Origin of the sequence: Inquilinus limosus DSM 16000 (assembly GCF_000423185.1) — a bacterium.
GTDB lineage: Bacteria > Pseudomonadota > Alphaproteobacteria > DSM-16000 > Inquilinaceae > Inquilinus > Inquilinus limosus.
On record NZ_AUHM01000040.1, the window covers coordinates 1 to 54,740 of the forward strand.

Consider the following 54,740-nt stretch of genomic DNA (forward strand, 5'->3'; position numbering starts at 1 on the left):
AGCCCTCGCCGCCATCACCGGCACCGCCCCCTATCCCCGAGAGAGCGGCGCTTGGCTCGGCAAACGCCACATCCGCGGCGGCCGCCGCGAACCCCGCAACCTGCTCTACCTCGCCGCTCTCTCCGCCACCCGCTCCTCCTCTGACCTCGCCGCCTGCTACAGCCGTCTCCGGGCCAGAGGCAAAGCCCCCAAGCTCGCTCTCCTGGCCATCGCCAGAAAGCTCCTCACCCGCCTCAACGCCATGCTCAGAGATCACAAGCCCTGGATCGCTCTCCAAAACTGACCCCTCCAAACACGGTTGCTCACCCGGTCTCGCTAACGCGAGCCCGACCTCTCCCGCATCCGGCGGGAGAGGCTATGCGAAGACGCTCGACATTCTGTCAGGCCGTGACGTGACCGGGCCTCAATTCATCCGGCTCCAACCCGTCATGGCGAGCCCCGCCCCTTACGCCTATTGGGGGGCGTGGCATCCCAGCGGCACAGATTCCTGGATGGCCACGGCGCTGCGCGCCTCGCCATGACGGGAAGGGACCGAAGACTCGATCTCAAAAGCCGCCAATATCACTCCCGATCATCGAGAAGCCCGAGACCGGGAGAGCGAATCTCCCTGCGCTCCTCCGCCGGAGTCTCCATCAGGCTGTCGGCCAGGGCGGATTGCAGCAGCGCCTGCAGCGCCCCGGTCCTGGTCCGGACCTCGGCCATGGCCTCCTCCAGCGCGGCGCGGTCGAGCGGATCGGCCCGCATCAGGGCGAACATGCGCTGCCGCGCCTCGAGCAGCCCGGCGACCGCCGCCCGCAGCTCCGCCCGGTCCTGCAGCAGCCGGCGCAGCACGTCCCGGCGCAGCTCCGGCGGATAGGGCCGCATCACCGAGGCGGCGACGGCCTCCACGCGGCGGTCGAGCCAGCGCCCGGCCAGCCAGGCGCCGCCCGCGAACAGGTTCAGGCACAGCGAGGCCGCCAGGGCGATGGCGAGGACCAGCATGGTCCTCCGGCGCGGCGCGGCGGTCACAGCAGGCCTCCGATGTCACCTTGGCCGGCCGCCAGCCCGAGGACCGCGAGCGCCATGTCGAGATCGGCGCGGCCGGGCAGCGTCGCCAGCACCAGCACGGCGCCGGCCGCGAGGGACAGCAGCGAGGCGCCCGCGCTCGCTGCCCAGAAGCGCCAGCCCGGCCGCCAGGCCCCCTCCTCCGCTTCGACGGCGGCCAGGATCCGGCCGATCTCCGCGGCGCCGAAGGGCGGCGGGCGGACCGCGCCGCCGACCGTGTCCTCGAAGGCGGCGAACCGCGCCAGCATCGCCGCCGCCGCCGGATCCTGGGCCAGAAGCCGCCGGGCGGATTCGGCCAGCTTCTGCGGCCAGCGGTCGAGATCGGCCCCGAAGCGGAGCAGCGCGTCGTCCAATTCGGCCCTGGTCATGGCTCCGTCTCCCTTTCCTCGATCATGGCCCGCAGCGTCCGCCGGGCGCGGACCAGAAGCTGCTCCGCCGCGCCTTCGCTGACGCCCAGGATGGCGGCGATCTCGGCATTGCTCCGCCCGCCCTGGACGGCCAGCAGCAGCGCCAGGCGCTGCCGCTCCGGCAGGGTCCGGATCATCCGGGCGACCGCGGCGAGGCGGTCTCGGCCGGCCAGCCCGGCCAGCGCGCTGGGCGCGTCGTCGGCCGGCTCCGGCGCCTCCGCGAAGGGCAGCCAGCGCCGCCGGCGCCGGCGCCGCGCCTGGTCCAGGCAGCGATTGGCGACGACCCGGTACAGCCAGGTCGTGAACGCCGCCTGGCCGGGCGTCCAGGCGTCGGGCCGCCGCCACAGCATCAGGAACACGTCCTGCACGATGTCGTCGGCCTCCGCCGCCCGACCGCCGAAGGCCAGCGCCAGGCCGCGCACCCTGTCGCCATGGCGGCGCATGAGGGCGGCGAAGGCGCGCCGATCCCCCCCGGCGATGCGGACCAGCAGATCCGCATCGGCCAAAGCCTCCTCCCCCTCCGCCATGCCGCCATTCCGCGCTTGATGAGAACTGGCGTCAGAACCGGCGCCAGAACCGGCCGGCCGGGAAGCTTCGGCCAGCGGGTCCGGTGACGGTGCGGTAACCGTAGCTGCGGAACGGGCCCTGAACCACCCCGCCGGAACGGGACCAGGACCGGCCGCCGGGGCCGGTGGCCTGGACCGAACGGCTGCAGGCGTGGTTGCCGCACTGCCCGGTGATCGTCCGGGTTCCCCCGTGCGGACCGGTCCAGCTACGCGACCAGTCGTCGGCGGCAGCCGGGCCGGCGGCCAGAAGGAGTCCGGCCATTGTCACGACGGCCGCCATGGTGAGCCTGATCATGATCCCTCCTCTCCGCCCGTCTCAGCGGGCCTGCGCGATAGCGGCCGCGAACTGCGCCCTGGTGACGCCGCGGCCGGTGGTGTCGAGTCGGTCGAACCAGGACGTCCCGGCCACGAACTCGTCGTGCGAGACCAGCCCGTCGCGGTTCCGGTCCAGCGCGGCCAGGCGTTCGCCCTGCCCTTCGGCGAAGCGCTCGAACCGTCTGGCGCGTGACCGGGCCTGGTTCCGGGCTGCCCCGGCCTCGGCGACCGTCAGCACGCCGTCATGGTCGGCGTCGAGGCGGTCGAACATGCGGCTGCGGACGGCCTGGACCTCGGCCCGGGTCAGGACACCGTCGTGATCGGCGTCGATCCGTTCGAACATCTTGTCCGCGAGCCGGCCCGGCTGCTGCGCCTGGGCGGCGTCGCCGCCCAGGACGGCCGCGGCCAGGGCGATGGCGAGCCCTCTGGCGATATGCATGACTGCTGTCTCCTCCGCTTGGCATCCGGATCATCCGGATCACGGCCGCTTGAACGCCGCCGGGCGGATGTCCCTACGCGGATGTCTTGCCGGCGCCGGAGCAAGAACAGAAATCGAACAAGAGCATTGCCTCGGCCCCCGCTTCGGGGCTACATCCGGACGATGCCGACGCGAACCATCCCGCTCCGCGACCACGCCTTCCGCCCCGACCCGTCGGGGGTGCTGTGGTGGCCGGAGCGGCGCTGGCTGCTGGTCGCCGACCTGCATCTGGAGAAGGCGACGGCGCTGGCGCGGCGCTCGCGCCGCCTGCTGCCGCCCTATGACAGCACCGCGACCCTGGCCCGGCTGGGCGCGGCGATCGACCGGCTGGATCCGGCAACGGTGGTCGCGCTCGGCGACAGCTTCCATGATTCGGAGGGGGCCGACCGCCTCGCCGCCGACGATCTGGCGACGTTGGCCCGGCTGGCGCAAGGGCGCGACTGGATCTGGGTGCTGGGCAACCACGATCCGGATCTGCCCGCCTCCCTTCCCGGCGACCGGACCGAGGAGCTGCGGGTCGACGGCCTGGTCTGCCGCCACGCCGCCCGGCCGGACGCCGCCGGCGAGATTTCCGGCCACTATCACCCCAAGGCGGCGGTCGACAGCCGCGCCGGCCGCGTGACCGGCCGCTGCTTCGTCGCCGATGAGGACCGGCTGGTGCTGCCGGCCTTCGGCGCCTACACCGGCGGCCTCGACGTGCTCGATCCCGCCATCCGCGGGCTGCTGGCCCCGGCCTTCCATGTCTGGCTGATCGGCCGCACCGGTCTGCACCGCTTCCCCGGCGCGCGCCTGTCGCCGATCGCGCTGCGGTTCGTCGACAGCGTCGCCTGACGGCCCTTTCCGCCGCGACACCCCGTCATGGCGAGCCCCCGGGGGGGTGGCCATCCGGAATGCTTAGGCCTGCTCCGGCTGCGCGACTGGATGGCCCACGCTTCGCTCGCCATGACGGTATGGGGGCATGTGCCTGCTCTCGGTCGGCAACCCACTCCATCCAATTTCGTCATGGCGAGCCCGCAGGGGCGTGGCCATCCAGGCGGCACCGGCCCCGGCATAGCGCTGATGATTCGATCGGATGCGGTTTCTCTTGCTTAATTGTTCCTGTTGGTGCGGCCCCAGCTCCCCTCTCCTCGGGGAGAGGGAGGGGCCGGTTCGCGTCAGCGAATGGGAGGGTGATGCGGACCGTGCCGCTGGGCAGCCTCCGCCAGGATCGAGCGCACCAGCGGCAAGGTGATCGAGCGGCCCTGGGCCAGGCTGGCGGCGTCGATCTCGCCCACCAGCCGCCGCGCCTCGGCGAAGCTGCGCTCCATCCGAGCCAGCATCGCCTGCACGATCTCCGGCCCCACCGCCAGCTGGCGGTCGGCGAACAGCTTGGCCAGCACCTGCGCCAGCAGCACGTCGTCCGGCTCGCCGACGCCCACCGCCGGCGCCGCCTTCAGCCGCGAGGCCAGGTCCGGCAGCGCCACCGGCCAGCGCGCCGGCGGCTCGCGCGCCGCCAGCAGCAGGAAGCCGCCGGCCTCCTTCAGCAGGTTGTGCAGGTGGAACAGCGCCCGCTCCGCCGCCGCGTCGCCGGCCACCCGGTCGGCGTCGTCCAGCGCCACCGCCCCGTCGGCCGCGAGTTCGGCGGGATCCGCCGCGGCCAGATCGGCCCCGGTCAGGCGCCGGGCGCCGGCGCGCTGCGCCCAGATGCCGAGCAGATGGCTCTTCCCCGCCCCCGGCGCACCGTGCAGGGCCAGGGCCGGCGCCGGCCAGTCCGGCCAGCGCGCGATCCACTCCGCGGCCTCGCGGTTGCTGTCGGCGACGATGAAATCCTCGGGCCCCAAAGCGGGGGGCAGCGACAGGTCGAAGACGAACTGCGCCACCTCTCCGGAAGTCTTGCTCATGAGACGGTGGGGAGGTCCATGTCCGGCGGATCGGCGGGTGGCCGCCCGTACAGCGCACTCTGGCGGTAGCGCTGCAGGGCGAAGCGCGTCAGCACGCCGATCACGGCCGCCACCGGCACCGCCAGCATCACGCCGGTGAAGCCGAACAGGCTGCCGGCGGCGAGCAGCGCGAAGATCACCCAGACCGGATGCAGGCCGACGGAATCGCCGACCAGCTTCGGGGTGACGAAGTTCCCCTCCAGGAACTGGCCGAGGATGAAGATGCCCAGCACCAGCGCCCACATCGTCCAGTCGTCGTACTGGACGAGCGAGATGCCGACCGAGCTGACGAGGCCGACCAGAGAGCCGACGTAGGGGATGATCGACAGCACCCCGGTCACGAGGCCGACCAGCAGGCCGAAATTCAGCCCGACCATGCTGAGGGCGATGGCGTAGAACAGGCCCAGCAGCAGGCAGACGGTCAGCTGGCCGCGGATGAAGCGCGACAGGGTCTGGTTCACCTCGCGCCCCAGGCCGCGGATGGTCTCGCGATGCGCCACCGGCAGGTTGTGGTCGATCACCCCGACCATGTGGTCCCAGTCGCGCAGCATGTAGAAGGCGACGACCGGGGTGATGAACAGCAGCGACAGCAGGTCGATCAGGGCCATGCCGCCCTGCCACAGGCTGCCGAGCACGGTGCCGACCCAGGACACGGCGGTGCCGACATACTGGCTGACCGCCCGCTGGATCTCGTTGAAGTCGGATTCCGAGACGCGGTGGCGCAGCTCGGCGATCAGCGGCTGCAGCCGTGCCCCGGCGCGCGCCACGTACTCGGGCACGGCCGAGAGCAGGCCGGTCAGTTGGTTCACCAGGATCGGGACCACGATCAGCATGGCCAGGATCGCCAGCAGCACGAACAGCAGCAGCAGCACCGTCGTCGCCAGCCAGCGCACCATCCCCAGGCGCTGCAGCCGGTCGCACACCGGGTCCAGCAGGTAGGCGATGATCATGCCGGTGACGAAGGGCGCCAGCACGCCCCGCAGCAGCCACACCAGGAGGCAGAAGACGACGAAGCCGATCAGCCAGAAGCGGATTTGGGCCGATCCGTTCACGCGTGCGCCCCGGCCGGAGTGAAGAAGCGGCGGACGGTCTCGCGCAGATAGCCGATCGCCGAGAGCGTGGTGGTCGCCGCCACCACCCAGATCAGCACGGCGATCGCGCCGCTGGCGTCGACATGGAGCCCGGGCGCCGCCATCACCAGCACCACCAGCGCGATCTGCATCACGGTGTTGAGCTTGCTGATCATCGACGGAGTCAGCGAACGGGTGCCGCGGCCGGCGAAATGCAGCACCACCACGCCCAGCACCAGGCCGATGTCGCGCGCCACCACCAGCGCCACCAGCCAGACCGGCAGCGCCGCCATCCAGGTCAGGGCGAGATAGGTGCCGACCAGCAGGGACTTGTCGGCGATCGGGTCGAGATAGCTGCCCAGCGCCGTCCGCGCCTGCAGCCAGCGGGCCAGAATGCCGTCGATGGCATCGGTCAGCGCCGCCGCCGCGAACATCCAGAAGGCCGTGACCAGGCGTCCGTCCAGGATCAGCCAGATGGTGACCGGGGCCACGGCGAGCCGGGCCAGACTGAGCAGGTTCGGCAGGTATCGGACCAAGCGGCGCAAAGGGACCGACCTCGATGATGAAGGTGTCGTCACGCCGGGCTACATTCCGCCGGTGCGATGCAGCTCGAGCGACTGGGCGCCCTGCTGGACCGCCAGGCCCTGCTGCGCCAGGATCTGGTTGAGCTGGGTCTGGTCGCCCGGGAAGCGCAGCTCCAGCACCGCCTGCCGCGCCGTCAGGCTGACCAGCGAGGAACTGACCATGCCGCCGAGGCGGGTCAGCCGGCCCTGGACGTCGTACCAGTCCGCCGGCGCCGCGATCGGCACCACGACGGTGACGGATCCCCGCGCCACGAAACCGGGCGCAGCTCCGGGCTGCGGCAGGGTCCCGGGTGCACCGGGCGTGGTCGTGGTGATCTGCGGCGCACCGCTGCCCAGCAGCTGCTGCACCCCGGCGCTGCGAAAGGTGTAGGCCAGGGTGGCGGCGTAGCGCCCGGGCGCGGTCTGCTCGGACTTCACCTGGAAGCTCTGCACCAGCCGCTCGACATCGGCGTCGGACATGCCGGAGACGCGGCCCGGATCGGCGCCGATCTGCTGCAGCAGCTGCTGCAGCGCCTTGCGCGGGCCCTGGGCGAAAGCCTTGGTGCGGGCCTCGGTCGCGTTCGCGGCGGTCGCCTCGACCGCGACGTTGTCGACGGAGTAGCCGGAGGCGCTGCCCGCGATCGGCGCCCCGCCGGGTGTCGGGGTCTGGGCGCGGACCGGCGCCAGCTCGGCACAGAGCACCGCAGCCGCCAGAGCCAGGGTCGATCCGATGCGAAGCATCATTGCAAAGCCTTCCGGTTCCGCTATGGTCCGCGCCCATCCGCACGGATAATCCGTCCTTATATAGCACCCCTCTTTGCGAGGTCATCATGTGCCCGCCGGTCGACCCCAAGGACAGCTCCGACGCCTATGCCCGGGCCGGCGTGAACATCGCCGAGGGCGAGGCCTTCGTCGGCGACATCAAGCCCCTGGCCGAGAGCACCCGCCGCCGCGGCATGATGGAAGGGCTGGGCGGCTTCGGCGCGCTGTTCGACCCCAAGGCCGCCGGCTTCCGCGATCCGATCCTGGTCGCCGCGACCGACGGCGTCGGCACCAAGCTGAAGGTGGCGATCGAGACCGGCCGGCACGACACGGTCGGCATCGACCTCGTCGCCATGTGCGTCAACGACCTGGTGGTGCAGGGCGCCGAGCCGCTGTTCTTCCTCGACTACTTCGCCTCCGGCAAGCTCGACCGCTCTGTCGGCGGCGGCGTGTTGCGCGGCATCGCCGAGGGCTGCCGCCAGGCAGGCTGCGCCCTGATCGGCGGCGAGACGGCGGAGATGCCGGGCATGTACGCCGCCGGCGACTACGACCTGGCCGGCTTCGCCGTCGGCGCGGTCGAGCGCGACCAGGCCCTGACCGGCCGCGACGTGCGCGACGGCGACGTGGTGCTGGGCCTTTCCTCGACCGGCGTGCATTCGAACGGCTATTCGCTGGTCCGCCGCACCGTGGCCGAGGCCGGCCTGTCCTGGGACGCCCCGGCGCCCTTCGCCAACGACACCTCGGTCGGCGAGGCGTTCCTGACCCCGACCCGGATCTATGTGAAGAGCACCCTCGCGGCCATCCGCGCCGGCGGCGTCCACGCCATGGCGCACATCACCGGCGGCGGGTTGACCGAGAACATCCCGCGGGTGCTGCCGGACGGGCTGGGCGCCGCCCTCGACGCCGGCGCCTGGCCCCTGCCCCCGGTGTTCCGCTGGCTGAAGGCGCAAGGCGACCTCAGCGCGGCGGAGATGGCCCGCACCTTCAACTGCGGCATCGGCATGGTGGTGATCGTGGCGCCGGACCGGGCCGAGGCGCTGTCGGCGCTGCTGACGGACCAGGGCGAGACCGTGCACCGGATCGGCCGGGTCGTCGCCGATCCGGCCCATTCGGTGGCGATCGCGGGCGCGGAGGCGGCATGGGCCGTCTGAAGGTCGGAGTTCTCATCTCCGGCCGGGGCAGCAACATGGCGGCCCTGGCCGAGGCCTGCGCCGCGCCGGACTTCCCGGCCGAGATCGCGCTCGTGCTGTCCGACATCCCCGATGCCGGCGGCCTGGCCGTCGCGTCCGAACGCGGCCTCGCCACCGCCGTGGTCGATCGCAAGGCCTACGGCTCGAAGGCCGGGTTCGAGGCGGCGATGGACGCGGCGCTGCGAAATGCCGGGGTCGAGTTGATCTGCCTGGCCGGCTTCATGCGGGTGCTGAGCGCCGATTTCGTCGGGCGCTGGCAGGACCGCATCCTCAACATCCACCCCTCCCTGCTGCCGGCCTTCCCCGGCCTCGACACCCATGCACGGGCGCTGGCCGCCGGGGTCAAGCTGGCCGGCTGCACCGTCCATATCGTCCGTCCGGTGGTCGATGACGGGCCGATTCTGGTCCAGGCGGCGGTCCCGGTGCTCGACGACGACGACGCCGCCAGCCTGGCGGCGCGCATCCTGGCGGAGGAGCACCGCTGCTATCCGCTGGCGCTGCGCTGGATGGCCGAGGGACGGGTCAGGATCGACGGCGGCCGGGTCCGGATCGACGGCGTTCCCGCCGCCGCAGGGGCGCTTCGCAACCCCTTGTGAATCCTTGTCACAAAGGCCAATCGACCCTGCGACAATTAAACCCTATTTCACTGGACAAGGCTTGGGGGCATCCGTAAATGGTGCCTCGATCGCAAACATACGAAAGCGGATGAGGATGGGCGCGATGGCCAGCGAAGGCTCGAATCAGGTTCCGGATGAACTGCTGGCTTCGCGCAAGCAGATGTATGCCAGCTTCGTCCGCTTCAGCACCTGGGGCATCGTTGCCGTGGCCATCCTGCTGATCGGCATGGCGCTGTTCCTGCTCTGAGCTTCGCAGCGCGCAAGAGAAAAGGGCCGGCCCCGCGGGACCGGCCCTTTTTCGTTGCCGAACAGGGCCGCCGCCATCCCCGCTCGGGTGGATGGCGGCGGCGCGCCGGATCAGCCGACGATCTCGGTGCCGGCGAAGAAGAAGGCGATCTCGATCGCCGCGTTCTCCAGCGAATCGGAGCCGTGCACCGAGTTCGCCTCGATCGATTCCGCGAACTCCTTGCGGATCGTGCCCGGGGCGGCGTTGGCCGGGTTGGTGGCGCCCATCACCTCGCGGTTGCGGGCCACGGCGTTGTCGCCCTCCAACACCTGGACCACGACCGGGCCCGAGATCATGAAGCTGCAGAGGTCGTTGAAGAACGGCCGCTCCTTGTGCACGGCGTAGAACGCCTCGGCCTGGGCGCGGGTCAGCTGGATCCGCTTCTGCGCGACGATGCGCAGGCCGGCCTCTTCGAACTTGGCGTTGATCTTGCCGGTCAGGTTGCGGCGGGTGGCGTCCGGCTTGATGATGGACAGGGTGCGCTCGGCCATGGAGTCCTCGGTTTTCAGGCGTTGGCGATCGGAATTGCGCGGCCTTATAGACGGGCGGCCCCGATCCGGCAACCGGAGCGCGCGAAATCCCGATTCCCGTGCTATCACCGCGCCGCCATGCTTCAGATCCAGGACGTCACCATCCGCATCGCCGGCCGCACCCTGCTCGACTCCGCCTCGGTGTCGGTGCCGGCCGGGCACAAGGCCGGGCTGGTCGGCCACAACGGCACCGGCAAGTCGACCCTGCTGCGCGCCATCCGGCAGGAGATCGCGCTGGACGGCGGCCAGATCGGCATCCCGGCGCGCTGGCGCATGGCCAGCGTGGCCCAGGAGGCGCCGTCCGGCCCTGCCAGCCTGCTCGACACCGTGCTGGCCGCGGACACCGAGCGCGCCAGCCTGCTGGCGGAGGCCGAGATCGCCGAGGATCCGCACCGGATCGGCGAGATCCACACCCGCCTCGCCGACATCGACGCGCACACCGCCCCGGCCCGCGCCGCCACCATCCTGGCCGGCCTCGGCTTCGACACCGAGGCCCAGGCGCAGCCGGTCGGCGACCTGTCCGGCGGCATGCGCATGCGCGTGGCGCTGGCCGCGACGCTCTTCCTCCAGCCCGATCTTCTTCTTCTCGACGAACCCACCAACCATCTCGACCTCGAGGCGACGCTGTGGCTGGAGGGCTGGCTGAAGGCCTATCCGCACACCGTGCTGATGGTCAGCCACGACCGCGACCTGCTGAACCGGGTGGTCGACATGACCATCCATCTCGAGGCCGGGAAGCTGACCGCCTACAGCGGCGGCTACGACCAGTTCGAGCGCACCCGGCGGATGCGGCTGGAGCATCTGGCGGCGCTGCAGAAGCGGCAGATCGCCCAGCGCGCCCACATGCAGAGCTTCATCGACCGGTTCAAGGCCAAGGCCACCAAGGCGCGCCAGGCGCAGAGCCGTATGAAGGCGCTGGAGAAGATGGAGCCGATCGTGGCGCTGGTCGAGGACCAGTCGATCAGCTTCGACTTTCCGCAGCCGGAGGAGCTGTCGCCGCCGATCCTGGTGCTGGACAAGGTGGCGGTCGGCTATGACGGCCAGCCGGTGCTGAAGAATGTCGACCTGCGGATCGACATGGACGACCGCATCGCGCTGCTCGGCGCCAACGGCAACGGCAAGTCGACCCTGGCCAAGCTGTTCGCCGGCCGGCTGCAGCCGATGGCTGGGGCCCTGCGCAAATCCAACAAGCTCAAGGTCGGCTACTTCGCCCAGCACCAGGCGGAGGAGCTGGACCTGTCGCTGAACGCCATCGCCCAGGCGCGGCGGGTCATGCCGGACGCGACCGACGAGAAGATCCGCGCCCATCTCGGCCGCTTCGGCTTCGTCCAGCGCCGCGCCGAGACCCGGATCGGCGACATGTCGGGCGGCGAGAAGGCGCGGCTGCTGCTGGCCCTGATGGCGCGCGAGGCGCCGCAGCTGCTGCTGCTCGACGAGCCGACCAACCATCTCGACGTCGACAGCCGCCAGGCGCTGGTGCAGGCGCTGAACGAGTATGACGGCGCGGTGGTGCTGATCACCCACGACCCGCATCTGATCGAGCTGACCGCCGACCGGCTGCTGCTGGTCAAGGACGGCGCGGTGCGGCCCTTCGACGGCGACCTCGACGACTACCGCCGCCTCCTGGCCGAGCAGCGGCGGCAGGAGCGCGCGGGGCGCCAGGCCGAGAAGGCGAGCCAGGCCGACCGCAGGGAGCAGCGCCGCGCCGCCGCCGAGGCCCGCGCCCAGCTGGCCCCGCTGCGCCAGGAGATCCGCGAGATCGAGAGGCGGATTCAGGCGCTGGAGCGGGAGAAGCAGAAGATCGAGGCGAAGCTGGCCGACGGCACGCTCTACAGCAACCCGGCCGCGGCGACGGAGCAGCAGATCGCGCTGCACGACGTGCAGACCAGGCTGGACGCCGCCGAGGAGGCTTGGCTGGAGGCCAACAGCCGGCTGGAGGAGGCGCAGGCGCTGGCAGGCTGAGGGCTCAGCTCGGTCCCGGCCAGCGGATCAGCCCGCGGGTGAAATCGCGCCAGGCGGCCGCCGTGCTCCAGCGGTCGAACATCAGGGCGTGCAGCCCGGCGCTGACCAGCAGGACGACGGCGCCGGCGAAGAGCACGTCACTGAAGAAATGCCCGCCCATGCCGATGCGCAGCAGGCCGAGCGCGCCGCCCAGCGCCATTGAGCCCCAGAAGATCCGGCGTCGCCGCCGCGCCGGCACGACATAGGCCGCGCTGTGGACGACGAAGCCGATGGTGGGATCGCCGGCGACGAAGGAGCAGTTGCGGCGGCATTGGTCGGCCGGGATCAGCGGCGGCGTGAAGGCGGCAGCGCCGCCAAAAGCCTCGACCTGGCGCGGCCGGGCCCGGCCCCAATGGTCCTTCAGCACGGTATTGGCCACGAGCCCCGGCCCGATCGCCAGCGCCAGGAGCAGGAAGGTCCAGCGCCGGGCGTCGAGCCCGAGCAGCCGCCGTTGCCGCAGCCATGTCCAGGCGGCCGCGAGCAGCAGCAGGACGGCGGCGATGCGGACCAGGACCTGCACCGCCTCGTGGATCGCCTCCGCGAGGGACGCGCCGGCCCAGGCGAAGCCGCTGCCAGGGGCGTAGAACCAGCCGGAGACGACGAGGTCGATGCCCGGCGCGAGGACCAGCAGGGCAGCGACCGCGACCGCGAGCCAGAGCGCTGTCCGGGGCGTCACCCGCCCACCCGCTGCTTCTCGCTCCAGGCCCCGGCCTCGTCCTGCTGGTAGTAGACGAGCGTGTGGCCGGCGTCGCGGAAGCGCTTCCAGCGGCCGCGGGCGGCCTGCACCGCCTCCGGGTCGTTGCCGTCGAACAGGTCGCACACCGTCGCGAAGGCACCGCCGCCGTCCGAATCCGCGCCGTCGCCCAGGAACAGCACCTGGGCGCCGTTCGGGTTCTCGACCTGGTCGGTGATCCACACCGGCTGCTCCTCCGCGAAGCCGTCGCGCCGGGTGCCGTGCGGCAGGAAGCCCTCCTTGGAGTAGGTCCAGAGATAGCCGGCCAGGCTCTCCGCCCGCTCCTCGGAGCCGACGCAGACGACGGCGCGCCAGCCGCGCTGCAGCGTCCGCTCGAGCAGCACCGGCAGGGTCTGCTCGAACGTGCGCGCGGTCAGGTGGTAGAACCGGATCTCGGCCATCAGCCTTCGTGGTTATCGGCCACGAACCGGTCCAACAGCCGCACGCCGAAGGCGGTGGCGCCCTTTGGCACGGTCGGCGTGTCCTTGCCCGACCAGGTCGTGCCGGCGATGTCGAGATGGGCCCAAGGCACCTTGTTGACGAAGCGCTGCAGGAACTGCCCGCCGATGATCGAGCCGGCGTCGCGGCTGCCGGTGATGTTCTTCATGTCGGCGATGTCGCTGTCGATCTGCTTGTCGTAGGCGTCGCCCAGCGGCATGCGCCATAGCTTCTCCTCGACCGCCTTGCCGGCGGCGATCAGCTTCTCGGCCAGGGCGTCATCATTCGAGAACAGCCCGGCATGCTCGCTGCCGAGCGCGATGATGATGGCGCCGGTCAGGGTGGCGAGGTTGATCATCGCCTTCGGCTTGAACCGATCCTGCGTGTACCAGAGCGCATCGGCGAGCACGAGCCGGCCCTCGGCGTCGGTGTTCCAGACCTCGATGGTCTGGCCGGACATCGAGGTGACGATGTCGCCCGGCCGCTGCGCGTCGCCCGACGGCATGTTCTCGACGAGGCCGAGCACGCCGACGGCGTTGACCTTGGCCTTGCGCAGCGCCAGCGCCTTGAACAGCCCGGCGACCACGCCGGCGCCGCCCATGTCCCACTTCATGTCCCACATGCCCTGGCCGGGCTTGAGCGAGATGCCGCCGGTGTCGAAGGTCACGCCCTTGCCGACGAAGGCGATCGGTGCCTCGGCCTTGCGCTTGCCGCCGGCGCCCTTCCACTGCAGCACCACCAGCTGGCTCTCATATGCCGAGCCCTGGCCGACGCCGAGCAGCGCACCCATGCCGAGCTTGCGCATCTGCTTCTCGCCCAGCACCTCGACCTCGACGCCCAGGTCCTGCAGCTCCTTCGTCTTGGCGGCGAAGCTCTCCGGATGGAGGACGTTGGCCGGCTCGGACACCAGCTCGCGGGTCAGGAACACGCCCTGAGCCACCGCGTCGGCGCGGGCGAAGGCCTTCTTCGCCGCCGCGGCGTCGCTGGTCTGCACGGTCAGGCTCTTCAGGGTCGGCTTCGCCTCGGGCTTCTCCTTGGTGCGGTAGCGTTCGAAGCGCCAGGCGCGGAGGCGGGCGCCGAAGGCGAATTCGGCGGCCGCGGCCCCTGCCCCCTGGCCGGAGAGGACGATGCCTTCGAGCTGCGCCGTCGCCGCGGCGGCGCCGGTCTTGTTCAGCAGCGCCGCGACCGAGCCGCCCGCCCGCTGCAGCCGCACCGCGTCGACCTCCTCCGGCTTGCCGAGACCGAACAGCACGACCTGATCGACGCCGGCGATGCCGTACAGCGCCAGCGTCTCGTCGCGGCCGCCCTTGAATTTCGGCGCGGCCTTCAGCGCCCGCGACAGGGCGCCTTTCGACCGCCGGTCGATCGCGGCGGCGGCGTTCGACAGCACGTCGTCGGCGAACACGCCGAGGACCAGGACGCCGGCTTCGACGGAAGCAGGCGGAGCGAAGGAGATCTGCATCTTGTCGTCTTCCGGGCGATTTCCGATAACCGCGGCAAGCCGGCGGAACCCGCAACGTAACAGCGGGTTTCACAGCCGTCACCGGTCGAAACGGCCCCGCCGCCCGGCTGCGACCTCCTTAGCGGTCGCGGCGGCGGGCCGTCTGATGTAGAAGATCCGCCCGACCCGCCTTCGGCACAACAGGCCTGTTCGCACCCGATGCTCCGTTCCCCCACCCTCTACGCCTATATCGTGCGGCAGTTCCTGTTCTGGTTCCTGGCCGTGCTGCTGGTGCTGAGCGGCGTGATCGCGGTGTTCGAATTCGTCGAGTTCGTGCGCCAGGTCAGCTCCATCCCCGAGCTGCCGGTGAGCCTGGCCTTCACCCTGGCCGCCTTCAAGCTGCCCAGCGACGTCGAGATCCTGTTCCATTTCGCCGTGCTGATCGCGGCCATGGTCACCTTCTGGCGCATGACCCGCAGCCGCGAGCTGGTGGTCGCCCGCGCCGCCGGCCTGTCGGCCTGGCAGTTCCTGGCGCCGGTGATCGCCGCGGCGATGGTGCTGGGCGTGCTCAAGATCACGCTGGTCAACCCGATCTCGGCGGCGATGTACAGCCGCTTCGAGCGCCTGGACCTCGATTTCCTCGGCGGCACCGGCGACGTGATGAAGGTGGCCAAGACCGGCTTCTGGCTGCGCCAGAAGGACGAGGACGGGATCGTCGTCATTCATGCTGACAAGGTCGGCAGCAACGGCGACCAGCTGCAGAACGCGATCTTCCTGCTGCTGAACCCGGACGAGACCTATCGCGGCCGGATCGACGCCGCCAGCGCCCAGCTGCAGGACGGCAAATGGGTGATCAGCGACGCCTGGGTGATGAACGGCGAGGCGCCGGCGCAGCATGTCGACACCACCTCGATCCCGAGCACCCTGACCCGCAACGGGATCCAGGAGCGCTTCGCCTCGCAGCAGACCATCTCGTTCTGGGACCTGCCGGACTACATCCGCAACCTCGAGGCCACCGGCTTCTCCTCGGTCCGCTACCGCATCGCCTATCAGTCGCTGCTGTCGCAGCCGCTGCTGATGGCGGCGATGATCCTCGTCGCCGCGGCCTTCAGCCTGCGGCCCGGGCGCCGGGTCGACACCGTGCTGATGATCGTCGGCGCCATCGTCACCGGATTCTCGATCTTCGTGCTCGGCGACATCGTGGCGGCGCTCGGCCGTGCCGGGACGCTGCCGGTGCCGATGGCGGCCTGGGCCACCTCCTGCGTCGCCCTTATGTTCGGCGCCGCCGCCCTGCTGCATCTCGAAGACGGCTGAGGCTGACCATGGAACCGGCCGCTTTTGCCTTGAGTCGGCCAAAGTCACGTGCTGTATCTGCGCCTTTCAACAGCGAGGCCGTGTCGCCCTCATGATCCGTCGTCTGTCGGCCCCGATCGTCGCCCTGGTCCTGGCCATCACCTCCCTCGTCGCTCCTGCCGCCGTGGCGCAGACCCGTGCTCCGGCCTCCGCCGTCGGCAAGATCGCCGCGGTGGTCAATGACGACGTGATCACCGTGGCCGACCTGCAGATGCGCCTCCGGCTGGCGCTGATGAGCAGCGGCCTGCCGGGAACGCCGGAGAACCAGCAGCGGCTGCTGCCCCAGGTGCTGCGTCTGCTGATCGACGAGAAGCTGCAGGGCCAGGAAGCCGCGCGCACCGGCATCAGCGTGCCCGCCCAGGATGTCGACCGGGCGCTGGAGGCGATCGCCGGCCAGAACCGCATGTCGACGCAGCAGCTCTTCGGGATGCTGAAGTCCACCGGCGTGCCGCAGAGCGCGCTGGAGGACCAGGTCCGCGCCCAGCTCGCCTGGCGCCAGCTGATCCAGCGCCGCTTCATCTCCCAAGTCGAGGTCTCGGACAGCCAGGTCGACGAGGTGGTGGAACGGCTGAAGGCCAATCAGGGCAAGCCGCAATATCTCGTCGCCTCGATCTTCCTTGCGGTCGACCAGGATGCCGGCGAGGGCCAGGTCAGGGCCCTGGCCGACCGGCTGGTTTCGGAAATCCGCCGCGGCGCCCCCTTCCCCGCCGTGGCGCGCCAGTTCAGCCAGGCCGCCGGCGCCCAGAGCGGCGGTGACATGGGCTGGGTGCTGGCCGGGCAGCTCGAACCCGCGCTCGACCAGGTGCTCAGCACGATGCAGCAGGGCCAGGTGTCGGATCCGATCCGCACCCTCGGCGGCTACAACATCCTGCTGCTGCGCGACAAGCGGACGGTCAACATCAACACCGCGGGTGGGGTCAGGGTCCGCCTGAACCAGATCGTCGTCCCGGTGCCGCCGACCGCCCCGCGCAACCGGGTCCAGACCGTGGTCGCGCAGATGCGCAACGACTTCTCCGGCGTGAACGGCTGCGAAGCCTTCCAGGCCAAGGTCAAGGAGCTGGGCGTGACCGCCAATCCGGATCTCGGCGACGTCCTGCTCAGCCGCCTGCCCGACGCCCTGCGCCAAGTGGTCAGCGCCCTGCCGGACGGCCAGGTCAGCAGCCCGGTGCGGATGGCGGACGGTGTCGCCGTGATGATGGTCTGCTCCCGCCAGGACGTCGGCGGCGACGGCGTCGACCGCGACCAGATCCGCGGCACCCTGGCCGAGCAGAAGATCGACATGATGCAGCGCCGGCTGCTGCGCGACCTGCGCGGCAACGCCTATATCGACATCCGGCTCTGACCCTGTCCGACGCACCGCTCCGCGACGCGATCGCCGCCCTGCCGCCGCTGCGCGACGTGATCGCGCGGCACGGCCTGGCGGCGAAGAAGTCGCTCGGCCAGAACTTTCTGCTCGACCTCAACGTCACCGCCCGGATCGTCCGCGAGGCCGGCGACCTGGCCGGCACCCATGCGGTCGAGATCGGGCCCGGCCCCGGCGGCCTGACCCGCGCCCTGCTTGCCTCCGGGGCCGAGAGCGTGACCGTGATTGAGCGCGACCGGCGCTTCCGGCCGGCGCTCGAGGAGCTGGCGGCGGTTGCCGGAGACAGGCTGCGGATCGTCGAGGCGGATGCGCTGGAGACCGACATCCCGGCGCTGGTGCCGGCGCCGCGCGCCGTGGTCGCCAACCTGCCCTACAATGTGGCGACGCCGCTGCTGATCGGCTGGCTGCGCCGGATCGACGAGTTCCGGTCGCTGACGCTGATGTTCCAGAAGGAGGTGGCGGACCGCCTCGTCGCCGCGCCGCGCAGCAGCGCCTATGGCCGTCTGTCGGTGATCGCCCAGTGGCGGGCCGAGGTCGATCCCCTCCTCACCCTGCCCGCCCGTGCCTTCACGCCGCCGCCGAAGGTCGATTCGACCGTGGTCCGGCTGCGGCCGCGCCGAGGCCGTGAGGAGGTGCCGTTCGCGGCGATGGAGGCCGTGACGGCCGCCGCCTTCGGCCAGCGCCGGAAGATGCTGCGCGCCAGCCTGCGCAGCCTGGGCGGGGCCGAGGCCCTGCTGGCCGAGGCGGATCTGCCGCCGACCGCCCGGGCGGAGGAGATCGACATCGCCGGCTTCGTCCGCCTGGCCCGCGTCGTCGCCGCCCGCTGATCGGCGACCGCCGGCGAGGCAGCCGAATCGTCGCGGCGCCCTCGACCGTCGCGACCACACCTCCCAGATAATTTCACCGGGCCGGCTTCGACGCGTTGACGGCCCGCGCCCCCATGTGGCGCCTTCGCATCTCGGAGGAGCTGTCATGAGCGACATGCAGCGTCTGGAAATCGCGGATCCCTCCATGCCGCTGGTCGACCGGATCAGGGGCTATGCCAGTGTCGTCCACTACCTGGCCGGCGCCTATCCGGCCCTGTTCTTCCCGCTCCGCCGGCTGGGCGGACAGGTCGGAATCGGCCCGGCGGTGGCGCGCGACACCGATCTCGTCATCGAAGGTTTCCCGCGGTCCGGCAACACCTTCGCCGTCCATGCCTTCCGGCTGGCGCAGCCCCATGCGGTGAAGACGGCCGACCACATCCACGTGCCGGCGCAGGTGATCCGGGCGGCGCGCTACCGCGTGCCGGCCTGCATCCTCGCCCGGCGGCCCGAGGACGCGGTGCGGTCGCTGGTGGTCAAGTATCCGTTCCTGAACCCGCGGCACGTGCTGCGAGGCTATGCCGGCTTCTACGAGCGGTGCCTGCCCTACCGGGAACACTTCGTCGCCGCGACCTTCGATCAGGTCGTGGCGGATTTCGGCGGCGTCATCGACCGCATCAACCGCCGCTTCGGCGCCAGCTTCCACCGGTTCGAGCCGACCGAGGAGAATCTCCGCCGCATCTTCCAAGGCATCGATGAGCGGAACGCCGACGAAGCCGTCGACCCGGTCCTCGGCAGTGCCCGGCCCAACCACTCCAAGGAGGCGGCCAAGCGTCGCATCCGCCTGCGCGAGGACGATCCGCTGCTCGACCGGTGCCGGGCCGTCTTCGAGATCTATCGGCTCCTCGCCTGCGACGTCGACGCCGCGGAGATCACCAGCCGGGCCAGGGAGCTGCGGATCCGGACGTGGCGAATGGTCTGGTGAGCCGCCGTTCGGCCGGTCAGAGCCTGGCCTGCAGCGAGCGGACGAAATCCGGCAGGCCGGTCTGGCGGCTGCGGCGCAGCCGCTCCGCCGCCAGGATCGCCTGGACCTGGGCGATGCTGGCGTCGAGGTCCCGATTGACGATCACGTAGTCGTATTCCGGCCAGTGGCTCATCTCGTCCGCCGCCTTGGCCATGCGGCCGGCGATCACCTCGTCGCTGTCCTGGGCGCGGGCGCGCAGCCGCTGCTCCAGCGCCTCCACCGTCGGCGGCAGCACGAAGACGCTGACCAGATCGGTCCGCGCCTTCTGCGCCAGCTGCTGCGTGCCCTGCCAGTCGATGTCGAAGATCACGTCGCGGCCGGAGGCCAGCGCCGCCTCGACCGGCGCGCGCGGCGTGCCGTAGGCGTTGCCGAACACGCGGGCGTATTCCAGCAACGCGTCGTCGCGGACCATGGCATCGAAGGTCGCCTGGTCGATGAAGTGGTAATGCGTGCCGTCGACCTCGCCCGGCCGCTGGGCCCGGGTGGTGACGGAAACCGAGATTGTCAGGTTCGGATCCTGCGCCAGCACGGCCCGGGTGATCGAGGTCTTGCCCGCCCCCGAGGGCGAGGACAGGACGAGCATGAGCCCGCGGCGGGCTATTTCTGTGGTCATTCGATGTTCTGGATCTGCTCGCGGAACTGTTCGATCACGGCCTTGAGGTCGAGGCCGATCCGGGTCAGCGCCACATCCGCCGCCTTCGAGCACAGGGTGTTGGCTTCCCGGTTGAACTCCTGGCACAGGAAATCGAGCCGGCGCCCGACGCCGCTGCCGGCGGCGAGCAGGCCGCGCGCCTGGCCGATATGGGCGTCGAGCCGGTCGAGCTCCTCACGGACGTCGCAGCGGCCGACCAGCAGCGCCAGCTCCTGTGCCAGCCGGTCCTCCGGCAGGGGTGGCCGCGCCTCCAGCAGCAGGTCCAGCTGCGCCTTGAGGCGCGCCTTCAGCGCGTCCGGCTGGGCCGCGGCGCTGGCCCGGGCGTCGCCGACCAGCCCGGCGATATGATCGATCTGGGCGGCCAGCACGTCACGCAGCCGTCCGCCCTCCTCCAGCCGCGCCGCCTGCAGGTCGTCGAGCAGCGGCGCGATCGCCGCCGCCGCCTCGGCCTCGACGGCACTGTTCAGCTCGGCGGAGGCGGTGTCGCCGGTCTCGACCACGCCGCGGATGCCGAGCAGCGTGTCGACCCGGATCGGCGCGGTCTCGCCGTTCAGCTCGCGCGCCAGGGCGACCAGCTGGTCCAGCACCTCGCGGTTGATGCGCAGCGCCGGCGCCGTCTCGCTGCGGCCGAGCGACAGGTTGAGGGTGACGTTGCCGCGGCGGAAGCGCTTGGCCAGCTCGACCCGGGCGACCGATTCCAGCCGCTCGAAGCCGGCCGGGGTGCGCAGGCGCAGATCGAGCGACTTGCCGTTGACGCTGCGTGCCTCCCACACCCAGGACAGCCCGTCGACGCCGCCCTCCTTGCGGGCGAAGCCGGTCATGCTGGAAAGCGGGGCCGAGGCGGTCATATCCTGGGTCATGGGGGGCTTATAGCCGTCGCCTGGACCGCCAACAAGGAGAACGCCATGACGGCGCCGGCCGCCATCCTGATCACCGGCGCCTCGAGCGGGCTCGGCGCGGCCCTGGCGAAGGGCTACGCCGCCCCCGGCGTGCGGCTGGTACTGCTCGGGCGGAACCGGGACCGGCTGGAGGCTGCGGCCGAGGCGGTCCGCGCCCTCGGCGCGACGGCGGAGACGGCGGCGGTCGACGTCACCGACCGGGCGGCGATGGCGGCGGCGGTGGCGGCGGCCGACGAGGCCGGGCCGCTCGACCTCGTCATCGCCAATGCCGGCGTCGCCCCGGGCGGAGCGGAAGGCGCGGACGCGGCCGAGAAGGGCCGCCGGATCCTCGCGGTCAATCTCGACGGCGTGCTCAACACCGTCGATCCGATCCGGCCGCGCATGGCGGCGCGCGGCGCCGGCCAGATCGCGCTGATGAGCTCGCTGGCCGGCTTCCGCGGCTTCCCCGGCGTGGGGACCTACGCCGCCTCCAAGGCGGCGGTGCGGGTCTACGGCGAGGCGCTGCGGGCCGAGCTGCGGCCGCGTGGGGTGCGGGTGTCGGTGATCTGCCCCGGCTTCGTCCGCACCCCGATGACCGACGGCGCCGATTTCCCGATGCCGATGCTGATGGGGGTCGAGGATGCGGCCGCGGCGATCCGGCGCGGTCTTGCGCGCGACCGGCCGCTGATCGCGTTCCCCTGGCCGATCCATGCCGGCACGCGGCTGTTGGCCGCCCTGCCCGCCGCCTGGGCCGACGCCCTCATCCGCCGCTTCGCCCGGGTGTGACAGCCGTCACGGTGCGTTCACGCAAGATCGAGCATTGTCGCGGCATGCCCCGTGAGAGCGCGACGACCATGCATCTGATCCACGACGACGATGAGACCGACAGCCCGTTCGATCTGGTCCGCGAGATCGTGACCATCGTCGGCTGGGTGGCGACGACCTTCGCCCTGCTGCTGGTCGCCTACGCCGCGTTCGGCTGATCCGAGGACGGCCGGTCGGGCGGCGGCTGCGTCGCGGCGCCCGGATCGGCGGCCGGCATCTCCGTCTCGGCCTCCCCCATCATCAGCGCGGCCTGGCGCTTGAGATGGGCGTAGCGCCGGATGCTGAAGGCCAGGCTGCCGACGTAGATCAGGCCCAGCGCGACCAGCGTCGGCCAGGTGGCGGTGACCAGCAGCGTGGCCACCAGCCCGACCCCGACCAGCACCGGCACGATGTAGTCCGGCGGGATCCGCACCACCTTCATCGAGAAGGTCGGGATCCGGCTGACCAGCAGCAGCGCCACCGCCACGGTCCACAGGCCGACCAGCAGCGGCGCCGCCCAGAAGCCGGACGAGAACTCGAAGCTGATCATCAGCGGCATCAGGATCAGGATGGCGCCCGCGGGCACCGGCACGCCGGTGAAGTAGTTGTAGGCGAAGGCCGGCAGCGTGGTGTCGTCCAGCGCCGTGTTGAAGCGGGCCAGGCGCAGCGCGGCGCAGACGGCATAGGCCATCACCGCCACCCAGCCCAGGCTGCCGGCGTCCTGCATCATCCAGAGATAGAGGATCAGCGCCGGGGCGACGCCGAAGCTGACGATGTCGGCCAGGCTGTCCAGCTCCGCCCCGAACTTGCTCGACCCGCGCAGGAGGCGGGCGACGCGGCCGTCCAGCCCGTCCAGCACGGCCGCCACCAGAATCGCGGTCACCGCCTGCTCCCAGCGCTCGTGGATGGCGTAGCGGATCGCGGTCAGCCCGGCGCACAGCGCCAGCGTGGTCAGGATGTTCGGCAGCAGCCGGTTGATCGTCAGGCCGCGGATGCGGACGACCGGCCGGCGGCGGAAGGGGCGCCGATGCTGGCGATGCTCGGGCCTCATCATCGTGCGACGGCGACCGGGTTGACGGCCGCGGCGGCCAGGTCGGCCAGCACGGTCTCGCCGCCGATCATGGTCTGCCCGACCGAGACCAGCGGCTCGACCCCCTCCGGCAGGTAGATGTCGGTGCGGCTCCCGAAGCGGATCAGCCCATAGGTCTCACCGGCCACCACCGGCTGGCCGGGAGAGAGGTCGCAGATGATGCGCCGCGCCACCAGCCCCGCGATCTGGACGAAGACCAGCATCCGGCCGTCCGGCAGGCGCAGCGACACGGCACAGCGCTCGTTCTCCTCGCTGGCCTTCTCGAGATTGGCGTTCAGGAACTTGCCCGGACGGTACTTCACGTCGACCACCGCGCCGTCGGCCGGAACGCGGTTCACATGGACGTTGAAGACGTCGAGGAAGATGCTGATCCGGGTCAGCGGCCGGTTGCCGAGCCCGAGCTCCGCCGGCGGCGCCGCCTGCACCACCATCTGCACCCGGCCGTCGGCCGGCGCCACCACCAGGTCCGGCCGGTTCGGCGTCACCCGCGGCGGATGGCGGAAGAAATAGATGCACCAGGCGGTCGCCAGCACGCCGAGCCAGCCGGCCGGTTCCCAGGTCAGGAACAAGATCACCGTGACCACGGCGAAGACACCGATGAACGGGTAGCCGGCCGGGTGGATCGGCACCAGCACGCCGCGAATCGTGTGCAGCAGATGCGAATCCTCTTTCCCGTTCAAGGCGTGCTGTCTCCGGTCTCCGGGGCCGCGTCGCCGGGTTTCGGCGGAGCGGCCTGCCGCCGCCTCTGCCAGTCGGCGACGTTGCGGTTGTGCTCTTCGAGCGTTCGGGCGAAGACGTGCCCGCCCGACCCATCGGCCACAAAGTAATAATAGCTCGTGACCGCCGGGTTGAGCACTGCGGCAAGTGAGTCGCGCCCCGGATTGGCGATCGGTCCCGGCGGCAGCCCGGCCACGAGATAGGTGTTGTAAGGGGAATCGAGCTTCCAATCGGCCCGGGTGAGCGGACGTCCGAGCGGCTTCTTGCCGCCGGTCAGGGCATAGACCACCGTCGGATCAGCCTGCAGCGGCATACCCGCCTGCAGCCGGTTCAGGAACACGCTGGCGACCAACGGCCGCTCCGCCGGCACGCCCGTCTCCTTCTCCACGATCGAGGCCATGGTGACCGCGTCCTGCGGAGTCTTGTACGGCAGGCTGTTGGCCCGCTTGCCCCACAGCGTCTCGACCTCCTGCCGCATCGCCTTGCGCATCCGCTCGATCACCGCGGCGCGGGTGTCGCCGCGGATGAACTGATAGGTCTCCGGCAGCAGCGAACCTTCGGCCGGGATCTCCCCGACCTCGCCGGTCAGGAGCGGCTCGGCCTGGACCAGGGCCACGATCTCGGCCGAGGTCAAACCTTCCGGGACGGTGATCTTGTGCGAGACGTTGCTGCCGCGGGCCAGGAGGTCGGCCGCCCCGGCCGGCGAGGTGCCGGGCGCGAAGGCGTATTCCCCGGCCTTCAGGCTGCGGTCGCCGCCCTCCAGCGCGATCCCCGCCAGGAACACCCAGCGGTTCTCGATCACCCCCGCCGCCTCCAGCTGCGCCGCGATCGCGGTCAGGCCGCTGCCGCGCTCGACCACGAGCGTCGCCGGGGCCGTCAGCGGCCCCGATGCGCGATAGGCGTGAAGGAACCACGCGACGCCGCCGCCGATGACGGCCGCCACGACCACCAGGAAGACGAGCGCGCGGGCGAGTGCCCGAAACATCCGGTCAGACGTACTCGCGGAAGATCAGCGACGCGTTGGTCCCGCCGAAGCCGAAGCTGTTCGACAGAGCGGCCCGCACCGGCCGTTCCTTGGCCTGCTTCGGCACCAGGTCGACGCCGAGGCAGGTTTCCGACGGATCCTCGAGGTTCAGCGTCGGCGGCACCACGTCGTGGTTGACCGCCAGCACCGAGTAGATCGCCTCGACCGCGCCGGCGGCACCGAGCAGATGGCCGATCGCCGACTTGGTCGAGGACATCGACACCGTCTCGATGGCGTTGCCGAACAGCCGCTTGACCGCGCCGAGCTCGATCTCGTCGCCGAGCGGCGTCGAGGTGCCGTGGGCGTTGACGTAGTCGATGTCCGACGGGGACAGGCCGGCCCGCTTCAGCGCCGCCGACATCGCCCGGAAGCCGCCATTGCCGTCATCCGGCGGGGCGGTGATGTGATGGGCGTCGCCAGACAGGCCGTAGCCCACCACCTCGGCATAGATCTTCGCACCGCGCGCCTTGGCGTGCTCCAGTTCCTCCAGCACGACCACGCCGGCGCCCTCGCCCATGACGAAGCCGTCGCGGCCCTTGTCATAGGGGCGCGAGGCGCGGTCCGGGGTGTCGTTGTAGCCGGTGGACAGAGCCCGCGCCGCGGCGAAGCCGGCGAGCCCGAGCCGGCACACCGCCGCCTCCGCCCCGCCCGCCACCATGACGTCGGCATCGTCCCACATGATCAGCCGCGCCGCGTCGCCGATCGCGTGCGCGCCGGTCGAGCAGGCCGTGACCACGGCATGGTTCGGGCCGCGGAAGCCGTGCTGGATCGAGACCTGGCCGGAGGCCAGGTTGATCAGCGCCGCCGGGATGAAGAAGGGGGAGATCCGGCGGGGCCCCTTCTCCTCCAGGGTCAGCGAGCCCTCGGCGATCCACTGCAGGCCGCCGATGCCCGAGCCGATCATGACGCCGGTGCGGTCGCGCGCCTCGTCGCTCGGCGGCTGCCATCCCGAATCCCCGATCGCCTCGTTGGCCGCGGCGATCGCGTAATGGATGAAGACGTCGTTCTTGCGCTGGTCCTTGGGAGGGACCGCGCTGTCGACGTCGAAATCACCCGGGCCGGTGCCGCGCGGCACCAGGCCCGCGATCCGCGCCGGCAGATCCGAGACGTCGAAGGTCGTGATCGCCCCGATGCCGGACTGCCCGGCGATCAGCCGATCCCAATTGGTCTTCACACCGGCACCGAGAGGCGTGACCATCCCCATGCCGGTGATTACGACACGTCGCATCATTTCATCCGGTTCTGCGGCGGAACGTGTGGCACGGCCCTGCGATCAGCCGGCCGAGTGCTGCTCGATGAACTGGATCGCGTCCTTCACCGTCAGGATCTTCTCGGCCGCGTCGTCCGGAATCTCGCAGCCGAACTCCTCCTCGAACGCCATGACCAGCTCGACGGTGTCGAGGCTGTCGGCGCCCAGGTCGTCGATGAAGCTGGCCGACTCGGTGACCTTGCCTTCTTCGACGCCGAGATGTTCGACGACGATCTTCTTAACGCGATCGGCGATGCTTTCGCTCATTCTTTCTACCTTTCAAGAGAGCGGAACGGGGCTGAATTCCGCAGTGCTACCCCCCGCACAAGTGACCGCCCCGTAGACCCGCGGTCACATAACACACCTGATCGAACATGGCCAAGCATCTGGCCATGTCCAGCCCGGCGACGTCAGACCATCGCCATCCCGCCATTCACGTGGATGGTCTGGCCGGTGACATAGGCAGCCTCGTTGCTGGCGAGATACAGGACAGCGGCCGCGATCTCGGCCGGCTCGCCCATCCGCGCCATCGGGATGGTGGCGGAGATCCGCGCCTTCTGCTCCTCGTTCAGCGCATCGGTCATGGCGCTGGTGACGAAGCCGGGCGCGACGCAGTTGACGGTGATGCCGCGGCTGGCGACTTCCTGCGCCAGCGCCTTGGTCATGCCGGTCAGGCCGGCCTTGGAGGCGGCGTAGTTCGCCTGGCCCGGGTTGCCGGTGTGGCCGACGATCGAGGTGATCGACACGATCCGGCCCCAGCGCTTCTTCATCATGCCGCGCAGCGCCGCGCGCGCCAGGCGGAAGCCGGACACCAGGTTGACGTCGAGGACGGTCTCGAAATCCTCGTCCTTCATCCGCATGGCGAGGCCGTCGCGGGTCAGCCCGGCATTGTTGACCAGGATGTCGATGCCGCCGGTCGCGGCCTCGGCCGCCTTCGCCACCGATTCGGCGCCCTCGGCGCTCGACAGATCGCCCGGGGTCACATGCGCCCGCTCGCCCAGGTCACGGGCCAGCGCCTCCAGCTTCTCGACCTTGGTTCCGGACAGCGCCACGGTCGCGCCTTGGGCGTGCAGCAGGGTCGCGATGGCCCGGCCGATGTCGCCCGAGGCGCCGGTGACGAGCGCCGACTTGCCGCTCAGATCGAACATGCTCACTTCCCTCGTGCTTCAGGCGCCAGTCGATGCGATCCAGGCATCGATCTCCTCCGGCGTCTGCAGGGACACCGCGGCGAGGTCGCGATCGATGCGCTTGGCGAGGCCGGCCAGCACCTTGCCGGCCCCGAGCTCGACCAGTTCCTGCACGCCCGCGGATTTCATGTAAAGCACGCTCTCGCGCCAGCGCACGGTTCCGGTGACCTGCTCGACCAGCAGGCGGCGGATCTCGTCGGGGGCCGTGACCGGCGCCGCGGTGACGTTGGCGACCACCGGCACGGCCGGCGCCTTGATCTCGACCTCGGCCAGCGCCGCGCGCATCGCCTCGGCCGCCGGCGCCATCAGCGGGCAATGGAACGGGGCGCTGACCGGCAGCAGGATGCTGCGCTTGGCGCCGAGCTCCGCCGCCAGAGCAATCGCCCGCTCCACCGCTTCCTTGTGGCCGCTGACCACGACCTGGCCGGGGGCGTTGTCGTTGGCCGCGGTGCAGATCGAGTCCGCGGTCGAGGCGCGGGCGGCGACGTCGCGCGCCTGGTCGAGGTCGAGCCCCAGCAACGCCGCCATGGCGCCGACACCGACCGGCACCGCCTTCTGCATCGACCGGCCCCGCAGGCGCAGCAGCCGGGCCGCGTCGGCGACGCTGATCGCGCCCGCCGCGGCCAGGGCGGAGTACTCGCCGAGGCTGTGGCCGGCGACGAAGCCGGCGAAATCGGCCAGCGTGCGGCCGGACCGCTCCGCCAGCGTCCGCGCCGCGGCGACCGAGGCCGCCATCAGCGCCGGCTGGGCGTTCTCGGTCAACGTCAGGGTCTCGATCTCGCCGGCGAACATCAGCCCGGACAGCTTCTGCCCCAGCGCCGCATCGACCTCGGCGAAGACATCCCGGGCGGCGGCCGAACCGTCGGCCAGCGCCTTGCCCATGCCGACGGCCTGGCTGCCCTGTCCCGGAAACACGAAAGCGCGCGCCATGGCAAAACCCCGCATCGCGATAAGGGCGCCCGTCTTAGAGACTCGCGACCGCAAGTCAAGCCTGATCGATGATACAGGATCCCTTCGCGCTTGATCTTCGGGCGCTCCTGAGTATAGTGCGCGCCTTCGTCGATGCTCCTTGCCGGTCGCATGGCATAGCGGCCGGCTGTGGCATGGGCGGCTGACGGATCCTCCGCACAGCGCCATGCCGGGAACAGCCATAAGGAGTCACCATGCCACTTTACGAGAGCGTGTACATCGCGCGGCAGGACGTGTCCGCCGCGCAGGTGGAGGCCCTGACCGAGGGCTTCACCACCGTCATCACCGAGAACGGCGGCAAGGTCACCAAGACCGAGTACTGGGGCCTGAAGAGCTTCGCCTATCGGATCAAGAAGAACCGCAAGGGCCATTACGTCCTGATGAACATCGACGCCCCCGCGGCCGCCGTGGCCGAGATGGAGCGCCTGATGGGCATCAACGAGGACGTGCTGCGCACGCTGACGCTGCGCGTCGACGCCCTCGAGGAGGGTCCGTCGGTGATGATGCAGAGCCGCGCCGGCCGCGACCGCGACGGTCGTGATCGCGATGGCCGGGGCGACCGTGGCGAGCGCCGGGACCGCGGCTTCGGCCGCGACCAGGCCGAAGGTGAAGGAGCCCAGGCATGAGCGCGATGGGTGCACGCCGTCCGTTCTTCCGCCGTCGGAAGACCTGCCCGTTCTCCGGCGCCAACGCGCCGAAGATCGACTACAAGGACACCAAGCTGCTGGGCCGCTTCATCTCCGAGCGCGGCAAGATCGTCCCGAGCCGCATCACCGCGGTTTCGGCCAAGAAGCAGCGTGAGCTGGCCCGCGCCATCAAGCGCGCGCGCTTCCTCGGCCTCCTGCCCTACATCGTGAAGTAAGGGGAGGATCCGATGGAAATCATCCTGCTGGAACGGGTCGAGAAGCTCGGCCAGATCGGCGACGTGGTGAAGGTGAAGCCCGGCTTCGCCCGCAACTACCTCCTGCCGCAGAAGAAGGCGCTGCGCGCGACCAAGGCCAACCTGGCCGTGTTCGAGAAGCAGCGGGCGCAGATCGAGGCCAACAACCTCAAGGCCAAGGGCGAGGCCGAGAAGGTCGCGGCGCGCATGGACGACGTCCACATCGTCGTCATCCGCCAGGCCGGCGACACCGGCCAGCTGTACGGCTCGGTGACGGCCCGCGACATCGCCGACACCCTGACCGCGGACGGCTACACCGTCTCGCGCGGCCAGGTCGCGATCGAGCATCCGATCAAGACCCTGGGCCTGGAGAAGGTCCGGATCCGGCTGCACCCCGAGGTGAGCGTCACCATCACCGTGAACGTCGCCCGCTCGGCCGAAGAGGCCGAGATGCAGCGCGAGCGCGGCGGCATGATCGTGTCCTCGGTTCTCGAGGAGGAAGAAGCGGCGGCCGAGGCGGCTGCTGCGGCCGCGATCGCCGAAGCCGAGACCGAGAGCACCGAGGGCGAGCCGGCGTAACCGGCCCCTTCCGCTCCGTATCGAAGAGGCGCGGACCTTCGGGTCCGCGCCTTTTTGCTGGGTGTTCCCCGCCCTGATCGGCGGCGCAACCTGAACAGCAGGTTGCAAACTCTTAACGTGATCCGGGGCCCGGGCGGGACTAGCGTCCGGCATCCGCTCCCATCGAGTTTCCTGTCCATGTCCACGGCACAGCCGCAGGCGGTTTCGGTTCCGACTGCCGACGCGGCCGGCGTCTCCGACGGCGCGGCCCTTCGGCCCATGCGCCAGCGCCTGAAGCCGGCCCTGCTGACGATCGTCACCCTGCTCCTGTTCGCGGGCGCCGCCTATGCGATCCGGCAGGAGCTGGCGGCGATGAGCTGGCACGAGCTGATCGTGCGGATCCGCGCCCTGCCCTGGACCTCGGTCGGCTTGGCGCTGCTGGGCACCATCGGCAGCTTCATCGCACTGATGGGCTACGACTGGTCGGCGCTGCGCTATGTCGGCGCCCGCGTGCCGCTGCGGACCATGGCGCTGGCCAGCTTCTGCGGCTATGCCGTCGGCAACACCATCGGCGGCCTCGTCACCGCCAGCTCGGTGCGCTACCGCGTCTACACCGCGACCGGCCTCGAATTCGGCGACATCGCCAGGGTCGCCGGCTTCTGCGCCATGGCCTTCGGCTTCGGCATCGCCACCGTCGGCGCCGGGGCGGTGCTGCTGCAGCCCGGCCTGCTGACCCGCGCGCTCGGCATCCACAGCGGCTGGACCACTGCCGGGGCCGCCGCGATCCTGACCGGGGCCGGGCTGTTCCTGCTGGCCTGCGCCCGCCGGCCCGGCCAGCCGTTCCTGGGCCGGGTTCCGCTGCCCAGCTTCGGCATCGCCGCGGGCCAGATCCTGATCTCGACGGTCGAGCTGCTGTTCGCCGGCTTCGCCTTCTGGGTCCTGCTGCCCCACGGCAGCGTGCCGTTCGGCGCCTTCTTCGTCGTCTTCGTCGTCGCCACCGTGGCCGGCATCATCAGCCATGTGCCGGGCGGCGTCGGCGTGTTCGAATCGGTGATGCTGCTGGGGCTCGGCCCGGTGCTGCCGCCGCAGGCCATCGCGGCCGCCCTGGTCGTCTACCGCGCGGTCTATTTCCTGATCCCGGTGATGCTGGCGGTCGGCATTCTCGCCGGCGCCGAGACGGCGCGGGGCCTGCGCCGGCTGCAGAGCCACGCGCCGACGCGGCTGACGCTCGACGTCGCCGGCCGGCTGATGCCGTCGGTGATGGCGGCGCTGATCTTCGTCGTCGGCACGCTGCTGCTCGTCTCGGCTGCCACCCCGACGCTGAAGAGCCGCATCGAGATCCTGGAGAACCTGCCGGTCGCGGTGGTCGAGCTGTCGCACATCCTGGCGGCCGTCACCGGCCTCGCGCTGCTGGTCGTGGCCTGGGGCCTGTTCCGGCGGCTGATCGCCGCCTACTGGCTGACGCTGATGCTGCTCGCCGTCAGCGCCGTGCTGGCGCTGGGCAAGGGCTTCGCCTGGCGCGAGGCGCTGATGCTGCTGCTGTGCCTCGTCATCATGCTGCCCTGCCGGGAGGAGTTCTGGCGCCGCTCGGCCCTGTTCGACCAGCCGATGACGCCGGGCTGGCTGATCGCGCTCGGCAGCGTCGTCGGCGGCATGGCCTGGCTGACCTTCTTCTCCTTCCGCCACGTCGCCTACGCCAACGACCTGTGGTGGACCTTCGAGGTCCATGATGAGGCCTCGCGGGCGCTGCGCGCCATGGTGGCGGTCAGCCTGCTGGCCACGCTCTACGGCCTCTGGCACCTGGTGCGGGCCCAGCGCGGCCGGATGGTCGCGCCGACCGCCGCCGAGATCCACCGGGCCGAGCAGGTCCTGCGGCAGCAGCCCCGCGCCGAGGCCAATCTGGTGCGCATGGGCGACAAGGCCATCCTGTTCTCGGACAGCGGCCGGGCGTTCCTGATGTACGCCATCCACGGCCGCACCTGGGCCGCGCTGGGCGACCCGGTCGGCGCGCGCGAGGACTGGCCGGAGCTGATCTGGCGCTTCCGCGAAATGACCGAGGCGACCAGCGGCCGCCCGGCCTATTACGGCGTCCGGGCGGAGACCCTGCCGCTCTATCTCGACACCGGCATGACGCTGTCGAAGCTGGGCGAGGAGGCGCGGGTGCCGCTGCGGAGCTTCACGCTCGAGGGCGGCAGCCGCAAGAAGGCGCTACGCTACGCCCTGTCCCGCGGCGAGAAGGACGGGCTGACCTTCGAGATGGTGCCGGCCGGCGCCGCCGCGCCGTTGATGAGCGAGCTCGCCGCCGTTTCCGACGACTGGCTGCGGAAGCAGGCGACGAAGGAGAAGCGGTTCTCGCTCGGCGCCTTCATCCCGGATTACGTCGACGGCTCGCCGGTGGCCCTGGTGCGCGAGAACGGCCGGCTGGTGGCCTTCGCCACGCTGCTGGTGACCGACGAGAAGAACGAGGTCGCGATCGATCTGATGCGGCACACCGAGGCGAATTCCAAGCTCGTGATGGAGTATCTGATCACCAAGCTGATCGTGCATTTCAAGGAGCAGGGCTACGAGACGCTCAGCCTCGGCATGGCGCCGCTGTCGGGCCTGGAGGACCACCCGCTGGCACCGCTGTGGCACCGTATCGGCCGCTTCGTCTATCGCAGCGGCGCCCGCTTCTACAACTTCGAGGGTCTGCGCGGCTTCAAGCAGAAGTTCGACCCGGTGTGGGAGCCGCGCTACCTGGCGACGCCGAGCGGCCTGGCCCCGGCGCTCGCCATCTCGGACATCGCGGCGCTGATCGGCGGCGGGATCAAGGGGCTGGTGGCACGATGAAGCGGACCTCCTGGCTGGTCGCCGCCGGGCTGGCGGTGACGGCCGGGGTCGCCCTGGCCGCCGCGGCCTGGCTGATCCCGGACCAGCGCGCCTCGGCCACGCCGCCGCACAGCTATGACGGCGGCACGCTCGGCCCGGTCCGGCTGTGGCAGCCGGACGGCCAGCCGAACTCCATGGTCTTCCTGCTGTCGGACGACACCGGCTGGTCCCCGGAGTTCGACGCGGCGGCGCAGCGGCTGCAGGGCAACGGCGCCTTCGTCGTCGGCGTCGACCTGAAGCGCTATCTCGACGGGCTGGAGCATGGCGACGACCAGGATTGCCACTCCCCGGCCGGCGATTTCGAGGAGCTGAGCCAGCGGCTGGAGCGCGAGTTCAAATTCGCCTCCTACCATGCGCCTATCGTGGTCGGCCGCGGCCAGGGCGCGACCATCGCCTATGGCGCGGTGGCCCAGGCGGCGGCGAAGACCACGATCGAGGGCGGCGCCAGCATCGGCCCGATGCCGCCGCTGAAGACCAGGCTGCCGCTCTGCACCGGCCCGGGCGACGCCCCGGCCGCGACGCCGGCCCGGGGCGGCGGCTTCACCTACGGGCCGCAGCCGCACATCCCGGGCTGGTGGCGCGTCGGCCTGCAGCAGCCGGACCCGACGATGAGCGCCTTCGCCACGGCATCCGGCGGCGAGGTGGCGACCCTGCCGAAGGATGCGTCGCTGGCCGACCAGGTCGTGGCGATGCTGCATCAGGACGCGCCGGCGGATGCCGACGCCTCCGCCGTCGGCAGCCTGCCGCTGGAAGAACTGCCCGCTGCCTCGCCCTCGCCCACCCTCGCCATCATCTATTCCGGCGACGGCGGCTGGCAGGATCTCGACAAGACCATCGGCGAAGCCCTTCAGAGCAAAGGGATTTCCGTCGTCGGCGTCGACAGCCTGCGCTACTTCTGGAGCGAACGGACGCCGGAACAGACGGCCAAGGACCTGGCCCATATCATCGACCATTACGGCAAGGCCTGGGGTGCCCAGCGGGTCATCCTGATCGGCTACTCCTTCGGGGCCAATATCCTGCCCTTCGCCTACAACCGGCTGCCGGCGGCGGAGAAGGCGAAGGTCGACCAGATCAGCCTGCTGGGCCTGGCCGAGCGGACCGATTTCGAGATCCGGGTCACCGGCTGGCTCGGCGTCAGTGCCGACGACGACGCACCGCCCGTGGCGCCGGAGCTGAAGTCGATCGATCTGGCCCGAATCCAGTGCTTCTACGGCGAGGACGAGGACGACACCGTCTGCCCGACCCCCGCCCTGGCCGGCGCCGAGGTGATCAAGACCACCGGCGGGCACCATTTCGACGGCGACTACGACAGCCTCGCGCGCATCATCATGGACGGCGCAACAAGGCGACAAAGCACAGCCGAATCCAAGACGCCAAACCATTGATCTGCCGTGCAGATTCCGACTATCCACAGATCTGCCCACAATCCGGTCCCGATATCCACAGCGGTGCATGGCTGGCGATGCACCGACCGGCTGCGGTAGGTTGGGCCGATGGATAAGCCGCGTCCCGAATCCCCCCTCGCCCTCGTTCACAGTGTCGACCCCACGGCGAGCCCGACCTACCGCCGGATGCCGGCGAACGAGGAGGCCGAACAGGCGCTGCTCGGCGCCATCCTGGCCAACAACGCCGCATTGGAGAAGGCGTCGGATTTCCTGCGGCCGGAGCATTTCTACGTCCCGGCCCATGGCCGGATCTACGCCGCCGCGCTGCGACTCGCGGAGCAGAACCGGGTCGCCGACCCGATCAGCCTGAAGCAGTATTTCGAGAACGACAACGAGCTGGAGGGCGTCGGCGGCGCCCAGTACCTGACCGACCTGGCGGCCAGCGTGGTCTCGGTGATGAACGCCGAGGACTACGCCCAGACCATCTACGACCTGTCGCTGCGGCGCCAGTTGATCCTGGCCGGCGAGGAGATCGTCAACGAAGCCTACAAGCTGGACAACGAGCTGGACGGCCCGGCCCAGATCCAGCAGGGCGAGGAAAAGCTGTACCGGCTGTCCAGCTCGGGCGTGCTGCGCAAGGATTTCGAGGCGTTCGGCGACATCCTGGCGCGTGCGGTGGATGCCGCCGGCAAGGCGCTGGAGCGCGACACGCCGCTGACCGGCGTGACCACCGGCCTGGCCGAGATCGACAAGATGATGGGCGGCCTGCAGCCCTCGGACCTGATCGTGCTCGCCGGCCGTCCCGGCATGGGCAAGACGGCGCTGGCCACCAACATGGCCTTCAACGCCGCCACCGCCTATCTGCGCAAGCACGGCAAGGAAGGCGCCGTGGTCGGCTTCTTCTCGATGGAAATGTCGTCCGAGCAGCTGGCCGTGCGTATCCTGTCCGAGGTGGCCGAGATCGCCTCGGAGCGGATCCGCAAGGGCGACATGAAGCGGTCCGACTTCCCGCGGGTGGTCGAGGCGGCGAACCTGATCCGGCAGACGCCCTTCTTCATCGACGACACCGCCGGCGTTTCGATCAGTACCTTAAGAACGCGCGCCTTGCGCCTGAAACGGCAGCATAATCTCGGCATGCTGGTGGTCGACTACATCCAGCTGATGAATGCCGGCGGCAGCGGCAAGAAGACCGACAACCGGGTGCAGGAGATCTCGGAGATCACCCGCGGCCTGAAGATCCTGGCCAAGGATCTCAGCATCCCGGTCATCGCCCTGTCCCAGCTTTCCCGCCAGGTCGAGAACCGCGAGGACAAGCGGCCGCAGCTGGCCGACCTGCGCGAATCCGGCTCGATCGAGCAGGACGCCGACGTGGTCATGTTCGTCTACCGCGAGGCCTATTACCTGTCGAAGGCCGAGCCGCCCGAAGGCACGCCGGAGCATCAGGACTGGATGGCGGCGATGGACCGGGTCCACAACATCGCCGAGGTGATCATCGCCAAGCAGCGTCACGGCCCGACCGGCACCCGGCGGCTGCATTTCGAGGGCCAGTACACCAAGTTCTCGAACCTCCAGGCCGACCCCAGCTTCGATGACCAGTGAGGCGGCGGCGCTCGGCCGGGCCGGCGCCCTGCTGACCATCGACCTCGACGCCGTCGTGGAGAACTGGCGCCGGCTCTCGGCGCGCGGCGCCCCGGCGGAATGCGGCGCCGTGCTCAAGGCCGATGCCTATGGCCTCGGCGCGGCGCCGGTCGGCCGCGCCCTGTTCGCCGCTGGCGCCCGCAGCTTCTTCGTCGCGCATCTGGAGGAAGGGATCGCGCTGCGAGCAGCCCTCGCCAATTCGCGTCACCTCTCCCGCCTGGCGGGAGAGGTCGGGCGTCCGCAGGACGACCGGGTGAGGGCTGGCACAGGCCTCGACAAACTCCCCTCACCCGGAGCCGCTGACGCGGCTCCGACCTCTCCCGCAAGCGGGAGAGGCAACGCAGAACCCGCTTCCGCCTCGGAACCCCGCATCGTCGTGCTCAACGGCCTGCTGCCGGGCCTGGCCGCCGATTACACCGCCCACGGCCTGGTTCCGGCCCTGAACGATCCCGGAGAGATCGCCGCCTGGGCCGGGCATGCCCGGGGGCTCGGCACCGCCCTGCCCGGCTTCGTCCATCTCGACAGCGGCATGAACCGCCTCGGCCTCGCGCCCGAGGACCAGGACCGCCTGGCGGCCGACCCGAGCGTTCTCGACGGTATCGGCCCGATCACCTGGATGACCCATCTCGCCTGCGCCGAGGAGCCGGGAAACCCGATGAACCGGGCGCAGCTCGACCGGTTCCGCCGGGCCGTGGCGAAGCTGCCGGACGCGCCGGTCAGCATCGCCAACTCCTCCGGCATCTTCCTCGGGCGCGGCTTCCATGGCGATCTGGCCCGCCCCGGCGCCGCGCTCTACGGCATCAACCCGACGCCGGGGCGACCGAATCCGATGGCCGACGTGGTGCGGCTCGAGGCCCGGATCCTGCAGACCCGCCGCGTTGACACCCCCATGACCGTTGGATACGGTGCCGCGCACCGCGTGGAGGGTCCGGCCCGGCTCGCGACGATCGCCGTGGGCTATGCCGACGGGGTTCCGCGGGCCGCCAGCGGCCGCGGCGCCGTGCGCATCGCAGGCTTCACCGCGCCGATCACCGGCCGCATCTCGATGGATCTGATCACGGTGGACGTGACCCACATTCCCGAACCGCTGGCCGCGCCCGGCGCCCTGGCCGAGGTCATCGGCCCGGAGCTGCCGCCCGATCGGCTGGCCGAGAGCGCCGGCACCATCGGCTACGAGATCCTGACCAGCCTCGGCCGGCGCTACGCCCGCCGCTATCTCGGCGGCGCCGAATGAACTTCCTCGCCACGATCGGCCGCACCTTCCTCGCCTTCCTTGCCGCCGTCGGCCGCCTCGCCCTCTTCACCCTGACCGCTTTGGCGCAGTGCCTGAAGCCGCCCTTCTATCCGCGGCTGTTCCTGCGCCAGGTGATCGACATCGGCTACTACTCCCTGCCCGTGGTCGGGCTGACGGCGCTGTTCACCGGCATGGTGCTGGCGCTGCAGACCCAGGCCGGCTTCACCCGCTTCGGCGCCGGCGGCTTCGGCGCCAGCGTCGTCCTGCTGTCGGTGGTGCGCGAGCTGGGTCCGGTGCTGGCCGGGCTGATGGTGGCGGGCCGCATCGGCGCCTCGATGGCGGCCGAGATCGGCACCATGCGCGTGACCGAGCAGATCGATGCGCTCAGCACCCTGTCGACCAACCCGTACAAGTACCTGGTGGCGCCGCGGCTGGTCGCCGGCCTCCTGATGCTGCCCTGCCTGGTCATCGTGGCCGACATCATCGGGGTGTTCGGCGGCTTCCTGATCAGCGTCTACCGGCTGGGCGACAACCCCTCGGCCTATATCACGGCGACCTGGCAGGCCCTCGAGACCGAGGACGTCGTGCTCAGCCTGCTCAAGGCCGCGGCCTTCGGCTTCGTCGTCGCGCTGATGGGCTGCTACCACGGCTACAACTCGCGCGGCGGGGCCCAGGGCGTCGGCGCGGCCACCACCAATGCGGTGGTCTCGTCCTCGATCCTGATCCTGTTGTTCGACTTCATGATCACCGGCCTGTACGTGGGGTGACGGCGATGGCGACCCCCAAGATCAAACTGGAAGGCGTGCACAAGGCCTTCGGCCTGAAGCAGGTGCTGCGCGGGATCGACCTGGAGATCGCTTCCGGCGAGTCCCTGGTCGTGATCGGCGGCTCCGGCACCGGCAAATCGGTACTGCTGAAGTCGATCCTCGGCCTGATCCGCCCGGACCGCGGCCGGATCCTGATCGACGGCACCGACACCACCCAGCTGTCCGGCGGCGACCGGGTGGATCTGATGAAGCGCTTCGGCATGCTGTTCCAGGGCGCCGCCCTCTTCGACAGCCTGATGGTGTGGGAGAACGTGGCCTTCGGCCTGATCCAGGGCCGCGGCGAATCCCGCAGACGGGCGAAGGAGATCGCGGTCGACAAGCTGGCCCAGGTCGGCCTCGGCCCCGACGTCGCCGTCCTCTATCCGGCCGAGCTGTCGGGCGGCATGCAGAAACGCGTCGGCCTGGCCCGCGCCATCGCCGCCGAGCCGGAGATCATCTTCTTCGACGAGCCGACCACCGGCCTCGACCCGATCATGGCCGACGTGATCAACGACCTGATCGTGAAATGCCGCCGCGACCTCGGCGCCACCACCCTGTCGATCACCCACGACATGGCCAGCGCCCGCAAGATCGCCGACCGCATCGCCATGATCTATGAAGGCCGGATCATCTGGGCCGGGCCGGCGGCGCAGGTGAACGACTCCGGCAACGCCTATGTCGACCAGTTCGTGCACGGCCGCGCGGATGGGCCGATCCAAATGCAGGTCCGGGTTTCCTGACGTAAGGTTCGCCCGTGGCGAAGAGCACGACCCGTTACATCTGCCAGAACTGCGGCGCCAGCCACGCCCGGTGGGCCGGCCGCTGCGATTCCTGCGGCGAGTGGAACACGCTGGTCGAGGAGATCGTCGAGGCCGCGCCGAAGGCTTTCGGCGGGGCCAAGGCGGGCGGCGGCCGCGCCATCGCCTTCACCGACCTGGCGTCCGCCACGATCGACGAGCCGCGCTGGCTGAGCGGCAACGACGAGTTCGACCGGGTCTGCGGCGGCGGCATCGTCCCAGGCTCGGCCATCCTGATCGGCGGCGATCCCGGCATCGGCAAGTCGACCCTGCTGCTCCAGGTGCTGTGCCGCCTCGCCGGCACGATCGAATGCGCCTATGTCTCGGGCGAGGAGGCGGTCGACCAGATCCGCATGCGGGCCCAGCGCCTCGGCCTGTCGCAGGCGCCGGTGCGCCTTGCCGCCTCGTCCAACGTCCGCGACATCATCGCCGCGATGGACCGGCCGGACGGGCCGAAGATCGTGGTGATCGATTCGATCCAGACCATGTTCCTCGACGCGCTGGAGAGCGCGCCGGGCACCGTGGCCCAGGTCCGCGCCTCGGCGGCCGAGCTGATCCGCCACGCCAAGCGCCGCGGCACCGCCCTCCTGATCGTCGGTCACGTCACCAAGGACGGCGCCATCGCCGGGCCGCGCGTGCTCGAGCATATGGTCGACACCGTGCTCTATTTCGAGGGCGAGCGCGGCCACCAGTTCCGCATCCTGCGGGCGGTGAAGAACCGCTTCGGTGCGACCGACGAGATCGGCGTGTTCGAGATGACCGACGGCGGCCTGGCCGAGGTGCGCAACCCGTCCGAGCTGTTCCTGGCCGACCGCAGCGGCGACGTTTCCGGCGCCGCCGTCTTCGCCGGGCTCGAGGGCACCCGGCCGGTGCTGGTCGAGGTCCAGGCCCTGGTGGCGCCCTCGCCGCTCGGCACCCCGCGCCGCGCCGTGGTCGGCTGGGACAGCGCCCGCCTCGCCATGGTGCTGGCGGTGCTGGAGGCGCGCTGCGGCGTCGCCATCGGCATGAACGACGTCTACCTCAACGTCGCCGGCGGCCTGCGCATCGCCGAGCCGGCGGCCGACCTGGCGGTGGCGGCCGCCCTGCTCTCCTCCCTCACCGGCGTGCCAGTGCCGCGCGACACGGTGGTGTTCGGCGAGATCGGCCTGTCCGGCGAGGTCCGCGCCGTGGGGCAGAGCGACGCCAGGCTGAAGGAAGCGGCGAAGCTTGGATTCGCCGCCGCGATCGTGCCACAAGGGCACCCGAAGAGGGGCCGCGCGGCCGGCCGCGAGGCCGGTCGAGCGCCATTGGCGATCGAGCGGCGCAGCATCGCCCGGCTGGAGGAGCTGGTGGCCCTGTTCAACGTCGATGCGCGCGCCGTTTCGGCCGGACGCCGCAGGAGCCTCGAGGAGACCGATCCTGGATAGCCTTCCCATCGCCGCCGGCGACATCGCGATCCTGATCATCCTCGCCATCTCCGCCTTCCTGGCGCTGGCGCGCGGCTTCGTGGCCGAGGTGCTGTCGATCGCCGGCTGGGTCGGCGCCGCCCTGGTCACGCTGTGGACCTTCAACGACGCCAGGCCCTATCTGCGCCAGTACATCGAGATGCAGCTGCTGGCCGACATCCTGACCGGCGCCGGCATCTTCATCGTGGCGCTGGTGGTCTTCTCCACCATCAGCCACATGCTGGCCCGGGTGGTGAAGGGCTCGGCGCTCAACGCCGTCGACCGGTCGCTCGGTTTCCTGTTCGGAATCCTGCGCGGCGCCGTTCTGGTCTGCCTCGCCTATCTGCTGCTGACCTGGATCTTTCCGGAAACCCGGCGGCCGCCCTGGCTGGAGAACGCCCGGATGCTGCCCTGGGTGCAGGCCGGCGCCGAGTACCTGAAGAGCCTGGTGCCGCAGGAAGCGCTGGCGGGCGCGATCGACAAGGCCAAGCAGGAGGCCCCGGCCCTCGCGCCGAAGGCGGTCACCGACCCGATCGGCAGCCTGCTCAACGGCCAGGGCCAACCCGAGGCGCCGGCTCCGGCCCAGCCGCAGCAGGGCCAGCCCGTGACCCCTGCCCCGGCCGCGCCCGGCGTCACCCCGACATCCCCGACGCAGACGCATCCGGCCCCCCCGCCGAACGCGGGTGCAACCGGTGGCGGTTGACACTATATAGGCGCCAAGACTTCCAACGGCGCCGATGGCGCCCAGGGCCCAGGACCCTCCGCAGCGGCATGCTGACGACAGATCCTTTCGACCTCTACGGCGACACGCTCCGTGAGGAGTGCGGCATCTTTGGCATCATCGGGCATCCCGAGGCCGCCGCGATGACCGCGCTGGGGCTGCACGCCCTGCAGCATCGCGGCCAGGAGGCCTGCGGCATCGTCTCCTATGACGGCGAGCAGTTCCACGTCCACCGCGCCAACGGCCTTGTCGGCGACGCCTTCTCGTCGCAGGCGGTGGTCGGCCAGCTCAAGGGCAACGCCGCGATCGGCCACGACCGCTACGCCACCACCGGCGGCGCGGGCCTGCGCAATGTCCAGCCGCTGTTCGCCGATTTCGAGTTCGGCGGCTTCGCCATCTCGCACAACGGCAACCTGACCAATGCCGGGCGCCTGCGGCACCAGCTGGTCAGCCGCGGCTGCCTCTTCCAGTCGACCTCGGACACCGAGGTGTTCCTGCACCTGATGGCGACTGCGCGCGGCGGCAACGTCATCGACCGGCTGGTCGAGGCGATGCGCCAGGTCGAGGGCGCCTATTCCCTGATCGCCCTGTCGCCGGAGCACGTCATCGGCATCCGCGACCCGATGGGCTTCCGCCCGCTGGTGCTGGGCAAGCTGGAGACCGCGTCCGGCACCAGCCACGTGCTGGCGTCGGAGACCTGCGCGCTCGACATCATCGGCGCCGAGTTCATCCGCGACGTCGAGCCGGGCGAGATGGTGGTGCTCACCACCGAGGGCGTCAGCAGCATCAAGCCGTTCCAGCCGGCCGAGCGGCGCTTCTGCATCTTCGAATACATCTACTTCGCCCGGCCCGACAGCGTGGTCGAGGGCTCCTCGGTCTACGAGTCGCGGCGGCGGATCGGGGCGGAGCTGGCGATCGAATCGCCGGTCGCGGCCGACGTGATCATCCCGGTGCCGGATTCGGGTGTGCCGGCCGCCATCGGCTTCGCGGGGCAGAGCGGCATCCCCTTCGAACTCGGCATCATCCGCAACCACTATGTCGGCCGCACCTTCATCGAGCCGACCGACCAGATCCGCCATCTCGGCGTGCGCCTGAAGCACAACGCCAACCGGGCGATGATCGAGGGCCGCCGGGTGGTTCTGGTCGACGACTCGATCGTGCGCGGCACCACCAGCCAGAAGATCGTGAAGATGGTGCGCGACGCCGGCGCGAAGGAGGTCCATATGCGGATCTCCAGCCCGCCGACGACCAACCCCTGCTTCTACGGCATCGACACGCCGGAGAAGTCCAAGCTGCTGGCGCACAACTACTCTGTCGAGCAGATGGCCGAGCTGATCGGCGTCGACAGCCTGGCCTTCATCTCGATCGACGGCCTGTACCGCGCCATGGGCGCGCCGAAGCGGGCCGGCAACGCCCGCCAGTTCTGCGACGCCTGCTTCACCGGCGACTATCCGACGCCGCTGACTGATCATGCGGCCGCGCCGCGCCGCAGCTCCGCCCTGTCCGAGCGCGTCTGAATCCGATGAGCGATAACGGGAGGCCCCTGGAGGGGCGCATCGCGCTCGTGACCGGGGCCTCGCGCGGCTTCGGCGCCGCGGTCGCGGTCCGGCTCGCCGCCGCCGGCGCCCATGTCGTCTGCGCCGCCCGCACGGTCGGCGGGCTCGAGCAGACCGACGACGCCATCAAGGCCGCGGGCGGCAGCGCCACGCTGGTGCCGATGGACCTGTCGAAATTCGAGCAGATCGACCTGCTCGGTGCCTCGCTGGCCCAGCGATTCGGCCGGCTCGACCTGCTGGTCGCCAGCGCAGCCATGCTGGGCCATCTCGGCCCGGTCGCCTACAGCGACGAGAAGGTCTGGGCCCGGGTGCTCGACCTCAACCTCAACGCCAACTACCGGCTGATCCGCTCGGTCGACCCGCTGCTGCGCGCCGCCGAGGCGCCGCGCGCGGTCTTCGTCACCGACCGCATCGCCCGCAGCGGCATCGCCTATTGGAGCGCGTATGCCGTGGCCAAGGCCGGGCTCGATACCCTGGCCGGCCTCTACGCGGCCGAGACGGCGAAGACGCCGCTGCGCGTGGCTCTGTTCCATCCCGGACCGATGGCGACCCGGCTGCGCGAGCAGGGCTTCCCAGGCGAGGTGCCCGGCAGCCAGCCGGCGCCCGACGCCGCGGCCGACCGGCTGGTCGGCCACATCCTGGCCGAGGACGGGCTGACCGCGGGCAAGGCCGCGGATTGGGCGTGACCTGCGATCAGAGGACGAAGTCGGAAGCCACGAGCGCGATTCCGCCGTCCAGGATGATGTGGAGATCGGCTCTCTTGTCGCCGTTGGTATCCCCATCCAGGTACGTCTGCTGCTGCGTACCCGTACCAAGGATACTGTAGCGCAGTTGGCCGGCGACGCCGGTGAAGGCCCCGCTGCCGATAAAGGTGAAGGACTGGTTTCCGGCGACGAGAGTGTTCGCATCGATCGCGGACAGACCGATCCGGTCGCCCTGGAGGCGGCTGAAATCCGTGATCCTGTCACCGTCGCCGAACGAATCGCTGGGGCCGGAAGCGCCGAAGACAAAGGCGTCGGGGCCGGCGCCACCGGTCAGGATATCGTTCTTTCCAACGCCGGCGCGCAGATAGTCATGACCCCAGCCCCCCAGCAGCTGGGTAACGCCGCCGCCGCCACCGACCAGGACATCATCGCCGGCTCCGCCCTCGAGCGTGCCGGCACTATAATAATTTGCCTGGGAAATCGGCGACATCTCCAGGGTGTCGTCGCCGGCTCCGCCGCTCAAATGCGATACCCCACCATAGCGCGAAGGCGCCCCGCCGAGCAGCCAGTCGTCGCCATCGCTGCCGATCACGGTCCACACGTCCGAAAGTGAATCGCCGGCCGCATCGCCGGTATAACCTTGGCCTCGCCCCAGATCGACATGCACGGGCCGGGCGCTGTCGGCGTAGGACGCGGTCGGAAACCCGGCTCCGCCTTCGTGCCCACCCACCAGATAGTCCGCGCCGGGACCGCCGATCAGCAGCGCCGACACGAAGCTCTTGTCACCGTAGAGGATGTCGTCCCCGCTGCCCCCGTAAAGGATGTTGTAGCCCCCTCCACCATCAAGGGTGTCGTTGCCTCCCTCGCCATAGATGGTGTCTCCATATGGCCCGCCATCACCGCCCTCGGTGCTGTTGGGGTCGTCCACGCCGAGAAGGTGATCATCCCCCTCCGTGCCGAAAATCACTGCCATTGACGCTCCTCCGAAATTGGTCCTGCCCGGCAGGCGACAGTACGGAAAGAATAAATTCGACGTCTATTTTATCCATTCCTAGGACTTCAGGAAGACCATCCACCGCAGGCTGTCAGGCAAATCCGCCCTGCGGACCGCAGGTGGCCTCCTCCGCCACGAACCCGGCGACGACCACTCGGAGCGGTCCTCCCGCAGCCGATCCGTGCGCCGGTCCGTGGCCGATCGGATCTGCCCGTCACTCCCTGAAAATCTTCTGCAGGAAATCGGCCAGGGACGGACGCCACACCGCCATCTCGTGCCACAGACCCGGATAGTCCTTGTAATCGTAGCGGATGCCGGCGGCGTCCAGATCCTTGCGCAGCCCGGCGATGTCCTTGCCGGTGATGGTGTCGTCGCTGCCGACCGTGACGGTGAAGTTGCGCAGGCTGGCGTTCACCTTGGCCGGTTCGGCCAGCGCGTGGGCAATCCCGTCATTCGGCACGGTGGTCTGTGACACGCCGCTGAAGGTCGCCAGCCAGGCGAAGGTGCCGAGATGGCCGAGGCCCGAGACCAGCGCCTGATAACCGCCCTGGGACAGGCCGGCCAGCGCCCGCCCCGCCGCGTCGGTGCGGACGCGGTAATGCGCCTCCATGTAGGGGATGATGTCCTCGATCAGCTCGCGATCGGCCGCCATGGCATTGGGCGTATAGAAGGTCTGGCGCCGGGTGTTGCCCGGAAAGTCCTCCGGCACCGCCGCCGGGATGTCGGTCTCGGTGTCCGGGATCACCACGATCATCGGCACGATCTTCTTCTCGGCCAGCAGATTGTCGAGGATCTGCGGCGCCCGGCCCTGGGTCACCCAGGACCACACCGTGTCGCCGAAGCCGTGATAGAGATACAGCACCGGCAGCGGCGCCGATGCCTCGCTGTAGCCGGGCGGCGTCCACACCAGCATCTGCCGCTCCGAGCCCAACGCCTTGCTGGTCAGGGTCACGACCCGCAGGTCGCCATGCGGCACCGGCCGGGTGTCGAGAATGCTGCCCGGCACCAGCACCAGGCTGGTGTTGACCTGGCGCTGCGGCTTCGGCGCGTTGCTGCCGGTGTCGGTCGTGCGGAAGCCGTCGACGTTGAAATAGTACTCGTAGAGGTCGGGCGCGACCGGGCCGATTGTGACCGTCCAGACGCCGCGGTCGTCCTTCGCCATCGGCGTCGCCTTGGCCTTGGCCGGATCGGTCGAGCCGAAGACCAGCCCGACCGACTTCGCCTCCGGCGCGAACAGCCGGAAGGTGATGCGGCGGTCCGCCTCGACCCGGGTGACGAAGTCGCGCAGCGGCTGGTCGGTCGGCGGCAGGGCGGGAATGCCGGGGTCGGCGGCCATCGACGGCGCTCCGCTCAGCGACAGGACAAGAACGGCGATCGACGCAGAGATCTTGCGCACGGGGCCCTCCCGAGTCGTTGGGCTGCGATTATGCCCGACGAACCGAAGGGAACCGGCTCACTTTCTCGCCGGCGATTCGATCACGCCTTGAAGATCTTCTGCAGGAAATCGGCCAGCGACGGGCGCCACACCGCCATCTCGTGGCCGAGCCCCGGATACTCCGTGTAGTCGTAGCGGATGCCGGCCGCGTCGAGGTCCCTGCGGAGGCCCGCGATGTCGTCGCCCGTGACGCCGTCGTCGCTGCCGACCGTCACGGTGAAGTTGCGCAGGCTGGCGTTCACCTCGGCCGGGTCGGCCAGCGCCCGGGCGATGCCCTCGTTCGGCACGGTGGCCTGCGACACCCCGCTGAAGGTCGCGAGCCAGGCGAAGGTGCCGAGATGGCCGAGGCCCGAGACCAGCGCCTGGTAGCCGCCCTGGGAGAGGCCGGCGATCGCCCGCCCCGACGCGTCGGTCCGGACGCGGTACCGCGCCTCCATATAGGGGATGATGTCGCCGATCAGCTCGCGATCGACCGCCGCGGAATTGGCCGGATAGAAACTGCGGCGGGGGACGGGCTCCGGGAAGTCCTCCGGCATCATGCCGGGGCTATCAGCCTCCGTGCCCGGGATCACCACGATCATCGGCGCGATCTTCCCCGCGGCCAGCAGATTGTCGAGGATTTGCGGCGCCCGGCCCTGGGTCACCCAGGACCAGACCGTGTCGCCGAAGCCGTGATAGAGGTACAGCACCGGCAGCGGCGCCGAGCTGTCGCCGTATCCTGGCGGCGTCCAGACCAGCGTCTGGCGCTCCGTCCCCAGCGCTGCGCTGTGCATGGTGACGATCCGGAGATCGCCATGCGGAACCGGCCGGGTGTCGAGGATGCTGCCCGGCACCAGGATCAGGCTGGCATTGACCTGCCGCTGCGGCTTCGGCGTGCCGCTGCCCGTATCGATCGACCGGAACCCGTCGACGCTGAAGCCGTATTCGTACAGGCCGGGCTCGACCGGGCCGATCGTCGCCTCCCAGACGCCGTGCTCGGCCTTCGCCAAGGGTACGGGCGCACGCGAGCCGAACAGGACGGAGACGGATCCCGCCGCCGGGGCAACCAACCGGAAGGTGATCCGGCGGTCGTCCCAGATCCGGGTGAGGTTGTCGCGCCGCGGCCGCTCGCCAGCGGACGGCATCGGCGTCACTCGCCCGAGATCATCTTGAAGATCCCAGAGAAATCAGTGTCTTTCTCACCTTCGTTCACAAACAAGGTGTAGAGCGCGGTCGCTGCGGCGCCGAGCGGGGTGGCGGCGCTGGTGGCCTGGGCCGCGGCCTGCGACAGGCGCAGGTCCTTCAGCATCATCGCCGCGGTGAAGCCGGGCTTGTAGTCGCGGTTGGCCGGCGAGGTCGGGACCGGCCCCGGCACCGGGCAATAGGTGGTCAGCGACCAGCACTGGCCGGAGCTCTTCGACGCCACGTCGAACAGCTTCTGCCGGTCCAGCCCCAGCTTGTCGGCCAGGGCGAAGGCTTCCGACACCGCGATCATCGAGATGCCGAGCACCATGTTGTTGCAGATCTTCGCGGCCTGGCCGGTGCCCGGGCCGCCGGTGTGGATCACGGCCTTGCCCATCGCCTGCAGCACCGGCTCGGCACGGTCGAAGGCGTCGTCAGGGCCGCCGACCATGAAGGTCAGGGTGCCGGCCGCGGCGCCGCCGGTGCCGCCCGAGACCGGCGCGTCGACCATGGCGAAGCCGCGCGACGTCGCCTCCTTCGCGATCAGGCGCGCGCTGTCGACATCGATGGTCGAGCAGTCGATCAGCAGCGTCCCCGCCGGCGCGCTGGCACAGACCCCGTCTTCGCCAAGATAGGCATCGCGGGCATGCGCGCCGGTCGGCAGCATGCTGACCACGACCTGGGCGTCGTCTACCGCCGCGGCGATCGAGGGCTTGGCGGCGATGCCCTCCTTGGCCACCGCCTCGCGCACCGAGTCCACCGGGTCGAAGCCCGACACCCGATGTCCGGCCTTCACCAGGTTCAGCGCCATCGGCCGGCCCATATGGCCGAGCCCGAGAAAGGCAATGCGCAGCGACATAGGGTTCCTCCCAAACCGGGCGCGGGCCGCCCGTCCTGTCGTTCAGTCGAAGCTCAGCTCGCGGCCGGGCAGCGGCTGGAAATAGGCGGCGACCGCGGCGTCGTCCACCTCGGCCAGAGTCGCCGGCCGCCATTTCGGGTCGCGGGTCTTGTCGACCAGCTGCGCCCGCACGCCTTCGAAGAAATCCGGCTTCTCCAGGAAGCGATGGACCATGCGGAACTCCATCGCCGCCACCGCGTCGTAGATCATGGTCTTGCCCTGGCGGATCTGGCGCAGGGTGACCTTCAGGCTGGTCGGCGACCCGGCGCGGATCTGATCTGCCGCGGCCTTCGCCCAGTCACCCCCCTCGGCGTCCAGCGCCGCGAGGATCTCCTCCACCGTGTCGCGGCCGAAGCAGCGGTCGATCGCCGGGCGCAGCGGCGCCAGGGTCGGCGCGCCGGGGTCGACGGCGAAGCGCTGCAGCACCGATTCCGCCACCAGCCCGCCATTGCCGATCCAGCCGGCATCGGCCAGCGCCGCGACCAGGTCGTCGACCTTGGCCGAGGCGACGTGATGCGTGCCCATCCGGGTGAAGAGCATGTCGGCGGCGCCGATACGGGCACCGGTCAGGGCCAGATAGGTGCCGATCTCGCCCGGGCAGCGCGACAGGAACCAGCCGCCGCCGATATCCGGGAACAGGCCGATGCCGCATTCCGGCATGGCGCTCAGCGTCTTTTCGGTCGTCACCCGGTGCGAGCCATGCACCGAGAGGCCGAGCCCGCCGCCCATGGTGACGCCGTCGAGCAGCGCGATCCAGGGCTTGGGGAAGTGATGGATGGCGTGGTTCAGCCGGTACTCGACCCAGAAGAAATCCTCCTCCGGGTCGCCGTCCGGCATGCCGCTCTGCGGCCCCCGCTCATACACCGCGCGGATGTCGCCGCCGGCGCAGAAGGCGCGGTCGCCGGCGCCGCGCAGGACCACGGCATGCAGCTCCGGGTCCTCCGCCCATTCCGTCATCTTCGACAAGAGCACCCGGCACATCGTCAGCGTCAGCGCGTTCAGCGCCTTCGGCCGGTTCAGCGTCACGATGACGATCGGCCCTTCGCGGTCGATCAGGATCTCGTCGGTCATGACAATCTCACCGGGCGTCTCTCATTCGGCCAGGAGGCGGCGGGCCACGATCAGGCGCATGATCTCGTTGGTGCCTTCCAGGATCTGGTTGACGCGGACGTCGCGCAGGAAGCGCTCCACCGGATACTCCTTGATGTAGCCGTAGCCGCCATGCAGCTGCAGCGCATCGTTGCAGATCCGGAAGCCGGCGTCGGTGGCGAAGCGCTTGGCCATGGCGCAATGCTGGGTCGCGTCCGGGTCGCGGCGGTCGAGCGAATCCGCGGCGCGGTGGATCATCAGCCGGGCCGCGTCGAGGTCGATCGCCATGTCGGCCAGCTTGAACTGCAGCGCCTGGAACTCGGCGATCTTCCGGCCGAACTGGCTGCGCTGCAGCATGTGGCCGCGCGCCGCCTCCAGGCAGGCGCGGGCGCCGCCGACCGAGCAGGCGCCGATATTGACCCGGCCGCCGTCCAGCCCCTTCATCGCGAAGGTGAAGCCCTGCCCCTCCTCGCCCAGCCGGTTGGCGACCGGGACGCGGCAGTCCTCGAAGATCACCATCGTGGTGACCTGGCTGTTCCAGCCCAGCTTCTTCTCCTTCTTGCCGAAGGACAGGCCGGGCGTGCCCTTCTCGACCACGACGGCCGAGATGCCCTTCGGTCCGGCCTCCCCGGTCCGCACCATCACGACATAGACATCGGAGGTCGAGCCGCCGGAGATGAAGGCCTTGGACCCGTTCAGCACATAGTGGTCGCCGTCGCGCACCGCGCGGGTGCGCAGCGAGGCGGCGTCGGAGCCGGAGCCGGGCTCGGTCAGGCAGTAGCTGGCGAAGCGCTCCATCGTCATCAGCGACGGCAGGAAGCGCGCCTTCAGCTCCTCCGACCCGAAGCTGTCGATCATCCAGCCGACCATGTTGTGGATCGAGATGTAGGCGGCGGTGGAGACGCAGGCCGTCGCCAGCTCCTCGAACACGATCGCGGCGTCGCGCCGGGTCAGGCCGCTGCCGCCATGCGCCTCGCCGCAATAGATGCCGGCGAAGCCCAGCGCCGCGGCCTGGCGCAGCGTCTCGACCGGAAAGATCTGCTCCTCGTCCCAGCGGGCGGCGTGGGGCGCCATCTGCTCCGCGGCGAAGGCGCGCGCGGCATCGCGGATGGCTTCCTGTTCGGCGGTCAGCGTGAAGCTCATGGAATGAGCGTGGCCGCAACCGGCCGCCGGATCAAGTGGGCGTGCGTACGATTCTTTCGCGAAACCAGTCTGTCATCGCCGGGCGTGACCCGGCGATCCAGGGGCCACCCCGTGCGGCGTCGACATTCCTGGATGCCCGGGTCAAGCCCGGGCATGACAGAAAGGGGATACGCTGCGCTATTCTCCTTCTGACTTCCCGGAGACCGCCATGGCCGACGCCGCCCCCGCCCTTGCCGAAGCCCAGGCCGTGCTGGCGACCGCCCTGGCCGAGGCCGGGCGGCGCGAGCAGCAGATCGCGGCGGTGGTGGTGGATCGCGGCGGCCACATCGTCGCCGCGGCACGGATGGACGGCGTCGGCTATCTCACGCTCGAGATCGCCCGGCGCCGGGCGGCCGCGGCCCTCCATCTCGGCGAGCCGACCCGCGACCCTGCGCTGCGGCTCGGCCGCGACCCGGCCGAGGCGGCGCAGCTGGCCGGGCTGGCCGAGATCCTGGTGCAGCCGGGCGGCTTCCCCTGGCGCGACGCCGGCGCGGTGGTCGGCGCCCTCGGCATCGCCGGCGCCGGAGCGGAGGACGACCACGCGATCGGCGATATCGCGATCGGCATGCTCTAGACGTTTTGCCGATTGCCTTTCCCGCCGCTTCCACGACATTGATAGGGCAAGGCACACGCAAGAGGTGCCCGACCGCGAACAGGGGGAGAGAGCATGCAGGCTGCGGCCACGCCGCCCGCACCGGGAGATGCGCTTCTGACCGCGGACTCGGTCAGCCTCGCCTTCGGCGGGGTGAAGGCCCTGACCGATGTCGGCTTCACCGTCCGGCGCGGCGAGCTGTTCTCGATCATCGGCCCGAACGGCGCCGGCAAGACCTCGATGGTCAACTGCATCTCCGGCCGCTACAGCCCGACCTCGGGCCGGATCCTCTACAAGGGCCGCGACATCACCCGGCTGAAGCCCAGCGCCCGGGCCGATCTCGGCCTCGGCCGCACCTTCCAGAACCTGGCGCTGTTCGCGCATATGTCGGTGCTGGACAACATCATGGTCGGGCGCCACCACCTGCTGAAAAACAACGTGCTGACCGGCGCGCTGTGGTGGCTGGGCGGAGCGCGGCAGGAGGAGTTGGAGCACCGCCGCGCGGTCGAGGAGATCATCGACTTCCTCGAGATCCAGCACGTCCGCCGCGCTCTCGCCGGCACCCTCTCCTACGGGCTGCGCAAGCGGGTGGAGCTGGCCCGCGCCATCGCGCTGAAGCCCGACCTGATCCTGCTCGACGAGCCGATGGCGGGGATGAACCTCGAGGAGAAGGAGGACATGGCCCGCTACATCGTCGACCTCAACGCCGAATGGGGCATGACGGTGATCATGATCGAGCACGACATGGGCGTGGTGATGGACATCTCCCATCGCGTCATGGTGCTGGATTTCGGCCGCAAGATCGCCGAGGGCAGCCCGGAGGACGTCCTGGCCGACCCGCATGTCCGCCGCGCCTATCTCGGCGAGGTCGACGACGAGAGCACGGAGGCGGCGGCTTGACCGAGGCCGCGTTGGACACCTTCCCCAAGCTCCTGGCCCGCAACGCGCGGCAATGGCCGGACGAGGTGGCGCTGCGGGAGAAGGATTTCGGCATCTGGCAGGAGATCACCTGGGCTGGCTTCCACGCCCGGGTGCGCGACTTCGCGCTGGCGCTGCGCGCCCTCGGCATCGGGCCGGGCGCCGTGGTCGGGCTGATCGGCGACAACCGGCCGGACTGGGTGGCGGGCCAGATCGCCGCGCATGCCGCCGGTGCCATGAGCCTCGGCCTCTACCGCGACGCGCTGGACGAGGAGGTGGCCTATCTGATCGACCACGCCTCGGTCGCGATCGTGCTGGCGGAGGACGAGGAGCAGGTCGACAAGCTGCTGGGCTTGGGCGACCGCATCCCCAGCGTCCGCCACATCGTCTATTCCGACCCCCGCGGCATGCGGAAATACGAGGATCCGCGGCTGCTTCCGGTCGAGGACTTCATCGCCCTCGGCGCGCCGCTGCTCGCGGCCGATCCCGGCCTCTACGACGGCATGGTGGCCGGGACGCGCGGCGACGACGTTGCGGTGCTCTGCACCACCTCCGGCACCACCGCCCATCCGAAGCTCGCCATGCTCTCGGCCGGGGCGGTGATCCGGCACACCGCCAGCTATCTGGCGGTCGACCCGCAGGGGCCGCAGGACGAATACGTCTCGGTCTTGCCCCTGCCCTGGATCATGGAGCAGGTCTACGTCTTCGGGAAGGCGCTGCAGTGCCGGATGACGGTGAACTTCGTCGAGGAGCAGAGCACCACCTGGGCGGATTTCCGCGAGATCGGCCCGACCTTCGTGCTGCTGGCGCCCCGGGTCTGGGAAGGGCTGGCCGCCGATGTCCGCAGCCGGATGATGGACGCCTCCTGGCTCAAGCGCCGCCTCTTTGACCTTGGCATGAAGATCGGCCTGAAAGCGCTTGATGAGAAGAGAAAATCCTTCCTCTCGAAGATCCTGCTCTTTGCCGCGCTACGCGACCGTCTCGGCTTCTCCCGCCTGCGCTCGGCCGCGACCGGCGGCGCGGCGCTGGGACCGGAGACCTTCCGCTTCTTCCTCGCCATGGGCGTGCCGCTGCGCCAGCTCTACGGCCAGACCGAGCTGCTGGGCGCCTACACCATCCACCGGCCGGGCGATGTCGACTTCGACACGGTCGGCGTCGCCTTCGACGACAGCATCCAGCTGCGGATCGAGGCGCCGGACCAGAACGGCGTCGGCGAGATCGTCACCCGCCACCCCAACATGTTCCTCGGCTATTACCGCAACGAGGAAGCATCGAAGGCCGATCTGCGCGACGGCTGGCTGGCGACCGGCGACGCCGGCTACATCGACGGCAAGGGGCACCTCGTCGTCATCGACCGGATGAAGGACCTCGCCGTCACCAGCGGCGGTGACAGGTTCAGCCCGCAATATATTGAAAACAAGCTGAAGTTCTCGCCTTTCGTGGCCGAGGCGGTGATCCTCGGCCACGGCCGGCCGGACCTGGCGGCGATCATCTGCATCCGCTTCCCGATCGTGTCGAAATGGGCGGAGAAGAACCGCATCGCCTTCACGACATACACCGACCTGTCGGCGCGGGAGGAGGTCCATGCCCTGATCCGCCGCGAGGTCGAGACGGTGAATGCCGGCCTGCCAGAGGCGCAGCGCATCCGCCGCTTCCTGCTGCTGTACAAGGAGCTGGACGCCGACGACGGCGAGCTGACCCGCACCCGCAAGGTGCGCCGCGGCGTGATCGGCGAGAAATACGGCGACATCATCGACGCGATCTATCGCGGCGACCCGGCGATCCCGGTCGACACCACCATCACCTTCCAGGACGGCACCCGGCAGCGGATCCGCACCACGCTCAAGGTGGTCGACCTCGCGCCCGGCCGTCCCGGGCAGCGCCACGCGGCGGAGTGACGGCATGACCTGTCAGAAACACCGTGGACATGTCCCCATATCGTCATGGCGAGGCGCGCAGCGCCGTGGCCATCCAGGGGCTGGTGCCGCTGGACGGCCGCGCCCCTTCGGGGCTCGCCATGACGACGGGAACAGGCCTGGTCACACGACTGGAGTGGTGCGGACATGAATCTCGCCTTCCTGTTCCAGCTCCTGGTCAACGGCGTGATCGTCGGCACGCTCTACGGCGTCGTCGCCATGTCCTTCGTGCTGATCTACAAGGCCAGCCGGGTGGTGAACTTCGCCCAGGGCGAGTTCCTGCTGATCGGCGCCTGGATCTGCTGGTGGGTGCTGACCGAGTACCAGGTCCCCTTCGTGCTGGGCTTCGCCATCACCCTCGTCTTCATGCTGGTGTTCGGCATCCTGCTGCAGGTGGTGGTGCTGCGGCCCTTGATCGGCGAGCCGGTGATCTCGGTCATCATGGTCACGATCGGGCTGTCGCTGGTGTTCCAGCCGCTGATGGCCTGGATCTTCGGCGTCTCGGCACAGCCCTTCCCGCCGGTGTTCGAGACCCAGTCGGTCGACATCCTCGGGCTGCAGGTGCAGACGGTCTACATCCTGTCGATGGCGATCAGCCTGTTCATCATGGGCGGCTTCGCCTGGTTCTTCAAATTCTCGCGCATGGGGCTGGCGATGCGCGCCACCGCCTTCGACCAGCAGGTGGCGCAGTCCATGGGCATCTCGGTCCGCCAGGTCTTCGCCATGGCCTGGGCGATCTCGGCCATGGTCTCGGCGGTCGCCGGCATCGTCGTCGGCGTCGTCAACGGCGTCTCCTCCGCCCTCTCCGTCTTCGGCATCAAGGTGTTCCCGGCGGTGATCCTGGGCGGGCTCGACAGCATCGTCGGCGCGGTGCTGGGCGGCCTGATCATCGGCGTGCTGGAGCATTTCGCCCATTGGCTGGACGTCACCTTCCTGGGCTGGGGCAACATGCTGAAGATCGCGCCCTTCTACGTCCTGATCGTGATCCTGATGATCAAGCCCTACGGCCTGTTCGGCACCCGGGACATCGAGAGGGTGTGAGGATGAAGCCGTCCGCCGCCCTTCCCCATCCTGTCATCGCCGGGCTTGACCCGGCGATCCAGAGGCTGTCGACGCCCGCTCCGGCGTCCCTGGATGCCCGGGTCAAGCCCGGGCATGACAGGAAAGTGGCTGGTCCCGCACGCGGAAAGGCTCTCTGAATGGCCAACGCCTATGCCCGCCCCTGCGGCGACTTCCGCACCAGCTACGGCGCCGACACCACCATCTTCGACGACACCTTCAGCCGGCGCGGCGTCGTCGTCATCCTGGCGCTGCTGGCGTTCTCGCCGATCGCGGTGCAACTCGGCTGGCTGTCCAAGGGCTGGATCGACAGCTTCATCGAGATCGGCTACCTGGCCGTCGCCGCGCTGGGCCTCAACATCCTGGTCGGCTTCACCGGCCAGATCTCGATCGGCCATGCCGTGTTCTTCGGCTTCGGCGCCTTCGCCTCGGCCTGGCTGAACCGCACCACGGGCATCCCGGTGTTCTTCTGTATCCCGCTGGCCGGACTGATGACCGCGGCGGTCGGCCTGGTCTTCGGCGTGCCGGCGGCGCGGATCAAGGGGCTGTACCTCGCCATCGCCACCCTCGCCGCCCAGGTCATCCTGGAGGACTTCTTCGCCCGCGCCGGCTGGTTCACCGGCGGCGTCGCAGGCGCCCATGCCGCCCCGGTCTCGCTGTTCGGCTGGGAGGTCGACCGCGTCAACTACTTCTACGTCGTGCTGTTCTGGGCGGTGCTGCTGTACCTGGCCGCCACCAACCTGATGCGGTCCCGCGACGGGCGCGCCTTCGTCGCCGTGCGCGACCACTACTTGGCCGCCGAGATCATGGGCATCAACCTGACCCGGTACCGGGTGCTGTCCTTCGGCATCGCCGCCTTCTACGCCGGGGTCGGCGGCGCGCTCTACGCCCACTACCTGCAGGTGGTCTCGGTCGAGGAGTTCACGATCCTGAAGTCGATCGAGTTCCTCGGCATGATCATCATCGGCGGCCTGGGCTCGATCATGGGTACGATCCTCGGCACCGTCTTCATGGTGTCGCTGCCCGACGTGATGGACTGGCTGGTGCGGCTGATCCGCGGCACCTGGCTGTACAAGGCGCTCGACCTGCGCGTCGGCATCAATTTCCTGAAGGAGATGGCGATCGGCGTCGCCATCATCCTGTTCCTGATCTTCGAGCCGGACGGGCTGGCCCATCGCTGGCGCCAGATCAAGGCCTATTGGAAGCTGTATCCCTTCTCGTACTGAACCCGGCCGCGACAGAACGGCCGCGACCCGGAGGAGACACCGATGTCGAGACGATCCCTTCTCACCGCCACCGCCCTGATCGGCCTCTGCGCCGCCCCCGCAGTCTCAACGCAGGCCTGGGCCGACGACATCCCGGTCGGCCACATCGCCGACCTGACCGGCGCCACCGCCTCGATCGGCGTGCCCTATGCCGACGGCGTGGCCGATACGCTGAACTGGGTGAACG

The 54,740-nt window shown here is 70.1% G+C and carries 59 protein-coding genes (1 of these 59 running past the window's edge); 31 read left to right on the forward strand and 28 right to left on the reverse strand.

Translation table 11 applies throughout. From position 1 onward, the window contains the following. Positions 1–283 (forward strand): transposase (locus tag G537_RS0126785; protein ID WP_026872715.1); only part of this gene is annotated, 283 nt, incomplete at its 5' end. A 278-nt stretch (positions 284–561) separates the two neighbouring features. Here G537_RS0126785 and G537_RS0126790 read toward each other — a convergent pair. The 5 genes from G537_RS0126790 to G537_RS0126810 are packed head-to-tail and all read right to left on the reverse strand — an operon-like array spanning position 562 to position 2,771. Then, positions 562–1,008, reverse strand: coding sequence for a periplasmic heavy metal sensor (locus G537_RS0126790; RefSeq protein WP_162146154.1), 447 nt, complete (start codon positions 1,006–1,008; stop codon positions 562–564). Continuing rightward, complete coding sequence (locus G537_RS40115) at positions 1,005–1,412, reverse strand: hypothetical protein (RefSeq protein WP_051249180.1); 408 nt, start codon at positions 1,410–1,412, stop codon at positions 1,005–1,007. The genes G537_RS0126790 and G537_RS40115 overlap by 4 nt, the downstream gene beginning before the upstream one ends. Next, complete coding sequence (locus G537_RS0126800) at positions 1,409–1,978, reverse strand: sigma-70 family RNA polymerase sigma factor (protein WP_026872717.1); 570 nt, start codon at positions 1,976–1,978, stop codon at positions 1,409–1,411. The genes G537_RS40115 and G537_RS0126800 overlap by 4 nt, the downstream gene beginning before the upstream one ends. A 31-nt stretch (positions 1,979–2,009) precedes the next feature. Beyond that, the gene (locus G537_RS40120; RefSeq protein ID WP_051249182.1) at positions 2,010–2,312 is read right to left on the reverse strand and encodes a hypothetical protein; all 303 of its coding nucleotides are present in this window, start codon (positions 2,310–2,312) and stop codon (positions 2,010–2,012) included. A gap of 21 nt (positions 2,313–2,333) precedes the next feature. After that, the gene (locus G537_RS0126810) at positions 2,334–2,771 is read right to left on the reverse strand and encodes a hypothetical protein (RefSeq protein WP_051249183.1); all 438 of its coding nucleotides are present in this window, start codon (positions 2,769–2,771) and stop codon (positions 2,334–2,336) included. A gap of 162 nt (positions 2,772–2,933) precedes the next feature. Between G537_RS0126810 and pdeM the strand changes: the two genes are divergently transcribed. Continuing rightward, entirely contained in the window at positions 2,934–3,641 is a 708-nt protein-coding gene (pdeM, locus tag G537_RS0126815) for a ligase-associated DNA damage response endonuclease PdeM (protein ID WP_034853161.1), read from the forward strand. 323 nt (positions 3,642–3,964) lie between these two features. Here pdeM and G537_RS0126820 read toward each other — a convergent pair whose 3' ends face one another. From G537_RS0126820 to G537_RS0126835, 4 genes are read right to left on the reverse strand one after another with little or no spacing between them, the layout of a single operon-like run. Then, positions 3,965–4,690, reverse strand: a complete 726-nt coding sequence (locus G537_RS0126820) for an HdaA/DnaA family protein (RefSeq protein ID WP_051249184.1) — start codon at positions 4,688–4,690, stop codon at positions 3,965–3,967. Continuing rightward, positions 4,687–5,781: an AI-2E family transporter gene (locus tag G537_RS40125; RefSeq protein WP_051249185.1), complete on the reverse strand. Its 1,095-nt coding sequence runs from the start codon at positions 5,779–5,781 to the stop codon at positions 4,687–4,689. The genes G537_RS0126820 and G537_RS40125 overlap by 4 nt, the downstream gene beginning before the upstream one ends. Beyond that, the gene (locus tag G537_RS40130) at positions 5,778–6,344 is read right to left on the reverse strand and encodes a CDP-alcohol phosphatidyltransferase family protein (RefSeq protein ID WP_034853162.1); all 567 of its coding nucleotides are present in this window, start codon (positions 6,342–6,344) and stop codon (positions 5,778–5,780) included. Before G537_RS40130 ends, G537_RS40125 begins: the two co-directional genes overlap by 4 nt. Positions 6,345–6,383: 39 nt before the next feature. Continuing rightward, positions 6,384–7,106, reverse strand: coding sequence for a hypothetical protein (locus G537_RS0126835; RefSeq protein ID WP_026872721.1), 723 nt, complete (start codon positions 7,104–7,106; stop codon positions 6,384–6,386). 86 nt (positions 7,107–7,192) lie between these two features. On the opposite strand from G537_RS0126835, the gene purM reads away from it, so the two are divergent. The 3 genes from purM (at position 7,193) to G537_RS43180 (ending at position 9,178) form a co-directional block, all read left to right on the forward strand. Beyond that, the gene (purM, locus tag G537_RS0126840; protein ID WP_034853163.1) at positions 7,193–8,275 is read left to right on the forward strand and encodes a phosphoribosylformylglycinamidine cyclo-ligase; all 1,083 of its coding nucleotides are present in this window, start codon (positions 7,193–7,195) and stop codon (positions 8,273–8,275) included. Then, positions 8,263–8,910 carry a phosphoribosylglycinamide formyltransferase gene (purN, locus tag G537_RS0126845; protein WP_026872723.1) on the forward strand — a complete coding sequence of 216 codons (648 nt, stop codon included), beginning with the start codon at positions 8,263–8,265 and terminating at the stop codon, positions 8,908–8,910. Before purM ends, purN begins: the two co-directional genes overlap by 13 nt. A 124-nt stretch (positions 8,911–9,034) precedes the next feature. Beyond that, positions 9,035–9,178, forward strand: a complete 144-nt coding sequence (locus G537_RS43180; RefSeq protein ID WP_211230521.1) for an aa3-type cytochrome c oxidase subunit IV — start codon at positions 9,035–9,037, stop codon at positions 9,176–9,178. A gap of 110 nt (positions 9,179–9,288) precedes the next feature. Here G537_RS43180 and ndk read toward each other — a convergent pair whose 3' ends face one another. Further along, the gene (ndk, locus tag G537_RS0126855; protein ID WP_026872724.1) at positions 9,289–9,708 is read right to left on the reverse strand and encodes a nucleoside-diphosphate kinase; all 420 of its coding nucleotides are present in this window, start codon (positions 9,706–9,708) and stop codon (positions 9,289–9,291) included. A 117-nt stretch (positions 9,709–9,825) separates the two neighbouring features. Between ndk and G537_RS0126860 the strand changes: the two genes are divergently transcribed. Beyond that, positions 9,826–11,709, forward strand: coding sequence for an ABC-F family ATP-binding cassette domain-containing protein (locus G537_RS0126860; RefSeq protein ID WP_026872725.1), 1,884 nt, complete (start codon positions 9,826–9,828; stop codon positions 11,707–11,709). 4 nt (positions 11,710–11,713) lie between these two features. Here G537_RS0126860 and G537_RS40135 read toward each other — a convergent pair whose 3' ends face one another. Genes G537_RS40135 through G537_RS0126875 form a run of 3 tightly spaced genes read right to left on the reverse strand, consistent with a single transcriptional unit; the run spans position 11,714 to position 14,381 of the window. After that, a complete protein-coding gene (locus G537_RS40135) occupies positions 11,714–12,424 on the reverse strand; it encodes a phosphatase PAP2 family protein (RefSeq protein ID WP_051249186.1) in 711 nt (236 codons plus the stop codon). Continuing rightward, positions 12,421–12,882 carry a DNA polymerase III subunit chi gene (locus G537_RS0126870; protein ID WP_026872726.1) on the reverse strand — a complete coding sequence of 154 codons (462 nt, stop codon included), beginning with the start codon at positions 12,880–12,882 and terminating at the stop codon, positions 12,421–12,423. Before G537_RS0126870 ends, G537_RS40135 begins: the two co-directional genes overlap by 4 nt. Then, on the reverse strand, positions 12,882–14,381 hold the full coding sequence (locus tag G537_RS0126875; RefSeq protein ID WP_026872727.1) for a leucyl aminopeptidase: 1,500 nt from the start codon (positions 14,379–14,381) through the stop codon (positions 12,882–12,884). Before G537_RS0126875 ends, G537_RS0126870 begins: the two co-directional genes overlap by 1 nt. 198 nt (positions 14,382–14,579) lie before the next feature. Between G537_RS0126875 and lptG the strand changes: the two genes are divergently transcribed. From lptG to G537_RS0126895, 4 genes are all read left to right on the forward strand, one after another. Then, positions 14,580–15,674: an LPS export ABC transporter permease LptG gene (gene lptG / locus G537_RS0126880; RefSeq protein WP_026872728.1), complete on the forward strand. Its 1,095-nt coding sequence runs from the start codon at positions 14,580–14,582 to the stop codon at positions 15,672–15,674. A 91-nt stretch (positions 15,675–15,765) separates the two neighbouring features. Further along, on the forward strand, positions 15,766–17,055 hold the full coding sequence (locus tag G537_RS0126885) for a peptidylprolyl isomerase (RefSeq protein WP_026872729.1): 1,290 nt from the start codon (positions 15,766–15,768) through the stop codon (positions 17,053–17,055). Continuing rightward, positions 17,052–17,903 (forward strand): 16S rRNA (adenine(1518)-N(6)/adenine(1519)-N(6))-dimethyltransferase RsmA, encoded by an 852-nt coding sequence (gene rsmA, locus G537_RS0126890; RefSeq protein ID WP_051249187.1) that lies wholly within the window; start codon positions 17,052–17,054, stop codon positions 17,901–17,903. Before G537_RS0126885 ends, rsmA begins: the two co-directional genes overlap by 4 nt. A 145-nt stretch (positions 17,904–18,048) precedes the next feature. Further along, positions 18,049–18,864, forward strand: a complete 816-nt coding sequence (locus G537_RS0126895; RefSeq protein ID WP_026872731.1) for a hypothetical protein — start codon at positions 18,049–18,051, stop codon at positions 18,862–18,864. A gap of 16 nt (positions 18,865–18,880) precedes the next feature. Here G537_RS0126895 and gmk read toward each other — a convergent pair whose 3' ends face one another. Both gmk and G537_RS0126905 read right to left on the reverse strand, forming a co-directional pair. Then, a complete protein-coding gene (gene gmk, locus G537_RS0126900) occupies positions 18,881–19,516 on the reverse strand; it encodes a guanylate kinase (RefSeq protein ID WP_026872732.1) in 636 nt (211 codons plus the stop codon). After that, entirely contained in the window at positions 19,513–20,415 is a 903-nt protein-coding gene (locus G537_RS0126905; RefSeq protein ID WP_245579146.1) for a YicC/YloC family endoribonuclease, read from the reverse strand. Before G537_RS0126905 ends, gmk begins: the two co-directional genes overlap by 4 nt. 45 nt (positions 20,416–20,460) lie before the next feature. Here G537_RS0126905 and G537_RS0126910 point away from each other — a divergent pair, with 45 nt between their 5' ends. Next, positions 20,461–21,219 (forward strand): SDR family NAD(P)-dependent oxidoreductase, encoded by a 759-nt coding sequence (locus tag G537_RS0126910; protein ID WP_026872734.1) that lies wholly within the window; start codon positions 20,461–20,463, stop codon positions 21,217–21,219. A 44-nt stretch (positions 21,220–21,263) separates the two neighbouring features. Next, positions 21,264–21,416: a hypothetical protein gene (locus G537_RS43960; protein WP_155888797.1), complete on the forward strand. Its 153-nt coding sequence runs from the start codon at positions 21,264–21,266 to the stop codon at positions 21,414–21,416. Here the strand turns inward: G537_RS43960 and pssA are convergent. The 7 genes from pssA to fabD all read right to left on the reverse strand — a co-directional run bounded on the left by pssA (position 21,398) and on the right by fabD (position 27,434). Next, positions 21,398–22,291, reverse strand: coding sequence for a CDP-diacylglycerol--serine O-phosphatidyltransferase (gene pssA, locus G537_RS0126920; protein ID WP_026872735.1), 894 nt, complete (start codon positions 22,289–22,291; stop codon positions 21,398–21,400). The two genes, G537_RS43960 and pssA, sit on opposite strands and share 19 nt — an antisense overlap. Further along, the gene (locus G537_RS0126925) at positions 22,288–23,007 is read right to left on the reverse strand and encodes a phosphatidylserine decarboxylase (protein WP_081689072.1); all 720 of its coding nucleotides are present in this window, start codon (positions 23,005–23,007) and stop codon (positions 22,288–22,290) included. The genes pssA and G537_RS0126925 overlap by 4 nt, the downstream gene beginning before the upstream one ends. Then, positions 23,004–24,029: an endolytic transglycosylase MltG gene (gene mltG / locus G537_RS0126930; RefSeq protein ID WP_026872737.1), complete on the reverse strand. Its 1,026-nt coding sequence runs from the start codon at positions 24,027–24,029 to the stop codon at positions 23,004–23,006. The genes G537_RS0126925 and mltG overlap by 4 nt, the downstream gene beginning before the upstream one ends. A gap of 4 nt (positions 24,030–24,033) precedes the next feature. Beyond that, on the reverse strand, positions 24,034–25,296 hold the full coding sequence (gene fabF, locus G537_RS0126935; protein WP_026872738.1) for a beta-ketoacyl-ACP synthase II: 1,263 nt from the start codon (positions 25,294–25,296) through the stop codon (positions 24,034–24,036). Positions 25,297–25,341: 45 nt separating this feature from the next. Further along, on the reverse strand, positions 25,342–25,584 hold the full coding sequence (locus G537_RS0126940) for an acyl carrier protein (RefSeq protein WP_026872739.1): 243 nt from the start codon (positions 25,582–25,584) through the stop codon (positions 25,342–25,344). A gap of 143 nt (positions 25,585–25,727) precedes the next feature. Then, positions 25,728–26,465, reverse strand: coding sequence for a 3-oxoacyl-[acyl-carrier-protein] reductase (fabG, locus tag G537_RS0126945; protein ID WP_026872740.1), 738 nt, complete (start codon positions 26,463–26,465; stop codon positions 25,728–25,730). Between the two features lie 18 nt (positions 26,466–26,483). Then, positions 26,484–27,434, reverse strand: a complete 951-nt coding sequence (gene fabD / locus G537_RS0126950) for an ACP S-malonyltransferase (RefSeq protein WP_026872741.1) — start codon at positions 27,432–27,434, stop codon at positions 26,484–26,486. 233 nt (positions 27,435–27,667) lie between these two features. Between fabD and rpsF the strand changes: the two genes are divergently transcribed. The 13 genes from rpsF to G537_RS0127015 all read left to right on the forward strand — a co-directional run bounded on the left by rpsF (position 27,668) and on the right by G537_RS0127015 (position 42,026). Continuing rightward, positions 27,668–28,099: a 30S ribosomal protein S6 gene (rpsF, locus tag G537_RS0126955; protein ID WP_026872742.1), complete on the forward strand. Its 432-nt coding sequence runs from the start codon at positions 27,668–27,670 to the stop codon at positions 28,097–28,099. Positions 28,100–28,104: 5 nt separating this feature from the next. Beyond that, entirely contained in the window at positions 28,105–28,335 is a 231-nt protein-coding gene (gene rpsR / locus G537_RS0126960) for a 30S ribosomal protein S18 (RefSeq protein ID WP_306770208.1), read from the forward strand. Positions 28,336–28,347: 12 nt separating this feature from the next. Next, entirely contained in the window at positions 28,348–28,932 is a 585-nt protein-coding gene (rplI, locus tag G537_RS0126965) for a 50S ribosomal protein L9 (protein ID WP_026872744.1), read from the forward strand. A 177-nt stretch (positions 28,933–29,109) separates the two neighbouring features. After that, the gene (gene mprF, locus G537_RS0126970) at positions 29,110–31,740 is read left to right on the forward strand and encodes a bifunctional lysylphosphatidylglycerol flippase/synthetase MprF (RefSeq protein WP_081689073.1); all 2,631 of its coding nucleotides are present in this window, start codon (positions 29,110–29,112) and stop codon (positions 31,738–31,740) included. Continuing rightward, positions 31,737–33,164, forward strand: a complete 1,428-nt coding sequence (locus G537_RS0126975) for a virulence factor family protein (protein WP_034853167.1) — start codon at positions 31,737–31,739, stop codon at positions 33,162–33,164. Before mprF ends, G537_RS0126975 begins: the two co-directional genes overlap by 4 nt. Before the next feature lie 108 nt (positions 33,165–33,272). Next, on the forward strand, positions 33,273–34,763 hold the full coding sequence (locus tag G537_RS0126980; RefSeq protein WP_026872747.1) for a replicative DNA helicase: 1,491 nt from the start codon (positions 33,273–33,275) through the stop codon (positions 34,761–34,763). Then, positions 34,753–36,036: an alanine racemase gene (locus G537_RS0126985; protein WP_026872748.1), complete on the forward strand. Its 1,284-nt coding sequence runs from the start codon at positions 34,753–34,755 to the stop codon at positions 36,034–36,036. Before G537_RS0126980 ends, G537_RS0126985 begins: the two co-directional genes overlap by 11 nt. Continuing rightward, positions 36,033–36,803, forward strand: coding sequence for an MlaE family ABC transporter permease (locus G537_RS0126990; RefSeq protein WP_026872749.1), 771 nt, complete (start codon positions 36,033–36,035; stop codon positions 36,801–36,803). Before G537_RS0126985 ends, G537_RS0126990 begins: the two co-directional genes overlap by 4 nt. A gap of 5 nt (positions 36,804–36,808) precedes the next feature. Next, the gene (locus G537_RS0126995; RefSeq protein WP_026872750.1) at positions 36,809–37,582 is read left to right on the forward strand and encodes an ABC transporter ATP-binding protein; all 774 of its coding nucleotides are present in this window, start codon (positions 36,809–36,811) and stop codon (positions 37,580–37,582) included. A gap of 14 nt (positions 37,583–37,596) precedes the next feature. Further along, the gene (radA, locus tag G537_RS40140; protein WP_051249189.1) at positions 37,597–39,045 is read left to right on the forward strand and encodes a DNA repair protein RadA; all 1,449 of its coding nucleotides are present in this window, start codon (positions 37,597–37,599) and stop codon (positions 39,043–39,045) included. After that, a complete protein-coding gene (locus tag G537_RS42430; protein WP_051249190.1) occupies positions 38,987–39,766 on the forward strand; it encodes a CvpA family protein in 780 nt (259 codons plus the stop codon). The genes radA and G537_RS42430 overlap by 59 nt, the downstream gene beginning before the upstream one ends. A 68-nt stretch (positions 39,767–39,834) precedes the next feature. Beyond that, positions 39,835–41,301 (forward strand): amidophosphoribosyltransferase, encoded by a 1,467-nt coding sequence (gene purF, locus G537_RS0127010; RefSeq protein WP_026872751.1) that lies wholly within the window; start codon positions 39,835–39,837, stop codon positions 41,299–41,301. Between the two features lie 47 nt (positions 41,302–41,348). Further along, positions 41,349–42,026 (forward strand): SDR family NAD(P)-dependent oxidoreductase, encoded by a 678-nt coding sequence (locus G537_RS0127015; RefSeq protein ID WP_162146155.1) that lies wholly within the window; start codon positions 41,349–41,351, stop codon positions 42,024–42,026. Between the two features lie 7 nt (positions 42,027–42,033). Here G537_RS0127015 and G537_RS0127020 read toward each other — a convergent pair whose 3' ends face one another. The 6 genes from G537_RS0127020 to G537_RS0127045 form a co-directional block, all read right to left on the reverse strand. After that, positions 42,034–43,017: a calcium-binding protein gene (locus G537_RS0127020; protein ID WP_026872753.1), complete on the reverse strand. Its 984-nt coding sequence runs from the start codon at positions 43,015–43,017 to the stop codon at positions 42,034–42,036. A 235-nt stretch (positions 43,018–43,252) separates the two neighbouring features. After that, entirely contained in the window at positions 43,253–44,434 is a 1,182-nt protein-coding gene (locus G537_RS0127025) for an alpha/beta hydrolase-fold protein (protein ID WP_211230522.1), read from the reverse strand. Between the two features lie 80 nt (positions 44,435–44,514). Beyond that, the gene (locus G537_RS40150) at positions 44,515–45,597 is read right to left on the reverse strand and encodes an esterase (RefSeq protein ID WP_034853170.1); all 1,083 of its coding nucleotides are present in this window, start codon (positions 45,595–45,597) and stop codon (positions 44,515–44,517) included. A gap of 5 nt (positions 45,598–45,602) precedes the next feature. Further along, positions 45,603–46,493 (reverse strand): 3-hydroxyisobutyrate dehydrogenase, encoded by an 891-nt coding sequence (mmsB, locus tag G537_RS0127035; protein ID WP_026872755.1) that lies wholly within the window; start codon positions 46,491–46,493, stop codon positions 45,603–45,605. 42 nt (positions 46,494–46,535) lie between these two features. Beyond that, positions 46,536–47,603, reverse strand: coding sequence for an enoyl-CoA hydratase/isomerase family protein (locus tag G537_RS0127040; RefSeq protein ID WP_026872756.1), 1,068 nt, complete (start codon positions 47,601–47,603; stop codon positions 46,536–46,538). 21 nt (positions 47,604–47,624) lie between these two features. Beyond that, a complete protein-coding gene (locus G537_RS0127045; RefSeq protein WP_026872757.1) occupies positions 47,625–48,764 on the reverse strand; it encodes an acyl-CoA dehydrogenase family protein in 1,140 nt (379 codons plus the stop codon). A gap of 208 nt (positions 48,765–48,972) precedes the next feature. Between G537_RS0127045 and G537_RS40155 the strand changes: the two genes are divergently transcribed. From G537_RS40155 to G537_RS0127075, 6 genes are all read left to right on the forward strand, one after another. After that, on the forward strand, positions 48,973–49,377 hold the full coding sequence (locus G537_RS40155) for a heme-binding protein (RefSeq protein WP_064742221.1): 405 nt from the start codon (positions 48,973–48,975) through the stop codon (positions 49,375–49,377). Positions 49,378–49,470: 93 nt separating this feature from the next. Then, on the forward strand, positions 49,471–50,295 hold the full coding sequence (locus G537_RS0127055) for an ABC transporter ATP-binding protein (protein WP_051249191.1): 825 nt from the start codon (positions 49,471–49,473) through the stop codon (positions 50,293–50,295). Further along, positions 50,292–52,211, forward strand: a complete 1,920-nt coding sequence (locus G537_RS40160) for a long-chain fatty acid--CoA ligase (protein ID WP_034853172.1) — start codon at positions 50,292–50,294, stop codon at positions 52,209–52,211. The genes G537_RS0127055 and G537_RS40160 overlap by 4 nt, the downstream gene beginning before the upstream one ends. 165 nt (positions 52,212–52,376) lie before the next feature. Continuing rightward, entirely contained in the window at positions 52,377–53,270 is an 894-nt protein-coding gene (locus tag G537_RS0127065; protein ID WP_026872759.1) for a branched-chain amino acid ABC transporter permease, read from the forward strand. A gap of 158 nt (positions 53,271–53,428) precedes the next feature. Then, positions 53,429–54,514: a branched-chain amino acid ABC transporter permease gene (locus tag G537_RS0127070; protein ID WP_026872760.1), complete on the forward strand. Its 1,086-nt coding sequence runs from the start codon at positions 53,429–53,431 to the stop codon at positions 54,512–54,514. A 42-nt stretch (positions 54,515–54,556) separates the two neighbouring features. Beyond that, positions 54,557–54,740, forward strand: partial view of an ABC transporter substrate-binding protein gene (locus tag G537_RS0127075; protein WP_026872761.1) — the beginning only. The gene runs 1,112 nt beyond the window's last position; only the first 184 of its 1,296 coding nucleotides appear in the window; the start codon lies at positions 54,557–54,559; the stop codon falls past the right edge of the window.

What these genes read in the sequence shown, in the direction of transcription:
- G537_RS40115 (WP_051249180.1), bottom strand. Translation starts at nt 1,412, where the DNA reads ATGACCAGGGCCGAATTGGACGACGCGCTGCTCCGCTTCGGGGCCGAT.
- G537_RS0126800 (WP_026872717.1), bottom strand. Translation starts at nt 1,978, where the DNA reads ATGGCGGAGGGGGAGGAGGCTTTGGCCGATGCGGATCTGCTGGTCCGC.
- G537_RS40120 (WP_051249182.1), bottom strand. Translation starts at nt 2,312, where the DNA reads ATGATCAGGCTCACCATGGCGGCCGTCGTGACAATGGCCGGACTCCTT.
- G537_RS0126810 (WP_051249183.1), bottom strand. Translation starts at nt 2,771, where the DNA reads ATGCATATCGCCAGAGGGCTCGCCATCGCCCTGGCCGCGGCCGTCCTG.
- pdeM (WP_034853161.1), top strand. Translation starts at nt 2,934, where the DNA reads ATGCCGACGCGAACCATCCCGCTCCGCGACCACGCCTTCCGCCCCGAC.
- G537_RS0126820 (WP_051249184.1), bottom strand. Translation starts at nt 4,690, where the DNA reads ATGAGCAAGACTTCCGGAGAGGTGGCGCAGTTCGTCTTCGACCTGTCG.
- G537_RS0126835 (WP_026872721.1), bottom strand. Translation starts at nt 7,106, where the DNA reads ATGATGCTTCGCATCGGATCGACCCTGGCTCTGGCGGCTGCGGTGCTC.
- purM (WP_034853163.1), top strand. Translation starts at nt 7,193, where the DNA reads ATGTGCCCGCCGGTCGACCCCAAGGACAGCTCCGACGCCTATGCCCGG.
- purN (WP_026872723.1), top strand. Translation starts at nt 8,263, where the DNA reads ATGGGCCGTCTGAAGGTCGGAGTTCTCATCTCCGGCCGGGGCAGCAAC.
- G537_RS43180 (WP_211230521.1), top strand. Translation starts at nt 9,035, where the DNA reads ATGGCCAGCGAAGGCTCGAATCAGGTTCCGGATGAACTGCTGGCTTCG.
- ndk (WP_026872724.1), bottom strand. Translation starts at nt 9,708, where the DNA reads ATGGCCGAGCGCACCCTGTCCATCATCAAGCCGGACGCCACCCGCCGC.
- G537_RS0126860 (WP_026872725.1), top strand. Translation starts at nt 9,826, where the DNA reads ATGCTTCAGATCCAGGACGTCACCATCCGCATCGCCGGCCGCACCCTG.
- G537_RS0126870 (WP_026872726.1), bottom strand. Translation starts at nt 12,882, where the DNA reads ATGGCCGAGATCCGGTTCTACCACCTGACCGCGCGCACGTTCGAGCAG.
- G537_RS0126875 (WP_026872727.1), bottom strand. Translation starts at nt 14,381, where the DNA reads ATGCAGATCTCCTTCGCTCCGCCTGCTTCCGTCGAAGCCGGCGTCCTG.
- lptG (WP_026872728.1), top strand. Translation starts at nt 14,580, where the DNA reads ATGCTCCGTTCCCCCACCCTCTACGCCTATATCGTGCGGCAGTTCCTG.
- G537_RS0126885 (WP_026872729.1), top strand. Translation starts at nt 15,766, where the DNA reads ATGATCCGTCGTCTGTCGGCCCCGATCGTCGCCCTGGTCCTGGCCATC.
- G537_RS0126895 (WP_026872731.1), top strand. Translation starts at nt 18,049, where the DNA reads ATGAGCGACATGCAGCGTCTGGAAATCGCGGATCCCTCCATGCCGCTG.
- gmk (WP_026872732.1), bottom strand. Translation starts at nt 19,516, where the DNA reads ATGACCACAGAAATAGCCCGCCGCGGGCTCATGCTCGTCCTGTCCTCG.
- G537_RS0126905 (WP_245579146.1), bottom strand. Translation starts at nt 20,415, where the DNA reads ATGACCCAGGATATGACCGCCTCGGCCCCGCTTTCCAGCATGACCGGC.
- G537_RS0126910 (WP_026872734.1), top strand. Translation starts at nt 20,461, where the DNA reads ATGACGGCGCCGGCCGCCATCCTGATCACCGGCGCCTCGAGCGGGCTC.
- G537_RS43960 (WP_155888797.1), top strand. Translation starts at nt 21,264, where the DNA reads ATGCCCCGTGAGAGCGCGACGACCATGCATCTGATCCACGACGACGAT.
- pssA (WP_026872735.1), bottom strand. Translation starts at nt 22,291, where the DNA reads ATGATGAGGCCCGAGCATCGCCAGCATCGGCGCCCCTTCCGCCGCCGG.
- mltG (WP_026872737.1), bottom strand. Translation starts at nt 24,029, where the DNA reads ATGTTTCGGGCACTCGCCCGCGCGCTCGTCTTCCTGGTGGTCGTGGCG.
- fabF (WP_026872738.1), bottom strand. Translation starts at nt 25,296, where the DNA reads ATGCGACGTGTCGTAATCACCGGCATGGGGATGGTCACGCCTCTCGGT.
- G537_RS0126940 (WP_026872739.1), bottom strand. Translation starts at nt 25,584, where the DNA reads ATGAGCGAAAGCATCGCCGATCGCGTTAAGAAGATCGTCGTCGAACAT.
- fabG (WP_026872740.1), bottom strand. Translation starts at nt 26,465, where the DNA reads ATGTTCGATCTGAGCGGCAAGTCGGCGCTCGTCACCGGCGCCTCGGGC.
- fabD (WP_026872741.1), bottom strand. Translation starts at nt 27,434, where the DNA reads ATGGCGCGCGCTTTCGTGTTTCCGGGACAGGGCAGCCAGGCCGTCGGC.
- rpsF (WP_026872742.1), top strand. Translation starts at nt 27,668, where the DNA reads ATGCCACTTTACGAGAGCGTGTACATCGCGCGGCAGGACGTGTCCGCC.
- rpsR (WP_306770208.1), top strand. Translation starts at nt 28,105, where the DNA reads ATGGGTGCACGCCGTCCGTTCTTCCGCCGTCGGAAGACCTGCCCGTTC.
- rplI (WP_026872744.1), top strand. Translation starts at nt 28,348, where the DNA reads ATGGAAATCATCCTGCTGGAACGGGTCGAGAAGCTCGGCCAGATCGGC.
- mprF (WP_081689073.1), top strand. Translation starts at nt 29,110, where the DNA reads ATGTCCACGGCACAGCCGCAGGCGGTTTCGGTTCCGACTGCCGACGCG.
- G537_RS0126975 (WP_034853167.1), top strand. Translation starts at nt 31,737, where the DNA reads ATGAAGCGGACCTCCTGGCTGGTCGCCGCCGGGCTGGCGGTGACGGCC.
- G537_RS0126980 (WP_026872747.1), top strand. Translation starts at nt 33,273, where the DNA reads ATGGATAAGCCGCGTCCCGAATCCCCCCTCGCCCTCGTTCACAGTGTC.
- G537_RS0126985 (WP_026872748.1), top strand. Translation starts at nt 34,753, where the DNA reads ATGACCAGTGAGGCGGCGGCGCTCGGCCGGGCCGGCGCCCTGCTGACC.
- G537_RS0126990 (WP_026872749.1), top strand. Translation starts at nt 36,033, where the DNA reads ATGAACTTCCTCGCCACGATCGGCCGCACCTTCCTCGCCTTCCTTGCC.
- G537_RS0126995 (WP_026872750.1), top strand. Translation starts at nt 36,809, where the DNA reads ATGGCGACCCCCAAGATCAAACTGGAAGGCGTGCACAAGGCCTTCGGC.
- G537_RS42430 (WP_051249190.1), top strand. Translation starts at nt 38,987, where the DNA reads ATGCGCGCGCCGTTTCGGCCGGACGCCGCAGGAGCCTCGAGGAGACCG.
- purF (WP_026872751.1), top strand. Translation starts at nt 39,835, where the DNA reads ATGCTGACGACAGATCCTTTCGACCTCTACGGCGACACGCTCCGTGAG.
- G537_RS0127020 (WP_026872753.1), bottom strand. Translation starts at nt 43,017, where the DNA reads ATGGCAGTGATTTTCGGCACGGAGGGGGATGATCACCTTCTCGGCGTG.
- G537_RS40150 (WP_034853170.1), bottom strand. Translation starts at nt 45,597, where the DNA reads ATGCCGTCCGCTGGCGAGCGGCCGCGGCGCGACAACCTCACCCGGATC.
- mmsB (WP_026872755.1), bottom strand. Translation starts at nt 46,493, where the DNA reads ATGTCGCTGCGCATTGCCTTTCTCGGGCTCGGCCATATGGGCCGGCCG.
- G537_RS0127040 (WP_026872756.1), bottom strand. Translation starts at nt 47,603, where the DNA reads ATGACCGACGAGATCCTGATCGACCGCGAAGGGCCGATCGTCATCGTG.
- G537_RS0127045 (WP_026872757.1), bottom strand. Translation starts at nt 48,764, where the DNA reads ATGAGCTTCACGCTGACCGCCGAACAGGAAGCCATCCGCGATGCCGCG.
- G537_RS40155 (WP_064742221.1), top strand. Translation starts at nt 48,973, where the DNA reads ATGGCCGACGCCGCCCCCGCCCTTGCCGAAGCCCAGGCCGTGCTGGCG.
- G537_RS0127055 (WP_051249191.1), top strand. Translation starts at nt 49,471, where the DNA reads ATGCAGGCTGCGGCCACGCCGCCCGCACCGGGAGATGCGCTTCTGACC.
- G537_RS0127065 (WP_026872759.1), top strand. Translation starts at nt 52,377, where the DNA reads ATGAATCTCGCCTTCCTGTTCCAGCTCCTGGTCAACGGCGTGATCGTC.
- G537_RS0127070 (WP_026872760.1), top strand. Translation starts at nt 53,429, where the DNA reads ATGGCCAACGCCTATGCCCGCCCCTGCGGCGACTTCCGCACCAGCTAC.